The following is a 57671-nucleotide window of genomic DNA, read 5'->3' as shown; positions in this document are numbered from 1 at the left end:
GCACGAGTACAACATGATGACTATTGTCGTAATAAATGATATTTTTGCTACCTTAACTTTCAAAGGGAAATCGACATAACTTTTGATGAGCTCAAATTTACTGTTTTTATAGGTGGTAAAACAAACATTAAAAAAATCCTTGGTCGGAATTAATAACGTGACAAAAGTAAATACATTTTGATGTTAACAAAAAATCAGATAAAATTAATTGTAAGCCTAACACAAAAAAAACAACGCTTAAAACATCGACTGTTTTTGGTGGAAGGTAAAAAGACTGTTGATGAATTTTTAAGGTCAGATTACACCTTACATCATATATACGCTCTGAGTGATGATTTTGATTGTCCGCCGGAAAAGTTTAGTTTAATTACTGAGGCAGAATTGAAAAAAATAAGTGCCTTGACTACGCCACAACAGGTAGTGGCTGTTTTTGAAATGCCACCCGCCGAAAATATCGGTTCAGGTAAATTGATTTTGGCATTGGATGCTGTTCGGGATCCTGGCAATTTGGGAACCATCATAAGGTTGTGTGATTGGTTTGGCATCGAGGATTTAGTGTGCAGTGAAACGACCGTGGACTGCTACAATCCCAAAGTGGTGCAGGCCACAATGGGCTCCTTAACACGCGTTAATATCGTTTATCTAAATTTAGAAGCATTTTTAAGGGATTCAAAAATTCAAAAGTTTGGCGCGTTCATGGACGGTGAGAATATCTATGAAAGTGAATTACCTGAAAAGGGTATTTTGATCATGGGCAATGAAGCCAATGGTATTTCGGCAGAAATTGAAAAGCTAATTGAAAATAAACTTAGTATTCCCAGTTTTAGTACCCATCAATCGACCGAAAGTTTAAATGTGGCTACGGCTACCGCTATTTTGTTGAGTGAGTTTAAAAGAAGGAAGTAGGAGATTGGAGATTTTTGATTGTTGATTGTTGATTGTTGATTGTTCTGCGGGAAACTTTTTGTTCGAAGTTTATCTGTAAACGGATAGGCTATAACGCAAAGTTGCACAAAGCAGACACAAAGTTGCGCAAAGAGGAGTCTTCGAAAATTTTACAATGAATAATGAACCTTAAACAGTCAATTCTAATCAAGAAGGATCATTCAGCTAAATTAAACAACTTAACACCAAACAACTCCACAACACCCAACAAGCCCTATTGAAACGTGAAGTTCACAAACACACCTCTTGTTTTCATGGAAGCTATATTGCCTGTCCATGGACTATTTGGGTCATGATCTCTTACCAATTCATCATTGATAGCAAAAACACCTCTGATGGATGGCGTAAACTTAAACCACTCCAAGTAAAAGTCTATCCCAAAACCAACTTCATAAAACAGCATTCCTTTTTTGGTGCGGAATTGCGTCGTGCTATTGTCTTCTGGATTGTTTTCGTTACTTGAGAGATTTAAAGCCGTGGAAAGGCCGCCAACTAGAAAAGGTTTGAAATTGTTAATGCGTTTGGTGGATACTTTTAATAATAAAGGAAAATGGATATAGGTGGAATTCACTTCTCGTGACAAGTCAGAGGTTCTAAATTTTGAAGGATCGAAATAGCTTTCGTCATAGACCAGATTTCTTTTGGAAATATATAAACCTGGTTCAAAACGAAGGTTGAAATATTCGTTGAGGCGCAAATCTCCCACTAATCCCACATTAAAACCTATACTTGTTTCTACAAGGATGTCTTTGAGATCCTGCTCATATTCGAACTTAAAATCATAATTATTAAACCCTAAAAAATAACCCCAAGTTAAGACCTGCTTATCAAAGTTTTCTTGGTTTTTAATCTTTTCCTTACTAAACAACTGCGCGGATGCCGAATTGTAAATTAGTAAAAGTACTATGACGATAACGGTTCTTTTCATTGTATGGAGTCTAGGTCAATTCTTATGGTCTTATTGCTTGGTTGCCACGTAAATGGTTGCTACGCCAAACGTTTGAGGCAAATCCTTCACATTAGTAAACCCAATTTGTCGTAAAATATTGTTTAAGACTTCACCATAAGGAAAAACAGAGGCCGATTCGCTTAAATAAGAATACGCCACACGATCTTTTGAAAACATTTTCCCGATGGTTGGCAAAATGTATTTTGAATAGAATTTGTAGCCTTGTTTAAATGGCGCTTTGGTTGGAACCGAAGTTTCCAAAATCACGAAAGTTCCGTTAGGTTTTAAAACTCGTAATATTTCAGAAAGTCCTTTTTCCAAATTCTCAAAATTCCGAACACCAAATGCTACCGTTATGGCATCAAAACTGTTGTCTTCAAAAGGAATGTTCTCAGAATCCCCAAGCGTCATTTTTATTTTGTCGCCCAACTTTTTGTCGGCGATTTTTTTTCTGCCTACCTCAAGCATCCCGTTGCTGATATCTAATCCAATAATTTCTTGGGCTTCGGTTTGTGCAAGGTTTATGGCAAGGTCTCCTGTGCCGGTTGCGATGTCAAGGATGCGATTGGCTTTCGTTTTAGCAATGATGTCAACCACGTTTTTACGCCATTTCACATCAATTCCAAAGGAAATAACACGGTTTAATCCGTCATATTCTTTTGAAATCGTGTCAAACATTTGAGTCACTTGCTCCTTTTTGTCTAACTGACTGTCCTTATATGGTTTTACTTTTTCTGACATTCCAATATTTTTGCCAAAACTACATATTTTTTCATTGCTAATTTGTCAAGTTTAAGTGAAAAACTAAAATAGGAGGGACTTTTATTGAAGATATATGTTGGTTAAATGCTTTGTTTTGAATATTTAAAAATTTATTATATCAGATGTAAATCCAATGTCGGACTATTAAATATCTTATATTTGTTTGTTTTTTCAATCCAATTAATTAATGAAAATAATCATTGCAGGCGCTGGAGAAGTCGGATTTCATTTGGCGAAATTGTTGTCATACGAATCCCAAGAAATTACCTTAATAGACACCAAAAAAGAAAGTCTGGTTTATGCCATTGACCATTTGGATATTAGGGTGGTTAAAGGCGATGCAACATCGATTGCAGTTTTAAAGGATGCTCGCATTGAAAATTCTGACTTATTTATTGCTGTAACCTCTTCAGAAACTACAAATATTACAGCCTGTGTTTTGGCCAAGCAACTTGGGGCAAGAAGAACCATTGCCAGAATTTCAAATACCGAGTTTATTGATCAAAAGGATGAGGTTGGTTTTTCCAAATTTGGGATTGACGAATTGATTTCTCCAGAATCTTTGGCCGCAGGTGAGATTGAATTGCTCATCAACGAATATGGATTTAATGATAGTTATGAGTTTGAGGAAGGGGCTTTGACCATGTTGAGTTTGAAGTTGTCAAAAACCGCAAGTTTTGTAAATAAAACGGTTCAGGAGGCCGCTGAGGATTTTTCACAACTTCGGTTTGTGCCGATTGCCATTCAGCGTTTTGGAACGGAATATACCATCATCCCTCGCGGAGATACGGAGTTTAAGGAAGGTGATAAGGTTATTTTTGTGACTTCCAAAGGTGGGGATGAGGAATTATTTGAACTTTCAGGAAAAGTAAGATTGGATGTTAAGAACGTGATGATTCTTGGCGGTAGCAGTATAGGTCATAAAATCGCTAAATATTTATGTGCTGCTAAATTCAATGTCAAACTTGTTGAAAGCAATAGGGAAGTGGCTTTTGAATTGGCTGATGCTTTGCCAAATGCACTCGTCATTAATGGTGATGGACGCAATGTGGAATTGTTAGAAGAAGAAAGCATTGGTAATATGGATGCTTTTATTGCGGTAACCGGAAATTCGGAAACCAATATTATGTCCTGTCTTGTGGCCAAATCCAAAGGGGTTAAAAAGACGATTGCCTTGGTTGAGAATATGGATTATTATCAGATATCTGAATCGATTGGTATCGATACTTTAATCAATAAGAAACTGTTGGCGGCCAATAATATTTTCAGATATATCCGTAAAGGTGAGGTTGTGGCCATGACCAAACTTAATAATATGAATGCTGAGTTATTGGAGTTTATGGTCAAAACCAAATCAAAAATCAGCAATAAGACTATAAAAGATATAGATTTTCCACGTTCTGCGATTATTGGTGGTGTGATCAGAAACGGAGAAGGTATTATTCCTTTGGGAGATTTTAAGGTAGAGGCGGGGGATCGAGTTGTAGTTTGTTGTCTTCCAAGAGCGATTACCGAAGTTGAAAAATTCTTTTTTTAAAGACATAAAATTCTTAAAAAGTTGTAAATCATACTAAGCATTTTAAAATCAAATTTGCGAACCTGCCTGTCGATAGTGAAATCCTATTGCAATAGTTATCGGGATTGTAACAGAAAAACATGAAACTCAACTACAAAATCATAATTTATTTTTTTGGACTATTGCTACTTTTTAACGGTGGCTTTATGTTATTGTCCACTTTAGTAAGTCTCATTTATAAAGACGGTGTGACCTTAAAGTTGTTCATGTCTGGGCTGGCAGTTTTATTGGTAGGTGTTCTTTTGATGATCTCAACACGAAATCACAGTAAGGAGATGAACAAGCGCGAAGGTTATATCGTGGTCACTTTTGGGTGGATTGTCATGACGATTTCGGGGGCGATGCCCTATATGGTTACTGAGGTCATCCCTAGTTTTACAAGTGCTTTTTTTGAGACCATGTCTGGCTATACAACAACTGGAGCTACTATTATAAACGATATTGAGATCGTACCCAAGGGCGTCCTCTTTTGGAGAAGTATGACGCACTGGATTGGTGGTATGGGGATTATTGTCCTGGCGATTGCTATTTTGCCATTATTAGGTATTGGTGGAATGCAGCTATTTACCGCTGAGGCTCCTGGAATAAGTGCTGATAAATTGCATCCGCGCATTACGGATACTGCAAAGCGTTTATGGTTAATTTATTTTGGATACACTGTGGCAGAAACCATTTTGTTAAAAGCGGCTGGGATGTCCTTTTTTGATGCTGTCAATCATGCCATGAGTTCCTTGTCTACCGGTGGATTCTCTACAAAAAATGCCAGTGTAGCCTATTGGAATGATCGGCCAATCATTCAATATATCATCATCACTTTTATGTTTTTGGCGGGGTCCAACTTTGTGTTGAGTTATTACGCCTTTAAAGGCAAAGTACAAAAAGCTTTGGGCGATGAAGAACTGCGTTGGTATTTCAGATTTGTAGCATCATTTACGATTATTGCGGCCTTGGGTATTTATTTTAAAGCTGATTTATCACTATCCTCTATTGATCATCCAATGGTGTGGGGTAAAGCTGAAAGCGCATTTCGACACGCGTTATTTCAGGTTGTGAGCGTGGTTACCACTACTGGATTTGTAACGGCCGATTTTACCTTATGGACACCCTTTTTGGTCGTGCTTTTCTTTGGGATGATGTTTATGGGGGCTTCTGCCGGAAGTACGTCAGGGGGGATAAAAGTTGTTCGGCATTTGATATTGATAAAAAATGGATTTTTAGAATTTAAACGCGCGCTCCATCCTAATGCGGTGTTACCTGTGCGTTATAATTCAAAAGCGATTTCGGGAGTTGTGGTTTATAATATACTCGGATTTTTTATTCTTTATATGATTTCCTTTATTGTAGGGGCTTTAGGGTTTTCAATGTTTGATATTGATTTTGAATCTGCCATTGGATTATCCGCTTCCAGCTTGGCCAATATTGGTCCGGGATTAGGTGCTTTTAGTCCAGTTAATAATTATTCAGCTTTGCCTCCTTTAGCACAGTGGTGGGCCTCTTTTTTAATGCTCATTGGACGTTTGGAGCTGTTTACAGTGTTGGTACTGTTGACACCTTTCTTTTGGAGAAATAGATAGTTATAAAATGGAACTGAAATACCTACTTTTATGGTTATTTACTTCCAATAACAATTCAGTTGGAGTGATCCAGCAATTTATATTTATTGGTCTCAAATTAAGTTAGACCCCGCCTGAACATAGTCGGGCAGGCCCGCCTGAAATTAGTCGTGGTGCTTTACTGCATCTCGCTTTAGCTTCTAAAAATTTTGACACGAATTTCACCAATTTTCACTAATCCAATAGATTTACAGGTTGTTTTAAAAACTTCCAATAAATACATTGTCATATGGTATGGCACTTAGTTGTTTCCTTCAATAACGACTAAACATGCAGTAAACCAGTTGTCTGTAGTCTTTAAGGTTACCCTTAAGTGTCTTTTCTAACCCTCAACGTTGAGTTTTTAAATTGCTAGTGTGTGGAAGTTCTGCATACTTGGGATAACTCTCATTGTGGATGTGCAATTGAAGTTTTGAGCGAGACCAGAAGTTTTTGGTAAAATGACTGAAAATGAATTACTATTAATGTACTTTGTAGTTGCTGTAGCACGAATGATATTTTATTACTGAGGATCCGTTAATTTTTCTTCGGATAATAATGGTATCGCAATTACCCAAACTCTTTTATGAAAATCAAAAAAGCCGCCTCGCATTGCGAGACGGCTACTTTGTATAGCTACACATTTTTTTAGGATGTGCAGCTACTGTTAAAGACTAACAAAAAAACTTTTTATTACCAGCCTGGGTTTTGCTCTTTAGCTAAGGTTGGGTTTGAATTCAGCTCTCGCTGTGGAATTGGCCACAAGAATCTGTAGTCGGTTGCAGGGATTGCAGCTTCGCCGTAAGGACCATTGTAAGGTGTTCCTAAAACATATGCAGAGGCAGGAGGGCTGGTATTTGCAAATTTTGCTGGAATGCCATCAATTGGTGCCAAATCATCACCTTGTAATCTGTGGATGTCTGACCACCGTCTACCTTCCATTAAAAACTCAATTCTGCGTTCTTTTATAATAGCACCCACCATTGTTGCCGGTGTCGTAAATGATGCTGCTGTGTAAGCTTCTGTTACAGGATTTGCCAGAGCTCTGTTTCTAACCTTATTTAACAATGTTAAAGATTCTCCTAAGTCTGGAGCTGGCATTCTAGCGTGTGCTTCTGCCATGCTTAGTAAAACTTCTGCATAACGGATGATCGGAGCGTAATCACTATAACTTAATATATCTTTATATTTGTTAGTGTATTTTCTTCCTCCAAACTCAAAAACCATTCCTGTTGGTCCGGATTTTTTAGCTTCGTCCTTATAAGTTTCGGTCCTACGTTTGTCAGTCGGCAGCCAACTTGGATCTCTCCAGATAATTGGGCTGATGCACACTAGTTTTCTGTTATTATATTGTGAAGCTAAAGCAGCATTCACACCAGGATTGTTACTTGCGGACATTAGTAGTGAGAAAATGGACTCACTATTGCCAGAGTTGTCTGCAAAGACACCATTTGGATCAGCAGTTAAGGTGTATTTCCCTGTAAGCTTATTTCCTTCTGCGATAACCATATCCCATTTTCTCATGTGCAGATAGACGCGTGTCTTAAAAGCAATGGCGGCATTTTTTGATGCTTTTGTCAATTCGGTATTGGTTATTAAGCTTTCAGCATCATTTAAATCTTCCAACACTTTTGTATAGCATTCTGCCACCGTATTTCTACCTTTTAAGATCTCGGCATCAATTTCTGCTTGCGTGTCAACACCTATTACTCTATAAGGAATACCTGGGTGGGTAGCGCCTGGAGTAAAATTGTAAGGTCTTGCAAAGAAATTCAACAATTCGAAATGTGTAATCGCTCTTAAAAATTTGGCCTGACCAATATAGTCATCCGCTTTTTGCTGAGTAATAATACCACTCGCAACTGCTTTCGTAACACCATCTATAATTAGGTTGGCACGGCTGATCAAGCGGTAACCATCAATCCAATAATATACGTTGTTTGCGGTAGAAGGGTTATAGGTTGTTTGGTAAGTAAATGCATAGAAAGTAGCTTCGTTAACCACATCCTCACCTCTACAATCGCCTTGTTCCACAAAGGCTGCTCCCCAAACATAACCACGGGGGTTGCCATCATACTCACCAAGGGCTGCGGCATTATACATTCCGTTAATGGAGCTTTCAATTAATGAAGGCGTAGAAAAGGCAGCATCAATTGGAATATTATTGATGGGGCTCAAGTTTAAAAGCGCATCCTCTGAACATGAAACCATTCCGATTCCAATAACAGTTACTGCTAAAAATTTGAATATATTTTTCATTTTCTTAATATTATAAATTAACATTTAATCCTACGGATAGAATTCTAGCTCTAGGAGTTCCGTTGTAGTCCACGCCTCCAGTTTCCATTTCTGGGTTTAAACCTTTGTAATCAGTAATGCTCCATAAGTTTTGTCCTTGAACAAAGATTCTGACCATATCAACTTTTACTCTGTCAGTTAATGATTTTGGTACTTGATAGCCTAAAGAAAGGTTGTCCAAATTGATGAAATCAGCGTTCTCCACGAATCTCGTAGTTGCACTACCTGCAAAATTGATGAAATTGGCTCTTCCCGCCCATAATTTTGGTGTGATACCATCTCCTGGTTGGGTTGTGCTTTGCCATCTGCCTAACATCTCTTTACTGCTGTTATTTAATGTTTGGTTAGCCAGTTCTCTTCGAGTTGCATTGAAAATTTTGTTTCCACCACTAAAACGGAACATAAAGCTTAAATCAAAATTTTTGTAAGTAAATTTATTAATAAGTGCGCCATAATAGGTTGGAAGCGTACTTCCTAAAATCACACGATCCTCGCTAGCATTCAATGAACCAGCCGTGGTCACCTCTGAAGGGTTGTTAGGGTCGAAAACATAATATTTACTATCAGTTATATTACCCTGAACCAAAGTGCCATTAGTTTTATGATACACTGGGTTTCCATTGGCTGGGTTTACCCCCCAATATTTATAGCCATAGAGCGAGTTGATGGACTCACCTTCTCTAATAAGTAAGTTCTCGCCAATAATTCCGCCAAATGTACCCCCTGGAATGTCTTGACCTTTAGGGGTGCTCACTACTTTATTTTTATCTAAAGTTAAATTCGCTGTAATATTCCAGCTGAAGTTCTCATTGGAAATAGCTCTGTAATCCACACCAAATTCGTAACCTTTGTTGCTCATGGCGCCAACGTTCTGTTTGATTCTATTGTCAGGAATACCTAAGGACTCAGGAATTGGAACGTTAAGGATTATGCCATCAATGTCATTGTTATAATAATCAAAAGTGAATCTTAGTTTATTATTGAATAAGGCAAGGTCTAAACCGAAATCCGTCTTTTTACTGGTTTCCCAAAGTAATTGAGCACTACCTAATTGTGAGAACACAATACCATTCAAGTTGCCATATTTTGAGGCTCTAGCTAAGTTTAAGTAAGGATAATTTCCAATATCTGTATTTCCTACTTCTGAATAGGAACCTCTTAATTTGAATTCGTTGATGGTACTTTTTAATCCACTGAAAAACTCCTCATTGGCAATATTCCATCCCCCTGAGTAACCGGTAAAGTTGTGCCATCTTTCAGCTGGGCTTAATTTTGAAATACCATCACGTCTAAGGGATCCTTGAAGAAAGTATTTTTCTTTGTAGTTATAACTCAATCGCCCTAAATAGGACATAATACCGTTTTCAGTAACACCACCTCCAGATTCTTGTGTACCGTAAGCGTTTGAAACAAGATTCTGATTGAAAAATTCATCGAGCAAATTTGTTCCTGTCCCAAAAAACGATTCATTTCTATCTTTTTGGTATTCAGAAACTAGCGTTACGCCAATATTATGGGCATCATTGAATGATTGATTATAGCTTAAAATGTTTTGGATATTCCATCGCATTAAGTCATTGTGATTATTTGTAAGAAGTCCATTTGCGCCTCTTCCGTCACCATGTTTAGGGTTTCTGTACTGGAATCCTTTGGTTAACGGATTATCGGCACTGGCTTGGAATCTGTAATTCAATCCCTCAAATAAGTCTATGGAAGCAAACGTATTTACAAGAGTTCTATTCACTCTTGATTGGATTTTATTTTTTGCTAATACATAGGCAATATTTGGGATGTTATCTCCTACACCAGCTAAGTTGTCCCATTGGCCAACATTGGCACCATCTGAAGAAAAGTTATAACCTGATGCACTGTTAGGATCAAAAATTGGTGTGTTTGGCAATTGTCTGATCGCGTTAAAGATGTTGCCTGATAACGAGTTGAGACCTGTATTTAAGCCATTATACGACGTTCTTGAAACAGCGATGCTACCACCAATAGTTAGCCATTTATTGACTTTATGTTCTAAATTTGATCGTAAGTTATAGCGGATCATGCTATTACCTACAGCAACACCTTGTTGGTCAGTGTATCCCATGGAGAAATAGTATTTGGTGCTTTCTGTGCCTCCATTAAATGATAGATTATGATCCTTTTGTAAGGCGCTATTATTTAAAACAGCTTTTTGCCAATCTGTATTGAATTCGCTACCAACCGCCCAAGGAGCTACTCCTGCATTGGTACGCTTTTCGTTTGCAATAACCAAAAAGTCAGGCGTTTCTAAAAGATCGAAAAGTTTGACAGCAGACGCAAAACCGGTCACGCTGCTGTAGCTTACTTTCATTGTACCTGCTTTTCCTTTTTTAGTAGTGATTAAGATCACCCCGTTCGCTGCTCTTGATCCATAAATTGCAGTAGCCGCGCCATCCTTTAAAATTTCGAAAGATTCAATGTCATTTGGATTGATGTCTGCTAAACCGTTTGTTGCAGTAGAACCTCCAACATCGCCCGAATAAATAGGCATTCCATCAACAACAATAAGCGGAGAGCTACCAGATCCAATAGAGGAAATACCTCTAATCCTGATTCTTGGCGCTTCACCAATAATTCCGTTGTTGGTTGTGATTTGAACCCCTGCAGCTCTACCTGCAAGTTGTGATTCAAAACTTGGAGTAACTAGGCCTTCAATTGAAGATCCTGTGATGCTTGAAATTGCACCCGTGACGGCCGATTTTTTCTGGACACCGTAACCTACTACGACGATTTCGTCAAGAACGGAAGCGTCTTCCGCCATCTTAACATTCATGGAGCTTGAGGCACCCACGATTACTTCTTGGGCTTTTAAACCTACATAAGTGAATGATAAAACATCACCCGCTTTTGCGCTTATGGAATACTTACCGTCAAAATCGGTTTGTGTTCCATTGGTTGTCCCTTTGACTAAAATGTTTACTCCAGCCAGAGGTATCCCCGATTCATCAGAAACGGTCCCTGAAATGGATTTTTGTTGCGCAAATGTTATCTGTGCAACGAACACTATACAAAGTGTTAGAATTAAACTAATTTTTGTTTTCATTTATAAAATGGTTAGAATTATGGCGACAAAGAAACGATTATTTGTATATAAAACAAATGTAGGTGTTAAATTTTCTTAAATTTATCATTAAAAATGTTAAAATACATTAAAACACTCAACTCATTCATTTTTAATGAAGTAGGTATGTTTATGTTAATCAGCTCTTTAGGTGTTGCTTTTGTTTGAGCATTAATTCTTATTTGATTTCTTAGATTTATAATTCTTAACTATTTTTTTTTCTGATTATTAAGCTATTAGTACCGTCATAGGAATTTTTTTTAAGTTCTTGGTTTTTAAATATGAATTTGGCTTATGAATTAAGAGTGAACATCATAGCTTAAACAAATGAAAATGGACAGTTGCTGAGCAAAGCCGAAATGCGCTGGGTTGGTCATAGAGTATATAAATGGTCCATTGGAGTGTTATGGAAGTGAAGTTGCCCTTTTAATGAATTGATAATGTCAAGAGGGAATTGAAATAGATGGATGTATAAACCAAAAAAGCCACTAACTAAAGTGGCTTTTTTGATTTATATACGAGGTAAGGTTCTAATTAACCGCGGCTTTAATTCGGCTCATAGCTTCAATGATCTGTTCTTGTGAAGCGGCATAGGATATGCGGATACAATCTGGATTTCCAAAAGCACCGCCATCAACCGTAGCAACAAGCGCTTCTTCCAATAAATATAATGAGAAATCAGAAGCGTCATTAATCGTCTTTCCTCTTAAGGTTTTGCCGAAATAATAGGATACGTTTGGAAACACGTAAAAGGCACCCTCTGGTATATTGGTTTTAAAACCTTCAATATCTTTAAGTAAATCAAGGACCAAATCACGACGAATTTTAAATTCGTCAATCATGAATTGAACTCTTGAAGGTGATTCATTTAACGCGGTAATCGTAGCGCGTTGTGCTATAGAATTGGCACCACTGGTTATTTGACCTTGCATTTTATTGCATGCACGGGCAATTTTTTCAGGGCCTCCAATATATCCAATACGCCATCCCGTCATTGCGAAGGCTTTTGAAACGCCATTCACGGTAACCGTGCGGTCATACATGTCTTCAAATTGTGCCATGCTCGCATGTTTGCCCGTAAAATTGATATGCTCATAAATTTCATCAGAGACCACAATAATATTAGGATGTTTTTGTAACACATCTGCTAAGGCGCGAAGTTCTTCTTTGCTATATACTGAACCGCTAGGGTTACATGGTGAACTGTACCAAAGCATTTTCGTCCTAGGCGTTATCGCAGCTTCCAATTGCTGAGGTGTCATCTTAAAATCGGTAGCAATAGTGGTAGGTACTTCAACAGGTGTACCGTCATTTAGCTTTACCAAATCCGCATAACTTACCCAATATGGGCAAGGTAAAATGACCTCGTCACCTTTGTTGATCAATACCCCGGCAAGATTGGCAAGCGATTGTTTCGCGCCTGTAGATACTACGATTTGATTATGATTATAGGTTAAGCCATTATCACGTTTAAATTTTGTGATGATGGCATCTTTCAGTTCTACATAACCATCAACTGGCGTATAAGAACTGTAGTTCTCGTTGATCGCCTGAATGGCAGCATCTTTTATATAGTCTGGGGTATTAAAATCTGGTTCACCTAGGCTCAGCCCGATGATGTCTTTTCCTTCTACCCTTAATTCTCTGGCTTTTGCTGCCATGGCTAAAGTGGCAGAGGTAGACATATTTAAAATTCTATCTGAAAGTAAGTTCATTTGAAAAAATAATTAGGCTTGTAGTGCTGGTTTTGATCCCATTTCTTTTAAATATCTGAAATGTGCTGCAATTGCTTGACGCGTCGTTGCATATTCTTTGTAGGGGAGATTGAATTCGAGAGCAGTTTCCTTGACTATTTTAGATATTTTAGAATAGTGAACATGACTGATATGAGGAAAAATATGATGCTCTACTTGATGATTTAATCCGCCAGTAAACCAATTGACAATTTTGTTATTGGTTCCAAAATTGACGGTAGTATTTAATTGATGGATGGCCCAGGTATTTTTCATGGTACCATTTTCTGCTGGAAGTGGCATTTCAGCATCTTCCATAACGTGTGCCAATTGAAATACGACACTTAAGATAAGGCCAGCTACGTAGTGCATGATAAAAAAGCCAATCAATATTTTCCACCAAGCGATATCCGTCAATACTAATGGTAAAACAATCCAAATAGAAACATAAATTATTTTTGAAATGACCAATTTACTCCATTCTGTTCTAGGATTTGGGAATTTACCATAAGATAATTTACGTTTTAAATAACGTTTCATTTGAAGATAATCGGTGGTAATAGCCCAGTTTATAGTCAAAAGACCGTACAGAAATAACGAATAATAATGTTGAAAACGGTGGTGTTTATGCCATTCCGCATGTCTTGAAAAGCGTAAAATTCGTCCAGCTTCCAAATCCTCATCATGTCCGTGAATGTTGGTGTATGTATGATGAAGCACATTATGCTGCACTTTCCAGTTGTATACGTTTCCAGCTAAGATATAAATACTACTTCCCATTAAGCGATTAATCCAATCTTTGTCTGAAAAAGCGCCATGGTTGCCGTCATGCATCACATTCATGCCAACGCCAGCCATTCCCACACCCATGACAACGGTTAATAGTAACATGGCCCAAGTAGGAAGATCAAGAGTAAGAATTAAAAAATAAGGAGTTAAAAACAAAGAAAACATAACCACAGTTTTAACCCATATTTTCCAGTTTCCTGTTCTTCTTAGGTTATTTTCTTTGAAATAATCATTTACACGTTTATTGAGGGTTCTGAAAAATTTTGCAGAATCATTTCTCGAGAAAGATAGAGTTTGCTGTGTCATTGATTTAAATTTATTGTAATAATGACAAAAATTAAGCCATTATTTATAGAAGCGCAAAGATAATCAATTAATGTTTCGATGCTGATAAGAATATGCTAAAAATATCCGTGTAAAAAAGCTTATTTTTGCTGAAAATTTACAGAAAATGCAACTTATTAGAAATTACTTTCCTGATTTATCCGAACTTCAAGTACAGCAATTTGAGCAATTGGAAGAGCTTTATAAAGATTGGAATCTTAAAATAAATGTGGTGTCGCGAAAGGATATTGACGAATTGTATTTGCGTCATGTGCTCCATTCCTTAGCAATAGCAAAGTTGATATCCTTCAAACCTGGTTCTAAAGTGATGGACGTTGGCACTGGCGGCGGTTTTCCTGGTATTCCCTTGGCCATTATGTTTCCAGAAACCAATTTTCATTTGGTAGATAGTATTGCTAAAAAAATAAAAGTTGTTGATGAAGTTGTTGAGGGGCTGGGCTTGACCAATGTTAAAACTTCCAATTGTCGCGTAGAAGAGGTCAATGATACTTATGATTTTATTGTAAGCAGGGCAGTGGCGGCAATGCCAACCTTTGTTCATTGGGTAAAAGATAAAATTGCGAAAAAGCAAAAGCATGAACTTAAAAATGGAATCATCTATTTAAAAGGGGGCGATCTGGCTGATGAATTACTCGATTTCCCAAAATCAACTGTATATGATCTTTCTGATTTTTATAAAGAAGAATTTTTTGAAACAAAAAAACTAGTGCATTTGCCGTTAAAATATAAAGGCTGATTTTAGAATGGAGTTATTGGTCACAATTCTAAGTTAAAACTATGCGCTTTAGTGCATCTCACTTTAGCTTCTAAAAATTTTGACACGAATTTCACGAATTTTCACGGATACATTCGTTCCCTGAAAAAACAGAAGTATATTTCACACGAATGCATAAATTTTCAGTCTGTTTTAAAAACCATTGCCAGGCTGAATGTCGGGATGGTATGGCGTTTTAGTCCATAGTGTGATTTAGTTGGAATGGTTCGCAAGGATCTTAAATATCTAAATTGTGGATAAATTAAGGTGATGCTATTACGTTGAAAAACAAAAAAATCCTCAAACACAAGTTCTGAGGATTTTTTTATAAAATATACAAACGGATTACTAGCCTAAAAATGGATATTTGTAATCGGTTGGTGTTACAAACGTTTCTTTAATCATTCTAGGAGATATCCAACGCAATAGGTTTTGTGCACTACCTGCTTTGTCGTTAGTTCCTGAAGCTCTTGCTCCCCCGAAAGGTTGTTGTCCAACAACCGCACCTGTTGGTTTGTCGTTGATGTAAAAGTTCCCCGCTGCATTTTGAAGTGCTTTAGTGGCTTCGTCTATAGCATATCTGTCAGTGGCCATAATCGCACCTGTTAGTGCATATTCACTGGTTTCATCTACGAGTTTTAAGTTTTTGCTAAAATCTTTATCCTCATACACATAAATTGTCATCACAGGACCAAAAAGCTCAGTGCACATGGTTGTGTATTTTGGATCGGTAGTTTCGATGATAGTTGGTTCAATAAAATAGCCTTTGCTCTTGTCATAATTTCCACCGGCAATAATGGTCGCATTTTTATCTTTTCTGGCTTGGTCAATATAGTTGGCCAATTTGTCAAAAGAAGCTTCATGGATCACTGCAGTCACAAAATTGCTCATGTCCTCAGGAGATCCCATGGTGACTGTTTTTAGGTCCTCAACGACGTAGTCTTTGACTTTGCTCCAAATGCTTTTTGCAATATAAGCTCTTGATGCTGCACTACATTTCTGACCTTGAAACTCAAAAGCACCTCTTACAATAGCAGTGGCTACTTGCTTAGGATCGGCAGTATGATGAGCGACGATAAAGTCTTTTCCACCAGTTTCTCCAACAATTCTTGGATAGGTTTTATAATTCGCAATATTGTTTCCGATTTTTTTCCATAATTCTTGAAAAACAGAAGTTGATCCTGTATAGTGCAATCCAGAAAAATCAGGACTTGCCATAATCGTATCCGTAATCATTGCGGCATCGCCAAAAACAACATTGATAACTCCTGCAGGAACGCCAGCCTTTTCAAAAACATCCATAATCACTTTAGCGGAATAAACTTGATGATTACTTGGTTTCCAAATGACCACATTCCCCATCAAAGCCATACATGATGGTAAGTTACCAGCGATTGCCGTAAAGTTAAATGGGGTCACGGCGTAAGTGAAGCCTTCTAAAGGACGGTATTCAATTCGGTTCCAAGCGTCACTTGTACTTTTTGGTTGATCATTGTAGATCTCCGTCATATACTGAACATTGAATCTCAAAAAGTCAATAAGTTCACATGCCGAGTCAATTTCAGCTTGATGGATGGTTTTAGATTGTGCAATCATGGTAGCCGCATTGATTTTTGCGCGGTAAGGCCCGGCAATCAACTCAGCTGCTTTAAGAAAGATACCTGCGCGATGTTCCCAAGGTAATTGAGACCATGTTTTTCTTGCTTCAAGAGCTGTTGCAATCGCCTCCTCAACATGGCTTTTTTCAGCCAAATGATAAGTTCCAACCACATGTTTATGGTCGTGCGGTGGAGACATGGTTGTCGTGGTTTTGGTTTTTACATATTTGCCGTTGATATATAGAGGTACATCAACTTTGCTATTGAACATTTTAGAGTATTCTGCTAAAACCGCTTCACGTTCTGATGATCCTGGAGCGTAAGTCTTTATCGGCTCATTTACAGCCACTGGTACCTTGAAAAATCCTTTTCCCATGAGTATTGTAATTTTGAATGTTTAAAATTTTAAGTGGCGAAGGTACAAAATTTAGGCCGTTTTTTAATGGAATGGTTTGCTAAATGCTCGTTAAATCTATATCGTATTTTTCACGTTGTAAGAACAATGCAATAGATAGTACTGTCAGAAGTTAACCAGATTAGACAATTTTAAACTCTTCTCAAAGCCGAGACATGTTTCTTATAAAATATTTCAAAAATGAAGATAATAGCAATAGGAAATGTGCGATTCCAAAAGCGTCGTGGTGAGAGCGAAAAATGAAAGTTGATTAATTGAGCGCAAAAGGCGCACTTAATTTGAATGAAGGAATATAAACTTTGAAGGTGTTGGAGTTTGTGAAATTTATCATATTAAAATGACCCTGCATCGCGCCGTAGGGCGACGATAGTAAACAGCCCGAAGTATAACTGTGTGTTTCTCCAGGTTTTAAAACAGGTTTTTTGCCAATGACACCTTCGCCCTCAATGATTTCTATATTATTTAAAGCGTCTAAAATTCTCCAATGACGCGTGTTCAATTGTACAGAATTTTTGCTTTGATTTTCTATGGTTACTTTGTAGCCAAAAGCGAAATGGACTTTGTAGTTTTTATAAAAGGTGCCTTCAAAGGTGGTTTCTACGCTTATTTTGATGCCACTTGTAACTTGCTGGACCATGATGATTTTTTTTTGAGTATAGCTAAAATAGGATAATTTTCAACATTTGCGTAATTTATTCCGTTTAAGATGTATCACTGTCGCTCATCTGCATAATTATAGTGGAAAACACCTTTAATAAGGACTGTAAAAAGCGATTGTTTAGAGCTGTGGAAAAAAACAAACGGGGAATTTTTAAAAATTATAAATTAATTCGAGATATTAACGGAAGATGCTTCGCCCAAGCCAATCAGTCGGTCGTAGCGTGCACCTAAATCTTTATAATACACCAACACTTTGTAATTGTTTTCGGTTTGATAAAAATTACCGCTAATAGCTCCTTCGTCGAGGGTGCCGTTCTTGTCGGTCACGACATATTTATAGTTATAAAAACCTTGTTTTAAGCGAAAGGCACATTCGTATAAACCAGTTTTGGGATTCCATAGAAGTTTATTTTCTGGTTCCAGGGCATAATTGTTGAAGTTCCCATACACATAAACCGATTGGCCCTCCATAAATTCTTGCTGTTTAAGCGCAAAATGAACCATCGTATAATCGGCTTCAATGGAAACGTCGTGAGCATCGACAGCGGTGATCAAAAAGTTACCATTGATATCAGGGTTGTAAGTGTAAAGTTGGTGAGCTCGTGGCGTGTTGACAAAAAGATAAGTATTATAAATATCCTTTAAATCAATGAACTGCACCCCCATGTTGGCGGCTCTGACATCTTTGGTTTCGAAATACAAATACTCGTTACCACCCCAAAAGCTAGTTTCTGAAGTGTATTTGTAAACGAGTTGATTACCCAAGGTATATTGTGGTTTGACGTTTGAAATAGCGGTGTTGAGATTGTTGTTCTGGACAATCAAAGTTTTAACGTTTTCCAGCGGATTGTTAAAATTAAAATTTCGGTTGTTGATCACAATATCCACGGATTGTTTGGTATCAATAAATTTGACATCGCGCGAACGTTTAATGGCGACTCCAACACTCACAAGGTCTTCATAAACCATGAACTTTCTTGAAAAAATGAGTTCGTCATCATCATTCCAGATACTTATCAGATAATTTCCCGTAACTAATAAGCCTTTAGTCTGCTGATTGGGAATTTGAAGCTTATAATGCGAATATATTTGATAGGTATTGAACGAGTTTTTATAGTCTTGAATGCGTTGGTTGTCAAAGCCTCGCAAGTATTCTGATTTCACTAAATCGGATGGCGTCCAGTCATAATTAAAATGCTCAATCACATAGTAGAAATCGGACTCTAAGCCGTTAAGCGCATCAAATTCCAATAATAAAGGTTCTCCCAGTCTTAAAATGGGCAATTGGCTTTCATTGGTGTTGCCCTTGAACATAATGGTTTTTATATAATTGGGTGGTGCGGTTTCATAAACCTGGGCGGACATGACAATGGCAGAAAGCAATGCGATGAATTGGGAGGAAAATGCTTTGAAGGTCATTTTAATAGTGTTTTGAAGTGTAAAGATACGCAAAAATCATGCCTGAAAATGGGACGTAAGTTTCGCATAATTTGTAGGGATTTTATTTATTTACTATGTTTTTTATTATTTTAATGGTCAACGTTTTAGCTGTTTTTGCGAGTTTTATAAATCCTGTAAAAATCTGTTGTAATTAGAATTGTATTTCAGCAGTTTTTTTGAGCACCATATCTAAAAGTTTTCTTTGATTGTTGAATACTGTCGAGATTTGTATTTCCAGCTTAATTTTAAATATTACACTTTTTTGGGAGTGCCCTTCCTGAAGGATTTTTAGAAATAATGGGCGTTCAACTTAATCTTCGGTATTTATGAAAACAAAAATTACGCCTCACCACTTCATTATTGATAATTTTAAATGGTTTTTGATTTTATTAATGCTGTTGTCATGTTTAGAATCTATTGCTCAGGAATTCCCAACTTATTTTATTGTAAGTAGTGTGGCTCCAACTAGGGTTACACTACAATCAAAGGTTGTTATTACTGCGGACCCAGGAACTATTCCTCCTAGTAACAGGTTCACTACTTTGACTTGTGAAAACATATATAAGGATAGTAAAGCCACTTTAGACGTTGATACAGGACGTACTGTAGTGACTATTACAATTGCGCCATACTTTAATCAGGCCAATGGCATTAACATTCCTTTAGATAGTGATGTGGGGCCTAATGCGCTTAAAATAATTGGTAAAGATGTTTATATTGGTTCCTATGCTCCAGAAAACCAAGTTTTTCTTGAATATGTGTTACCTACTTCTAGAACTTTAATAGACTCATCAAGCAATATGGTAAAAATCACTGAGATTTTTACGACATTCAATGGATTTTGGAGATCTAGCGAATGGAAGAACAATCCAACTGATCCAACTAAAATGCCAAATACTAGCCACGATCTTTTAGGTTTTACTTATAACGGAGTTATTTATTCAACAGGGGTGAATGATGCGCTACTCACAACAAGTGTGACGCCTGACGAAGCTTCAACAATTAGTTACCAAACGTTTAAAGCTTATTCCACTAATGGAGTTTCGGGAAACACAACTACAGATAATTATTTAGCCATGGCAGATATGATCGACGGCAAGCTAAATCAAACTGTTTTGAGTTCTTCCATAGAAAACACCAGTATATATAGCGTTCTGATTGATGGGGTTAATGGCTTGGATTTAGGTACTGGAGTTACCAATTTTAGTAAAACTACTAATGTGAGTTTTTACAGCGGAAACGGAAATGTTGGTGCTATTGAAGATGAAATACCGGATTTGTTATTAACGCAAATTGCAGAACCAGGTGGCGCGGATGTATATTATTATTCTGATCATTTGGGGAATGTTGTTGGTAGACCAGTCAGTTTACTAATTTCAAATCAAAAAACTAATGGGTCCGCACTACTGGCTGAATGGTCATTGGATTTTTACAAGATGACCAGTACCACATATGATCTATCCGTGCCAACAAGTGGTGTAGAAATAACTTCAAGGAAAAGACCATTAAGAATGGCCGCTTTTAAATTAAACGAGTTCGAAATCAATGCATCAAACATAGGTTCTGTAAGCAATATTAAAATGGCGGCAGGAGGGGGTGCTGATCTCGCGTTTATCGCTTATAATAGAGCAGCATTTGACATTAAAACTCCCGTTGTAAAAAGAGCGCCAATTTCTCGTTTTGTGTGCAAATTGCCGAGCTCATCAACTATAAATTTTAATGCCGAAGGCGCAGTAGATGGAGGTTATAGTACAACAAATCCAATTCCTGCGGGTGAAGTATTAAAGTATAGATGGTTCAAAAACCAAACTTTAATTTCTGGAGCTACCACCAATGAGTATACAATACCTTTTTCACCCATTACTTCCGATGAATTAGGAACATATAAGTTGGAAATCTCAAATTTAAGAGGGGCGGTGATTCTTCCTGTTAATTTTTCTGAAGGAGGTGTGCCTGTAGTTTGGAATGGTGCCACATTTGATTTGCCGCCCGCTTATATCGCTGCGGGTGTAACAGTAGCAAATGCTGACAGAAATTTGATTTTTTCCAGAACTTTACCATATAATAGGCCTTATGACTTAGAAGGTTGTGATTGTCTTGTGCCGGCAGGCAGTACAGTTACAATTCCGGTGGGGAACACGCTTAAGCTTTATAATAATATTGTTGTGGAAGGTATTACTAATGTTCTTGATGAAAATGACCTTATAATTGAAGAGATTCCTGCCGGCACCTTCATTCTAGAGGACGGTGCTAGCTTAATCCAAACAAAAGATGTAACTGTAAATGAAAACAGTGGCAATATTATTGTGAAAAGAGAAACTAAGCCTGGGACTATAAAAAAGTTTGATTATGTTTATTGGTCGTCCCCAGTTGCGGGTTTCAATGTGAATAGCATAGAGGGCTCCCGTAGATACGAATGGGACGTTACCGTTGACAATACTAATAATGGAACAGCCGGCACCTTTGGCAATTGGATTGCCCCATTGGGATTAGGAATTATGACGCCAGGTAAAGGTTATATTGTAAGAGTGCCATCCTCAGTTCCAGAAACCCCACCTGTTAACTATATCCTTAATAATACGTTTGAGGGCGTCCCAAATAATGGGGATTATTATGTTCAAATTAAAACCACGCCTCCAGGCTCCTCTATGAATCCAGTTAATCAACATTGGAATTTAATTGGCAATCCATATCCGTCCGCCATAAATCCGTCTAAACTTTTAAGTGATAATATAGATGTTCTTAGCGGAGTGTTACAGGTATGGACTCATAAAAATGCCATTTCTGAAACGCCACTCAGACCGTTTTATCAAAATTTTAAATTGAAATACAGCGACGATTATCTGACTTATAACCTAACCGCTTCCACAGACAAAGACTTTAAGGGTTATATTGCTTCAGGCCAAGGATTTATGGCTCAAGTCGAAGCGGATCCAACTAATAAATATGTAAAATTCACAAATGCAATGCGCTTTGGGCCTACTGGTGAAAGTGCATATGATAATACGCAATTTTACAGAGGTACAGGCAGCTCAAATACGTCTTCAAATGAAAGTACTGAAAAGCAGCTGATTTGGTTGGCATTAACCGAGGAGTCCCAAATGGCCACTGTAGCAGTAGTAGGTTACGTTGAGGGCGCAACTAATGGAAAAGACAAATTATATGATGCAAACTCTGGACCAGGTAGCATGCGGTTGTACTCAGTTCTGGAAGATTCAGATTTCCTTATTCAAGGTCGTGCACTTCCTTTTGAAGATAGTGATAAGGTGTCTTTGGGGATTGAAATTCTAAAAAACGGCATCTACAAAATCGGCATTGACCACCTCAAAGGCAGCCTCATGCTCAACGAAGACCAAGGCATTTATTTAGAAGACACCTATAATAACGTCATTCATAATCTAAGAAATTCGCCATATAGTTTTACGGCTAACGCAGGAGATGTTAAAGATCGTTTTGTGTTGCGATATACCAACAAAACCCCTTCTGTAGATGATAATCAGATGTCAGAAACCTTTGTCTATGTTAAAAATGAGCAGCTTTACGTCAAAGCTTCAAAAAATATCGAATCAGTGGTGGTGTACGATCTTACTGGTAAAAAATTGATGGACTATAAGTTGGAGGGCTTTGCCGACAAGTTCAATTCGCAATTCCAATTTCCAAAAGGGGCATACCTTACGGTCATTAAATTAGAGAATACGGGTTTAATTACTAAAAAAGTGATGAATTAGAAATCCAATTCATAAATTATATAATTAAAAAAACCATTAAATCCATCTGACTTTAATGGTTTTTTTATGTCTTCAGGTTACCTTGAAAAATGATGTATTCATGATTATGATAAGGTTATGGCGAATTAGATTTTGAAAAACTTTTTAGCCTAAAAATAAATGGGATTGCTGAAATTCACTTAAATTTGATAGGATTTTTAATTCGATCAACATAAATGCAAAATTTGATGGTTCACTATTATTCAGACGGTTGTAAATGAAAAATAAAATTCAAATTTTACGCAATCGTTAGCGTATAATTTTTATGATAAAAATCATGTAATCTGTATTATTAATTTGTAAATTTGCACCGATTTTTACTGTAAGAAAATCGCATAATTGTAACTATTAACCAATAGACTTATAATATGTCAAACGACATTAAGATTAAAAAAGGTCTCGATATCAAACTTAAGGGTAGTGCTGAAAAAACAACCGAAAGGGCCGTTTTAAGCAATTTTTATACCCTCAGACCTGAAGATTTCCACGGTGTTATTCCAAAACTAATTTTAAAAGAAGGAGCAAAGGTGAAAGCTGGCGAACCTATCTTTTACGATAAAACCAATGAGGCTGTGAAATTCGTTTCGCCAGTTTCAGGGGAAGTGATTGAGATAGCAAGAGCGGAAAAGAGACGCATTGTGGGCATTAAAATTCAAGCAGACAAGGAACAAATTTACCATGACTATGGCAAGTTGAATGTTGCTGCTGTAGATGCTGATACCATAAAAGCACATTTATTGGCAACAGGTTGCTGGGCGTTCATCAAACAACGACCTTACGACATTATTGCCAAAACAGATCAAACACCAAAAGCGATTTTTATCTCGGGTTATGCCAGTGCGCCTTTAGCTGCGGATTTGGACTATGTACTGCAGGGTAAGGAAGCTGAATTGCAAGCAGCAGTTTCAGCATTGGCTAAGTTAACTCCTGGTAAGGTGCATGTGAGCGTTGGTCACAATTCAAACTCACCGTTTGCTGGGCTTTCTGGAATCTCTTTACACAAAGTATCTGGCCCACATCCGTCAGGGAATGTTGGAACGCAAATCAACAAAATTGATCCTGTCAACAAAGGTGAAACCGTTTGGACAGTTGCCGCACAAGACTTGGTAATTATTGGAGAACTTTTGCTTACCGGTAAATTCAATGCAGAGCGTATTGTGGCGCTTGCAGGTTCATCCGTTAAAAAACCACGTTACTTTGTTACCAAAATTGGTAGTGAAGTGGCGACGATGGTCTATGATAATGGGGTGGAGCAAAATGGCAACGACCGTATTATCTGTGGCAACGTTCTGTCTGGAAAACAAGTGAAACCAGATGGCTACTTGGATTATTACAGTAATTTAATTACAATAATTCCTGAAGGTAATGATTATGAGTTATTTGGATGGAACAAACCTGTGTTTGATAAGCTTTCTATTACCAGAGCACTTACGTTTTCATGGTTGACACCAAATAAAACCTATGACCTAGATACGAATATGAATGGTGAACACCGAAACTTTGTATTGACAGGTAATTATGAAGAGGTTTTTCCATTAGATATTTTTGTTATGCAAATCTTAAAGTCTTGTTTATACAAGGATTTAGATGAAATGGAAGCTTTGGGAATGTATGAAGTTGCTCCAGAAGATTTTGCTTTGACTGAGTTTGTATGTGTGTCTAAACAACCGCATCAGCACATTATTAGAGAAGGTTTGGATTTAATGATAAAAGAAATCGGTTAATATTAAAGACAATGGGTTTAAAACAGAACTTACATAATTTAAAAGCGAAATATAAGGGAACTAAAATGGCACCTGCCTTTAACGCCCTTCATACTTTTTTATATACACCTAATGATACCGCACGTGGTGGCACGCATATTAAAGCAGCTGATGATTTAAAGCGTACCATGAACACGGTCATTATGGCTTTAATTCCATGTTTGATTTTTGGTATGTTCAATACCGGATATCAGCATTATTTAGCAACGGGAGAAATTGAAGCTGTATCTAATGGCTTTTTCAGTAGTGAATTTTGGAATTTACAAAACTTCAATTTAGGCTTTTGGAAAGTATTACCGCTAGTTATTATTTCTTATGGTGTTGGATTAGGGGTTGAATTTATTTTCGCCACAATAAAAGGACACGAAGTTGAAGAAGGATACCTTGTAACTGGGATGCTTGTGCCATTAATCATACCAATCGATACACCATATTGGATGTTGATAATCGCTGTTATTTTTGGTGTGGTCATCGGGAAAGAAGTATTTGGTGGTACGGGAATGAATATCTTAAATCCGGCCTTAACCATTAGAGCGTTTTTATTCTTTGCTTATCCTACTTGGATGAGTGGTGATAAGGTTTGGGTACAAGGCGCTGTTGAAAGAACTAAAGAAATTGCAAATGGCTCTACGGCCGATGCTATTTCTGGAGAAACAATCCTAGGTAGCTTGGCACAGTCACATCCTGTGGATTACTCCATATTAGATATGTTCTTTGGGTTTATTCCAGGATCTATTGGCGAAACGTCGACGCTATTAATCCTCTTGGGTGGATTGTTCCTCATCTTCACAAAAATAGCAAGCTGGCGAATTATGCTCAGCTCCGTTATTGGTGCGTTGGTAATGGGGTATATTTTTAACATCGTTGCAGACTCAGGATGGATTACCGAATCAAGCAAATTTTACACTTTAATGAATACGCCTTACTGGCAACATTTGATCATGGGCGGTTTGGCCTTTGGTATTGTGTATATGGCTACGGATCCGGTAACTGGTTCACAGACTAACAAAGGGAAATGGATTTACGGATTCTTGATTGGTTTTATTTCGATCATGATCCGCGTATTTAACCCAGCCTATCCAGAAGGTGTGATGTTGGCAATATTATTAATGAATGTATTTGCTCCTACTATTGATCATTATGTTGTTAAAGGTAATGTCAATAAAAGATTAAAAAGAGCGAAACTTAAAACAGCTTAAATTATGGCAATCGATACAGATAAAAATAGTTATACCATTATTTTTGCCATCGTTATGGTTTTGGTGGTTGGTTCTATACTTGCAGGTCTTGCGCAAGGTTTAAAACCTATGGTGCAGGCTAATCAACGCTTTGAATTGCAACAAAACATATTGTATGCCCTAGGCATCAATGATAACAAAGGTCCAAGTGATGTCGTATTTGTTTCAACAGATAAAGTTGAAGATCTATTTAATAAGTCTATTACTAAACAATATGTCATTGAAGGTGATAAGGTAACTGAAGATCCTCAAGCTTATATGATAGACATTAAAAAGGAAGAGGCGAAAGCAAAAGATCCAAATTATACCAGAAGATTGCCTTTGTTTGAAGGTGAAAAGGATGGTAAAAAGGTCTACGTAATTCCTATCCGTGGAAAAGGTCTTTGGGACGCCATCTGGGGATACGTAGCGGTTGATAAAGATATGGTTGTTCAAGGCGTGTTTTTTGACCATGCTGGTGAAACTCCTGGATTAGGAACTGGAATTAAAGAACGTTTTTTTATGGATGACTTTGCAGGTGAACACTTGTTAGATGAGTCGGGTGTGTTTAAGGGAATAAAAGTAGCAAAAGGAAATGCTGACCCAAAAAACGACAGAAAAACAGATCATGCGGTAGATGCAATGGCAGGTGCAACCATTACTGGTGATGGTGTGACGGCGATGATCCAGAAGGATTTAAGAATGTATGTACCTTACTTTAAAACTTTAAAATAATTTAAAATGTCTGAAGTAGCAGAAAAAGAAAAAGCTGTAAAGATTCCTAAGGAACCTTTGTTTTCTAGAAAAAATAAAAAATTAATTACTGACCCTTTAGCAGATGATAATCCAATTACCATTCAGGTTTTGGGTATCTGTTCGGCACTTGCAATTACTGCACAGTTAAAACCATCCATCGTAATGGCAATTTCTGTAATCTTTGTACTTGCTATGGGGAACGTGGTAATTTCATTAATGCGAAATATTATCCCATCAAAAATCAGGATTATTGCGCAGTTAATTGTTGCGGCCACTTTGGTAATTATCGTGGATCAGGTATTAAAAGCCTATGCTTATTCATTAAGTAAAGAGCTTTCAGTATTTATCGGATTGATTATTACCAACTGTATCATTATGGGACGCTTTGAAGCTTTTGCTTTGGGTAACGGACCGTGGAAGTCTTTCCTTGACGGTGTTGGTAATGCTGCAGGTTACGGTATCATTTTGGTGATCGTAGGTTTCTTTAGAGAATTACTGGGTTCAGGGACTTTACTTGGGTATCAAGTTTTAGGAGATCCTATTGAAAAGACTGGATTGTACAGTATTGGTTACGAAAATAACGGGTTTATGGTTTTGCCTCCAATGGCATTGATTGTCATCGGCCTTATTATTTGGGTACAGAGAAGTAAAAATAAAGCATTAATAGAAGACTAAATAATAGTTGGCAGTAACCAGTCCGCAGTAAGCAGTATAATGCTACTGATGACTGAAGACTGAAAACTGAAGACTTAAAATATATGGAATATATAGAGTTATTTTTTAAATCGATTTTTGTAGATAATATGATCTTTGCATATTTCTTAGGAATGTGTTCTTATCTAGCGGTATCTAAAAAAGTTGCTACTGCAGTAGGTCTTGGAGCTGCTGTAATATTCGTACTCGCCGTAACTGTGCCATTAAACTGGTTATTGGATACCTACATTTTACAAGAAGGTGCTCTAGCATGGTTAGGCCCTGAATATGCTGAGTATGACTTAGGTTTTCTATCTTTTATCCTGTTTATTGCTACCATTGCAACGATGGTGCAATTGGTTGAGATTGTGGTTGAGAAATTCTCACCTGGCTTATATAACTCACTCGGAATATTTTTACCGTTGATTGCTGTTAACTGTGCCATCTTAGGTGGTTCGTTGTTTATGCAATCCCGTGAAATACCAACTTTAGGATTAGCCTTAACTTACGGCGTTGGATCGGGGATTGGATGGTTTTTAGCGATTCTTGCCATTGCAGCAATTCGTGAGAAAATCAGATACTCTCATGTACCACCAGCCTTAAGAGGATTAGGAATCACCTTTATCCTTACGGGATTAATGGCGATAGGTTTTATGAGTTTTGGAGGAATGCTTACTGGAGGAGACGATGGTGATCAAAGTCCTCAAGCCATTGAGCAAGACATGAAATCTGAGCCGAATAGCGCTGATGTTGAAGGTATTTTGAAGAAAGAGAAGATAGAAGAAACCACAACCGCTTTAAATAGATAATATGTTATTAGCAGCAAGTACAACCGGTGTCATCATAGCGACAATAATTGCGTTTTTAGTAATTACGTTGCTATTAGTTTCACTTTTATTATTCGTAAAACAAAAATTAGCGCCTTCAGGTCCTGTTAAAATTACCATTAATGGAGAAAAAGTAATTGAAGTACCTTCAGGGAATTCTTTGCTTACAACCTTGAGTGCTCAAAAAATATTTTTACCATCTGCTTGTGGTGGTGGTGGAACTTGTATTCAGTGTGAATGTCATGTTTTATCAGGTGGGGGTGAAGCACTCCCAACTGAAACACCACATTTTACCCGTACTGAATTAAAGGAAGGTATCCGTTTGTCATGTCAGGTAAAAGTAAAACAGGATATGGTGATTACTATTCCTGAGGAAGTATTTGGAATCAAAAAATGGGAAGCAACCGTTGTTAGAAATTATAACGTCGCCTCTTTTATTAAAGAGTTCGTAGTAGAGATTCCTGAAGATATGGGCTACAAAGCTGGAGGTTATATTCAAATTGAAATTCCACCTTGTACCATTAACTTTAAGGACATGGACATCACTGCCCATCCTGAAGAGCATGACACGCCAGATAAGTTTCAAGCAGAATGGGACAAGTTTAAATTATGGCCTTTGGTCATGAAGAACGAAGAAACAACTGAACGTGCTTATTCTATGGCTTCTTACCCTGCAGAAGGAAGAGAAATCATGTTAAACGTTCGTATTGCAACGCCTCCGTTTGATAGAGCCAAAGGTGGCTGGATGGATGTGAATCCAGGTATTGCATCGTCTTATATCTTTAACCAGAAAAAAGGCGATAAAGTCGTTATTTCAGGACCTTACGGTGAATTCTTTATCAATGAATCTGATGCAGAAATGTTATATGTAGGTGGTGGAGCAGGAATGGCGCCAATGCGTTCACACTTGTACCACTTATTCAAAACCTTAAAAACAGGTCGTAAAGTGACGTATTGGTACGGTGGACGTTCTAAGCGTGAATTGTTCTATCTAGATCATTTCCATGAATTAGAACGTGAGTTCCCTAACTTTAAGTTCTACTTGGCCTTGTCTGAACCTATGGAAGAAGACAATTGGAAAGTTAAAGAGAATATTGATGCCCCAGGCGATGGGTTTGTAGGGTTCATTCACAATTGTGTTATCGAGAACTATTTGAACCATCATGAGTCACCAGAAGATATCGAATTATACTTCTGTGGTCCACCATTGATGAACCAAGCCGTTCAGAAAATGGGAGAGGATTTCGGAATTCCAGATGAGAATATCAGATTTGATGACTTTGGAGGATAGATGAGAGCATAAACCTTTCAGATTTCCAAAACCTGAAAGGTCTTCATTATATAAAAGCCCAACACGAAAGTGTTGGGCTTTTGTCTGTTTCAAATTAGGCTTGCGGATCAAAGACAGATTTATCCGAAACATTAAATTAACCAACATCGAAATTACTATCTCCTCATTTTTAAAATGGAATATTAATTATGAAAGAAATAAATGTTAATTTGCTTAAGAAAATAAAAAGGTGCCGTTTTTATTTATGCTATCTTATTAATTAACTAAAAAACACACATAATATAATGATCAACAAGTTTAAACGGATGATTAAGCCATATGTTATTAGTCGTATAGGTAGAAAACTTCCTATCAACTGGGTTAAGAAAGATGAAGGGTCATGGTTAGCACAAAATTTTATTGGTGATTTTATTATTCCGCCCATCAACTCTTATTGCACTAAGATTGAGCAGCTTGCAGAACATACTAATCAAAAAGGTAATCAGCCTCTTTGGGAAGGTTATCATGGTAATAATATTGGAAGTTCTAGTCGAAAGCCTAATACTGTCAGAAGTGTACCTGCAATAGGTAATCTGTTTGCATACTTGGTTCAAGAAAAAAAACCTGAAATTATTGTAGAATTCGGTACAGCTTTTGGTGTTTCTGGAATGTATTTTCTGGCGGGGTTAAATAAAAACGAAAAAGGCTCACTCCTTACTTTTGACCCAAATGAGGTTTGGGCCAAATTGGCAAAAGAAAATTTATTGCAGATAAGCAATAGATTTAAATTAACGGTTGGCACATTTGAGGAAAATATAGACAATATACTGCTTCATAATCAAAATATAGACATCGCCTTTATCGATGCCATTCACACCAAAGAATTTGTCATTCCTCAGTTAGAAATTGTGATTGCTAGAGCAAAAAAAGGATCAATAATTATTCTGGATGATATCAATTTCTCAGCTGATATGATAAATTGTTGGGAGGAGGTTTCAAATGATAATAGATTTATTTCGAGTCTTTCAATTGGGGATAGAGTGGGTATGTTGGAGCTAAAATAAATATGGTTATAGTGTATAAATAATCATAAAACATAAGCCGTCTTATGATCAAATTAAGACGGCTTCTTTAATAGTGGTTTCAGTTTAAAATATTAGTAACAAAAGGAGTTTATTAAAAAATCGAAATATTAGTTTTTGATTTATTCTTCTTCTTCAATGTCTTGCTCTACGAGCTCTTCTTCAGTTTCCTCAGTTGCTAAATTGTCTAGCTCTTGTAGGTCATCTAACTCCTCATCGTCTTCATCTTCTTCAAATGTTGCTTTAGGGGCAGCAGTTTCCAAAACATTGTATTTCTCTAATTGTTCTTCTTCTCCTGTGAAATATGGAAATACATCCAAAATTGGCGATTCTATAATGGAAGGAATGGTGTAATCTCCCATAGTCTGTGCCATTACGATGTTGCTATTATCAAAAGCCTCTTTGATGTCGTTGGCTTGTACCAGCAAATAGATGTTTGACTTTCTTTCCTTTCCACTTTCTTCATCAAAAGCGATGAGACTGATTTTGCATTTAAACCAGCGATCGGAATTCTCAAAAGGATGAACTTCGGAATAGTTGGCAACTTTTAAATTTGTGATTTTGATATCCTCATTGGTGTACGCTTGCATTTCTTCAGTAATTCTTACTTCTGCTTCAGTATAAGAAACCGCATCCAAAAGATAGGTGTCGGTAGTTATTTTCTGCTCGCCTGTGTCGTGTGTTTTTTTGTATTTCACCTTACATTCATACCAAGTTACGCTCATGTCTTTATTTTTTTAAAGGCACAAAAATAAGGCTTATAATGTGCGTGCTACTCAAAATGAACGATAGATATTCACAATTTTTATTGCTCTATTTAGTTTATTTTTTTTTCTTGAGGATTTGTTGCTTTGATATTCTCTGTAAGGACTTGTCGAATAAGTTGAGAATGAAATAGATGCTAAAAATTAATCTGTTTTTATTTTTTTAGAAATCCAAAGCTTAGGACAAGCGCATTGAGCTTTTAAATTTTAACTATCGTTTATTTGATAATTTTAGTGAGGGAGTTAGTCGCAACTAAGTTTTATGATCTCAATGCTTTATGGCTTAAGTCTTTGTACTTAATACTAAAAGCGAAGCGGTCTGAAATCTACTTGCCTTCATCCCAATAGTAACTATCCGGATGTGCACGTTTTCCGAAAATGGCCGTGCCAACCCTGACCATCGTAGAACCTTCTGCAATGGCTATTTCTAAGTCGCCACTCATGCCCATCGATAATTCATGAACAGGAATGTCTTGGTCAAGAAGTTGTAACTGGATTTGTTTAAGGAGTTTAAAACATTTTCTGACTTTCTCATCTTCTGCCGAAAATAAGCCAATGGTCATTAAGCCTTTGATGTGGATACGGTCAAATTGTTGAACTTCCATCGCAAGTTTCAGTGCGTTTTCTGGCGCCATTCCAAATTTGCTGTCTTCATATGACGTGTTGAATTGCAGAAAGGCATCGATTTTTTTATCTTCATATTCCAATCGACTTTGTAGTTTTTCTGCCAATTTAAGCCGATCTAAGGACTGAATGCAGTCTACGTCATATCGTACAATTCTTTCACTTTGTTGGTCTGTAAATGGCCTATAAAATGCTTTTGATGGATGATGCTTTTTAAACTTTCGTATTTTTCCTTAATCTCTTGAATTTTGTTCTCGCCAATTAAAGTTTGACCACTTTGTAGCGCTATTTTGATGTTTTCGGCAGAAACCGTTTTAGTGGCCAATAGAAGTTTTACATCCTTTGGATTTCGACCAGAAATTTTACAGGCCTTGTCAATACGCTCTAAAATAGTTGCGATATTTTTTGTGATATCAATGTCCATTTTAAACGGATTTGTTCGAAACATACACCCAAACTTCTGTTCCTAAATTGGTCGTTGCCAATACGCGTTTATAATCAGAAACTTTGAGTTTATCAGTTTGCATAAGTGCTTCTCCTGTTATTTCACAGACGAAGCCTTCGATGGTATCACTTTTATCGGCTGATTTGAAAGCGATGAGAGAGGAGTTGGTCTCATGTTTTTCAAGAGATGACGTATTGTTTTTGTCTAGGCTTTCTAATTTATAGCCAGATAAACTGTCCTTCGTTCCGTTTGATTTTTCATCCTGCGTTAATTTGAAACTGTCGTATACAAACAGCAAATGTTTTTTTTGCTTTTCAAACTGAATGGCATTGGCTTTAATTTGTTGGTGTGCGATATCTTTGGCTTCCGCATAAGATATGCCGTAACTTCTTTTGATCGTGTTAATGCTTTCTGGATACTTTGCTAAAATGCTATCATAATAAACATCAAGACTTTTTTGCGAAGGTAATTCGTAATTAAGTTTGATTTGAAACCGTCTTAATAAAGCTGTGTCAATAATATGGATATGATTGGTCGCGCAAATTAAGAGGGTATTATCTGATAAATGATCAATTTGCTGAATCAGCGCATTGACCAATCGTTTCATTTCGCCAGAATCTTTCTCATCATAATCTCTAAGTTTCCCAACAAAATCAAATTCATCTATAAATAAAATGGCACCATCAATGGAAGCTTCTTTAAAAAGCTCGGCAAGATTTTTGGCGGTTTCTCCCAACTTTGATGAGACAAAACCACTTAAATTTATAGTGATTACTTTTTTGTTCAGTGCAAGCCCAATGGCGTGGGCAGTCGCTGTTTTTCCGCAGCCGGTATGTCCGTGTAATAAGATTTTATTATCTACTGGAATATTGAGTTTGCTTAGCGCATCTCTAAAGGTAAATTCTTCTAAAAGTTGATTTATTTTAGCTCTTACTTCATTATTAAGATGAAGTTCGTCTAAGGTTAAATGATTTTTTTTTGATCTTAAAGTGGTACTATGGTACGCCATAATTGCTATTTTTGTAAAGATGTTGATTTCTTATAAGGACGGTATTCTTAGCTTTTTTAAAGAGAAATATCTGAAAATACACGCTATGAGCGAATCTTATTATCCTTGCCAAATTTAATCAATTAGTTCGGGATTGAATGTCGTATAGGTTATCTGGATGAGAACTACTTCAAGAATAATTCTGAACTAGCACTAATGGAATTTAAATAATTAGATGTTTGTATATATTCAATGAAGAGAAGTGCTCTTTAATTTATAAAAAAGTGGTCTTAAAGTGGAGAAAATAGAAGATTTTCAATACGTAAGCTTTGCTTCTTAAGCCCATATTTCATCTAATTGATATCGCGCTCGGTCTTTCTCAAATTCAAAAAGTTTGGAATAGTCCATCACATTATCAACCCCATCCAAAGCACATAAAAAAGCAACAGTATCACATAAACCATTAAAAAGAATGTCTTTGTCTTTAGGGTTTTTAGGTATTGTTCCTAAATGATTTAAAGGAATTGAATACCCGCAACCTTTAAGAAATATCGCTTCTATTTTTAATAACTCGATAGGAGAGTAGCCATTGAACGTTCGCCCGAAATTTTGATTGACTAATCCAACATAATTCAGTTGTAATGAGCCATGTTGATCAGAAAGATGTTTCCAGGCATCCTTATTATCCAAAATATTTCCTACGGCGCATTGTAGACAACATTCAGGATTCAAGGTGTTATTGTGAAACGCTCTATAAAGTTTGCTAATAGCCTGTTCTAAACGATATGAAGTTTCCATAGCATGAAATTTAGGACACTTAAGTTACTAAAATAGAATGCACGACGATAGATTTTAGCTTATTTTAACACCTCATAAATTATGAAATTCTGTAAGTTATTTTTGACTCTTGATTTTATAGTGCTAAAATATTTTTAATTTTTCTTAAGACAGAAATCTTCTTCATTATTGTATTTTTGCAGCATGAGCAAAGCACTTACAGAACAGGAACTTCATAATTTAGCCATGAACCACGTTGGAAAGGATTTGGAGCAACGTGGCTTTGAATTTATTGCCATTAACAGCAAACTTAAAAAGCATCCGCAGTTTGTGTGCATAGACAAAAACAAGCAATATTTTTTCGTCATTGTAAAGGTGGTGCTACTGCCTGAAAATCCAAATAATTATGATATGATTTGGATGGAATCCTTTAAAAAGCATGCGCGTGAACATGATGCGAAAGTATTATATGCCGGTGTGGGCTTAGGAAATCCGAAAGGCGAAGATTTACCAGTATATCTTAACGAAGAATATTTGATCGAGTATAATGGTATTCAAGTATTAGAAACCAATTTGAATTAGGATTATATCTCGAATTTACCGTCCAATACATAAAAATCACTACTGTTAAAACCTTTTCTTTGTGTGACTTTGTGAGTTCTTTGTGTAACTCTGCGATACAGCCTTTTAATTTGATTTTAATAACTAGACTTTAGCAAACAACATGAAAAGAATAAGTTATCTTTTAATATTACTTTTAATCGTTTCCTGCAAAAAAGAGCCAATAAACACCAAAATGTCTGGCGAAGTTTTTGGAACTACTTATGGCATTCAATATTTTTCCGAACGACATGAAAATTTCCAAAGGCAATTTGATAGTCTATTTCATATCATCAACGTCTCCATGTCCACCTATCAAGCGGATTCGGATATTTCGAAAGTGAACCGCAACGAGAGTTTTAATGTAGATGCTCATTTTGAAAATGTATTCAATGCCTCAAAAGAAATATATAAAGCGACTGATGGTGTTTTTGACCCAACTATTGGGATTTTGGTCAACGCTTGGGATTTTGGCCCTGAAGGTAAAATCGCGGTTTTAGACAGTCTTAAAATCGATAGTTTGATGTTATCGGTGGGATTGGATAAAGTGAGATTGGAAGACCATAAGATTATAAAAGAAAATCCAAACACGTTCATTGATTTTAATGCCATTGCCAAAGGTTATGGTGTAGATGTCATCGCCGATTTTCTTGAAAGCCAAAACATCAAAGATTATATTGTTGAAATTGGTGGAGAAATCCGTTGCAAAGGACAAAATCTTGAGAAGCAGAAATCCTGGAAAGTAGGCGTGGAGCTCCCACATTTTGATGCCGAACAATCCATTTTAAAAGCTATTTCCCTGCATGATGAAGCTATGGCTACCTCAGGAACCTATCGAAAGTTTAAAACGGACAGTTTAGGGAATCGCTATTCGCATATTCTTGATACAAAAACGGGTTATCCAAGTAAAACCAATTTGCTGAGTATTTCGGTCATTGCTAAAGATTGCATGACGGCTGATGCTTATGCCACCGCATTCAAAGCTATGGGAATTGAAAAGGTAAAAACGTTTTTAAACGTACATCCAGAAATTAAGGCGTTTTTGATTTTTGAAAATGAGCAACAGGAATTGGAGACGCTTTCTTTGAACGGTTTTCCTGAGGATTAGCCAAATGCCTGCGAAGGCAGGAATCTTATCATATAACCTATCGACCTACTTTGTGCAACTCAATTTTTTCTTTGTGAAACTCTGCGTAATAACTGTTTTGTTTTTTCAGAGTAGAATGTCTCAAAAGCTATATCACAAAGTTGCGCAAAGTTTTAAATGAAGTCTCACAAAGGGATTTGTTTTTAATAGAACGCAGACTTGCCCGTCCGTTTAGGCGGGTGACGCTGATTTTAACAGATGTGTACTGATTTATTCACACGAATTTTCTCGGATTTTCACGGATTGTTATATTTTAAGATGCATGAGTTCGTCCTAAAAAAATTCTCATTATTCTCCATGACTACTTTGTGCAACTCAATTTTTTCTTTGTGAAACTCTGCGTTATAGCTGTTTTGTTTTTTTAGAAAAGAATATCTCAAAAGCTATATCACAAAGTTGCGCAAAGTTTTAAATGAAGTTTCACAAAGGGATTTGTTTTTAATAGAACGCAGACTTGCCCGTCCGTTTAGGCGGGTGACGCTGATTTTAGCGGATGTGTACTGATTTTTTGACACGGATTTCACGAATTTTCACAGATTTATATCCTTATAATGTAGAGATATCTCTGCGAAACTCTTTGCTTTCTCCACGGAACTCTGTGAAATAACCCCTTCCGGATTTACTTCCTAACAACCGGAATAACCTCACCCTTAGCCAAACAAAAGCGCGTCACATCTTCCTCAGATAAGGTCATTGTATAATCGACTTCCTCAACTTTAAATCCGATAGAGCGCAGCTTATCAAAATAATCGCGACCATAAATTCTCACATGGTCATATTGGCCAAAGATTTTAGCGCGTTCAGCTTTGTCGGTAATCGCGTCATCGTCAAACGTGGTTGCTCGTGATAAATCCTGCGGAATTTGGAAAATACCATACCCTCCTGGTTTCATGACGCGATACAATTCCTGCATGGCTTTGGTATCGTCAGGAATATGTTCCAAAACATGATTACAGAAAATGATGTCAAATTCATTATCCTTAAATGGTAAATCGCAAATATCTGCTTTCACGTCTGCCAACGGCGAATTCAAATCAGTAGTGACATATTCCAGATGTTTCATTTTACGGAAACGCTTGTAGAATGCCTGTTCAGGAGCAAAATGCAATACTTTTTTTGGGGCTGTAAAGAAATCGGTTTCATTTTTAAGATACAGCCAAAGCAATCTATGGCGTTCTAAGCTTAATGTGGAAGGCGATAATACGTTGTTGCGTTGCGTGTCATATCCGTAAGGTAAAAAAGATTTGAAACTCTTGGAATCAATAGGATCGGTGAACTGGTCTCCCTTTAAGAAGAATGCCAAAACAGGGCGTGCCACGTAGCTGAGCCTGATTAGGATGGGTCTTGGGATGGTGTTGAGGATGTATTTTAAGAGTTTTTTCACAGTGGTTACACAGAGTTTCACAGAGAAAACGCAGAGATACGCTGAGTTTTATTGAGGTGTATTGATAAAGCGTTTGATTCCTGAGGTTAAAAGTTTTGAATGGAAATTGATAAGTAATCCTTTTGGAAAATGGCCTAGTTTTAGGTAGGTTAATATTTGAGCAAAGTGTACGTCAGTAAACTGTTCGACAGTCTTAATTTCAATAACAATTTCATTTTCGACCAGTAAATCAATGCGATACCCATGGTCTAATTTTATATCTTTATAAATAATAGGCAAAGGTATTTCTTGTTGTACTTCAAGTCCTTGAGATTTTAGCTCGTATAGTAAACACTTTTGATACGCAGACTCCAACAATCCAGGGCCTAAAGCTTTATGAACCTCGATTGCTGCCCCAATAATTTGCTCAGTCAGTTTGTCATTCATATCTCTCTGTGTATCTCCGTGAAACTCTGCGCATCTCTGCGAAATAGCTATAGCACTAAAGCCTCTCTTCTAAACTCATCCTCCTCATCAGACACAATCCCCAAAGCCTCATAAATATACCCAAACGTTGATAAAATTTCTGGTTTGCCATCAATGATTGCGACATCATGCTCAAAATGCGCACTTGGTTTGCCATCTAAAGTAACAATCGTCCAACCATCATCAAGTTGTTTGATGCGGTGTGTTCCTAAGTTGATCATAGGTTCGATGGCCACCACCATGCCTTCGATGAATTTCTTACCGCGTCCACGTTTGCCGTAGTTGGGCATTTCAGGATCTTCGTGCATTTTTGTGCCCAACCCATGACCTACCAATTCCCTGACGACACCATAGCCTTCGGCCTCGCAATAATTTTGAATGGCATAACCTACATCACCAACACGGTTGCCAACTTTTAATTCTCTAATACCAAGGTATAAAGATTCCTTAGTGATTTGAAGTAGTTTTTTTAGTTCTGGAGCCACTTCGCCAACTTCAAAAGTGTAGGCATGGTCGCCGTAGTATTTGTTTTTAAGGGCACCGCAATCGATGGCTACCACATCACCTTCTTTTAAAGGAATATCAGTTGGTAAACCATGAACAACGGCTTCATTGGTGCTACAAAGTAATGTTGATGGACAGTCATAAAGACCTAAAAACCCAGGAAGGGCACCTTGTGCACGAATAAACTCTTCGGCCATTTTGTCCAGTTGCTTCGTGGTAACGCCAGGTTTTACTTCCTTCGCTAACATGCCTAATGTTTTGGAAACGATTAAGGCGCTTTCGCGCATTATTTCGATTTCTTCTCTTGTTTTTTGTATAATCATCGTAAAAAAATATGTGCAAAGATAATTAAAAAAAATGGGGTTGACATTGTTCCCGAACATGACATATAACAGTTTTTAAATGGATTTAGTTGAATAGTTTTGTAATTAAATAGAATACCTTATGTACAAAGCAATAACTGCTGAAGATGCCGTAAAGGCTGTAAAATCAAATGATCGTGTTTACCTGCAAGCAGCCGCGGCCGCGCCACAAGTGTTGATAAAAGCCTTGGCCAACAGACATGAAGAGTTGAGAAACGTCGAAATTTGCCAGTTACATACCGAAGGGGTGGCACCTTATGCGAATCCTGAGTTGAAAGATAGTTTCCATGTCAATTGTTTTTTTATTGGTAAAAACGTCAGACATACCATAAAAGCAGGAAACGGTTCTTATACTCCGGTTTTTTTAAGTGAATTGCCTTTGCTTTTTAAGCGCCGCATCATACCTTTAGATGTCGCATTAATTCATGTTTCGGTGCCTGATAAACATGGTTATTGTTCCCTCGGTGTTTCTGTAGAAGCAACTTTGGCAGCCATTGACAACGCTAAATATGTGATTGCACAAGTCAATAAGCAAATGCCGAGAACGCACGGCGCAGGGATTATTCATATTTCTGAAATCAATGCTTTTGTAAATTGTGATGAACCATTGCCTATTCATGAAATGGCAGAACCAACGGCTATAGAAGAAAAGATAGGCGACTTTGTTGCGGGTTTAATTGAAGACCGAAGCACTTTACAAATGGGGATTGGAAGTATTCCAAATGCCGTATTGACACGATTGACCAACCATAAGGACTTAGGATTGCATACTGAAATGTTCAGTGATGGTGTGATTGATCTTATTTTGTCAAATGTTATCAACGGCAATTACAAAAGTATCAATAGAGGTAGGGCCTTGGCAACTTTTTTGATGGGTTCAAAACGTTTGTATGATTATGTTGATGACAATCCGTTTATTGAAATGCGTGCATCAAATTACACCAACGATGTGTCCATCATCAAACAAAATCCACGAATGGTCGCTATCAACTCTGCCATAGAAGTTGATGTGACCGGACAGGTTTGTGCTGATTCTATTGGATCACAAATATTTTCCGGGGTAGGCGGACAAATGGATTTTATCAGAGGCGCTTCATTAAGTGATGGCGGGAAAGCCATTATTGCCTTGCCTTCTGAAACAAAAACGGGCATCAGCCGTATTGTGCCAAGTTTAAAACCTGGTGCCGGTGTGGTGACCACAAGGGCGCATGTCAATTATGTGGTCACCGAATATGGCATTGCAGAATTGTATGGTAAATCAATTAAAAACCGTGTGAAGGCCTTAGTGAACATTGCCCATCCCAATCATAGAGAAGCTATTGATAGGCAGTATTTTGAAATGCTGACCAACTAATTCTATCTGAAAAAAGAGAATAATCCTTTTTTTCGTGGATCAGGGATTTTTGGTTCTTCATTCGTGATCATTTGATAAACTTCGCCCCAGCCAAGGACGCCGCCAATATTGCGGTCATCGATAAAAAGATCGGCATTGATTTTTCGACTTTTAGTATTGTCAAACACTTCTTCAGGAAAACTTTTGTTGACAGCATAAAACGCGATGCCATTCTGTTCGCAAAATGCGACAGCTTCATCAAGAGTTCTTCCACATCGGTACGTCCATAAAATCAATCGATGCCCATCTTCTTGAAGACGTTTAAGCGTTTCGAAGGCAAAAATACGTGGTTTTCCAATTCCTGGATAACGATCTTCTACAATGGTGCCGTCAAAATCCACACCAATGATGAGTCTGTTCTGAAAATTCATGAGTCAATGCTTTGGGCAAAAATACAATAAATAATTTGCTGGCCTAAAATGATTAAATCAGCGAGTGTCGCGTCATAATTTTTGGCTGCGGAACTCCCATTAATTTTAAAATAGTGGGTGCCAGATCGCCTAAAATACCATCATTAATATGTTTTAAATCTTTATCGATTAATATGATCGGCACCGGATTTGTGGTATGTGCCGTGTTTGGACTACCATCCGGATTAATCATGGTTTCGCAGTTGCCATGGTCAGCAATTAACAAAGTGGTATAATTGTGCTTTAGTGCCGTAGTAACCACATCTTTCACAACGATATCCACCGCTTCACAAGCTTTAATCGCCGCTTCCATCACGCCGGTATGGCCCACCATATCGCCGTTGGCAAAGTTGAGACATACAAAATCAACGTCTTCGTTTTCCAATTCTGGAATTAAAGCATCACGCAGTTCATAAGCACTCATTTCTGGTTTTAGGTCGTACGTAGCAACTTTTGGCGAATTGCGCAAAATACGCTTCTCGCCCTCAAAAGGCACTTCACGTCCTCCGGAAAAGAAAAATGTTACGTGTGGATATTTTTCAGTCTCCGCAATACGGATCTGTTTTTTACCGTGTTTTTCTAAAACTTCGCCTAAGGTTTCCGTCAGATTGTCTTTTTCAAAAACCACGTTGATGCCTTTGAAAATATCGTCATAATTGGTCATGGTCACAAAATACAAATCGAGTTTGTGCATGTTTTGCTCATGAAAATCATATTGAGATAAGGCTTCAGTCAATTGTCGGCCTCTATCGGTTCTGAAATTGAAGAAAATAACCACATCGCCATTTTTGATGGTCGCTTTTGGATGGCCTTCATGATCGGTCATGATGATCGGTTTGATAAATTCATCCGTCACATCATTGTTGTAACTTTCTTGAATGGTTTGAATGGCATCTGTGGAATGTGTGCCAATACCGTTGACCAATGCATCATAAGCCAGTTTTACACGTTCCCAGCGTTTATCGCGATCCATCGCATAATAACGGCCGGTGACGGTAGCCAATTCTGCGGAAGTTCCTTTGATGTGCGTCTGCAATTGAGAAACAAAACCTAATCCAGATTTTGGATCCACGTCACGCCCGTCGGTAAAGGCATGGACAAAGACTTTCTCGAGATTATATTGTTTTGCGGCATCCAACAATCCGAATAAATGGTTGATATGTGAATGCACACCGCCATCACTCAATAAACCTAAAAAGTGAACTGGCTTTTTGTTTTCTTTGGCGAATTTAAAAGCATCAACCAATGCTTTTTCTTCTGCAAGTGTATTATTTTGAACTGCTAAATTGATTTTCGCCAAATCTTGGTACACGATTCGACCTGCGCCTAAATTCATGTGGCCCACTTCGCTATTGCCCATTTGGCCTTCTGGCAAACCTACATGGAGTCCATCTGTTCGTAGTGAGGCATTGGGATATTTGGTATAAAGCGAATCGATAAATGGTGTATTGGCATTATCTATAGCTGACACTTTTGGGTCTGGAGATTTCCCCCAACCATCAAGAATCATAAGGATTACTTTTTTGTTCATGGTAATTTGTTTTGAGTTTCAAAGATAAAAGTTTAAAAACTCAAATGACAGAATATCGCTTTAAAATTCTGAATTTTTTGAGTCTAGCAGTAGGGAAACAGGACTTTACGGAATTGACATTTGTAAAGGTAATTTGGTCTTAAAAAGTGGGTAAAATGATGTTTAAATAGAAATGCCATAACATTTCGAATATTGAATAGGTAAAAATTAAACCATTAAGAAGTTAAGGAGCATTAAGAGTTGCGTTCTAAGTATTTCAACTCAATTATCTTAAAGCCCAATAGTTCGAAAAAATGATATTTAAAAAGAAATACTGTAACACCTCTGGTTTTGGGTCGTCTTTCTTATATAGTCAAAAAAAATAAACCATTAATTTAAAGAGTATTAAGGATAACGTTCTAAACATTCGAGCTTAATTATCTTAATGCCTTAATGGTCAAAAAGTAATCATTAATCAAAAATCAATCATCATGAAAAAAACAATCATTATTTCTGCATTGGCATTAGGTTTTGCTTTCAATACCTCTCATGCAACCTCAAGTATCCAAACAGTTCCATCTAACACTATGATCAAAACGAAAATTTCGGTTAGTCCGTTTTGCTTGTCTATTGTGAAAGGAGACCTTGACACCGTTAAAAAGCTGATCGAGTTAGGAGCTGACGTCAATGAAAAATCCAATGGGATGACGCCAGCCATGTATGCCGCTAAATATAACAGAACCGATATTTTAGAATTCCTCGTGAAAAACGGCGCGGAACTTAAAAAGAAATCAGATAACGGATGGACGGCTATGGATTATGCGAAACGATCCAATGCCAAAGATGCTTTAGCGTATTTGAAAAACCTTTCATAAACGAAAGTTGAGTTAGTGTCTGAGAAAGCCTCTTGTTTTTAAGAGGCTTTTTTATTGGCCTCAAATTATGTTAAAACCCTGCCAGAATGTTTGTCGGGCTGTTATACACTTCAATGCAATCCACTTTAGCTTCTAAAAATTTTGACACGAATTTCACGAATTTTCACGGATTTACTCATACACTGAGGATACCGACTCACATTTTTCACTATAAATTTCACAAATGCAACAGGCTTTTAGTCATTTTTGGAAAACCTCCGCCAGAACGTTTGTCGGGCTGGTAGAGCGCTTTAGTTCATTGATTTAGTGTCATTTTGCAATTCGTCTTTCCATCTATAATTTACAAAAGCTCAGGATTAATGTCTAAAATATTCTCGACGTTGTAGCGATTTAAAAAAGAGTCGGTCAAATATTCATGTCCTAAAAGGGATTCTTTACTGAGAATGTCTTTTAAATTTAATTTCCTGTAGTCCTGAAGATAGTCGCACGACAGAGCTTTGTAACTATAATGCCAAGGTTCGTATTTAAAACCTTTTCGGTCAGGAAGATTGGTGTAAACTAAATAAAATCCATAGTCTTTAGAATGTTCATCCATCCATTTTTTAAGTTTTACATAGCTTCCTTTGCCTTCAAAATGACCTGGACTCAATACATTTTTAGGTTCTGGAACATTGGCATCAATAATATCCATATCAGTGCCCCAATGATGGCGGGAAGTTCCAGGAATTGTAGAGTATTCTATGATTTTTTCAATGGCTTTTTCTGGCGATAAACCGTTCTGAGTAAAGCTTTTGTATTTACGTTCCCAAATTCTATTTTGATGGGCAAAATTCCGATAACTAGAAACGACTTGAATCGAAATATTCTCCTTTAAAGCTGCGTTTTTCATTAAGATAAAAGCATCATACGCCTCTTTTCGTAGTTGAAATCCGTCGCCGTAAAGTTTTGGAGTTCCTTTTCCAATCAATTCCTCATAACTCAAACCCGATTCCTTAAATGCGAATTGTGGTAAAACTCCTAAGGCAATTCCGCCAAGGATCGCAGTTTTTATGAAATCTTTTCTGTTCATATTTTTTAGTAATTATATTTCAATTGAAAGACAGATTATCTTATGAGAACTCAGGATTATAAATATTTTTAAATTTTTCCAAAAATATAGATGGTAAAATAGTCTGATCTTAAAAATTCAACTCCCGACAGAATGATTATAAGGCTGGTAAATTCCCATTACTTCACAGTTTAAGTCTTTGTTCTTGATTCTAACAGCGAAGTGGTCTTTGTTCTTTTCGTCTATTCATATTTTTTTAAAATCAATCAAAATTAACTAATTTATTTCTGAAGGAATTTATTTAATTTTACTTAAAATTTAAAGTATGCCCATTTCATTTAAAATCATTGAGCCTTCGCAGATTAATACGATCATTCCCTTAATGCTCAAATTAACTCATAATAAAGTTTCTGAAGCGATCCTGAAACAACGTTTTGCTGAAATGGTTACTCAGAATTATGAGTGCGCGGCAATTTATGATGGCGAAAAGCTCATCGGTATCGCCGGCATGTGGTTTTGTACGCGTCATTATTCTGGCAGAAGTGTAGAACTCGATCATGTTTTTATTGATGATGGGTATCGAAGAAAAGGTCTTGGTAAAAAATTCATGAAATGTATCTACGATTATGCCGCTCAGAAAGGTTGCCAAGCGGCAGAACTCAATACATATGTCCAAAATACGCCCTCACATAAATTTTATATGAACGAGGACTTTGAGATTTTGGGGTATCATTTTTTGAAGAAACTTTAGTTGATTATAGGGTTATTACACAGAGATACGCTGAGGTTTCACGGAAATGCACTGAGAAAATGTGTCTATTATGATTTCAGTTAAGGAAATAATCTTTTTTTTGACACGAATTTCACGGATTTTCACTGATTTCTATAGCTATTACACAGAGGTATGCTGAGATTTCACGGAGGTGCGCGGAGATTATGTTATAATTTCAGTTGAGGAGATTAATCTTTTTTTTTGACACAGATTTCACGAATTTTCACGGATTTCCATAACATAGAGTTACGCTGAGATTTCACGGAGGTGCACTGAAAATTGGACTTGTTACACCAAAACTTTGCGTCTTAGCGCCTTTGCGAGAAATTATAAAAGTTGTCTATTCTCTATATTCTACCCTCTATGAACTACCCTCTATTTTAGTTCGCTCAAATCCGTTCCCGTTTCTACTTCGTAAGGAGCTTTGTTGTATTCAAAAATGCGCGCGTCCAATTCGCCTTCTAAAAAAATCTGATCGCCATTGACTTCTAACCAACTGCCTTCTCGGAGTCCAATAACGGGTTGTGAATTAAAAGCATGAAACTCCTGGATTCGTGTTTCCCTGGTTTCGCCCATGTGGGTGCTGTTTGTATCTGGATCTAAATAATGCGGGTTGATATTAAACGGCACCATCGCTAAAGTCTTGAAACTTGGTGGATACACGATAGGCATATCATTAGTGGTGTTTATGGTAAGTCCGCAGATATTGCTGCCTGCGCTCGTACCAAAATATGGCGTTCCATTATTGATGACTTCTTGGAGCGTGCTCATCAAATCATTTTTATAAAGTTGATTGACCAAGACGAACGTATTCCCACCGCCAACAAAAATTCCTTTGGCATTATTTAAAGCGTCTTTAGGATTGTCAAACTCTTGAATGCCTTTGACTGCTTTTCCGATTTTAGAAAAAGCTTCCTGCGCTTTTTTTGTGTATTCTTCATGACTTATGCCACCTGGACGGGCGTAAGGAATAAATAGAATAGTTTCTGCATCTTTAAAAAAGAACATCAATTCTTCTAAAAGATAGTCTAAATAGTCACTTCCATAGATGGTTGATGTACTGGCAATTATCATTTGTTTCATAAGGTCAATTTTTAGGTAATAGAGGTCTTGATTTGGAACCGATTTTTTAAATAAACATCCCGAAATTTGATCGTAAGGGGTGAATTCTCGATTATTTTGTTGTAAATTTAAGTAATCTGCCAATTTAACAAAAGTTTAATCAGGCTTTATAGATTAATTAAGAGAGTTCATACTTTCTTTAGCATCCCAACTAAAATTATATCTTATGAAAACAGCTTTGCTTTATCTATTTCTCCTCTCGCCGGTGTTTTTTATGACTGCTCAAAACATCACACGCGTTGAAATTTCAGGAAAAATTGTTGTGGATAGTGATGAATTGGAAGGTATAACCGTTTATAATACATCTGCCAAAAATGGAACGCTTACGGACGAAAAGGGTTTCTTTAAGATCAAAGTGGCATTAAATGATGTTATTGAATTTAGAGCGTTACAGTTTCAAAATTTCACAGTAACCATTGATAGAAACATTCTTAAAACTAAAAATATGACCGTGTTTTTGGTGGAAAAAATCAATAAACTGGACGAGGTCGTCATTTTGCCTTACGATCTCACTGGGAATTTGCTTGTAGATATTGAAAGCGTAAAAACCTTTAACCCAGATTTAGATGCCATTTATTTCGGATTGGCCAATATGAACGAATACGTCTTTCCTGATGATTATAAATCGAAAGTAGTCAACGTCGCCATGACTAAAACCGGAAATGATATCCCTTATGGTTTAAATGTCATTGGAATTGTCGACTTGTTTTTAAGACCTATTTTCAATTCTAAAAAGAATAAGAAGATAGAAATGATGGGTGAGGAAGATTCTAGTGCCGTATTTACGGAGCTTTACAGTACGAAGTTTTTAGTCGAAAACTTTAATATTCCTGAAGATAAAGTAGATGCTTTTGTCGATTATGTAGAAGCTGAAGGCATCGATTATTCACTCCTTAATTCTGGAAAGGAATTTCAGTTTTTAGAATTTATCAGCGTTAAAAGTAAAGAGTTTTTAGCGAAGAATGGTGGGAAATAATAAGGTTCTATTTCCTTTCTTTATGATTGTTGGAGTTCACTTTATGATGGGCCAAACGGTTGCCATCAAAGGTCAAATCTTGGCAAATGATGACGTGGACGGGATTCATATTCTCAATAACACCTCAAAGACCTTTACCATTTCAAACAGTAATGGCGAGTTTTCAATCTCTGTGAAATTGAATGATACGTTGGTGTTTTCAGGCATTTCCTATGAATTGAAAAAAGTGGTAGTTAGTCAGAGTGTGATCCATTCGAAATCGTTGACCATTTACCTCTCTGAGAAAGTAAATGCTTTGGATGAAGTCGTTGTTGGTAAAATATTGACGGGCGATTTAAACTCAGACCTTGCTTATTTAGGTGTGAATCGGGATATCAATTTTTTTGATCTAGGCATTCCAGGATATGCAGGCAAACCAAAACCCCAAAGTGAACGACGATTGTACACGGCAGGAGATTTTAAGCCGATTCACTTGTTGTCCTTATTAGGTGGGACACTTCCTGTGGATCCTATTTTAAATGCAATTTCGGGCAGAACCAAATTACTGAAAAATAGAGTGCATCTTGAAAATCAAGATAAGTGCATTGATAAAATGAAGGCTAATCTTTCTAAAATTTTATTTAGTGCACATCCTTTGGAGAAACATTATAGAAATGAATTTTTCTATTTCTGCGCTGATGACTCACAATTTGATACCCTTTGTATAGTTAATGACGATTTTGAAACTTTAGAATTTCTGAAGGAAAAACTGGTCAGTTTCAAAATGAATCTTCAAACATCTGCTCAACATTGAGAAATATTCCAACTTTTATCTCATTACTATTGTTTTGTGTTATAGAAACCTATGCGCAATCTGTGGAAATTAACGGAAAGATTACGGCTGCAGTTGAGGTGGACGGGATTCATGTGATCAATAAAACGGCCAGTCGATTTACCATATCAAATAGTGATGGCACTTTTTATATTCCGGCGAAACTGAATGATACCATTCTTTTTTCGGGTATCTCCTATCAGCCCAAAGAAGTCGTCGTTACTAAAAGCATTATCGCATCAAAACAATTGTACATCTATTTGGAAGAATTAGTCAATGTTTTGGATGAAGTCGTCGTTGGCAAAATATTGACGGGCGATTTAAGTTCAGATCTTGCCATTTCAGGTGTAAAGGCAGACCTCAATTTTTATGATTTGGGGATTCCTGGCTATACTGGAAAACCACTGACCCAAAATGAAAGACGTTTGAAAGAGGCTACAGGTTTAGATCTTACCATGGGAGGTTCAATGGGTGGCGGCGGTGTTGGCATGTCATTAAATCCTATTATTAATGGGATTTCAGGCCGAACAAATAAATTGAAACACTATGTAAGATTAGAACAGTTGGATCAGTGTCTCAATAAAGTAAAGTCTAATTTATCAGATATGTTGTTTAAAGAATATCCTTTGGAGGAGGACTACCGCGTTGAGTTTTTCTATTTCTGTTCAGATGATCCCCAATTTGCTTCACTTTGTGCCATGAAGGACGACTTTCAGACTTTCGACTTTCTGAAAGAAAAATTGGTCAGCTATAAATTGAATCTTCAAACTAGCGCCCAAGATTGAAAAATATTCTAACTTTTATCTTATTACTATTGTTTTGTGTCATGGAAACCTATGCGCAATCTGTGGAGATCAATGGAAAGATTAGCGCTGCAGTTGAGGTGGATGGGATTCACGTCATTAACAAAACTGCTAGCCGATTTACCATCTCGAATGCCGATGGCACCTTTGTTATTCCAGCGAAACTGAATGATACCATTCTGTTTTCGGGTATTTCTTATCAGCCCAAAGAAGTTGTGGTTACAAAGTTTATAATCGCCTCCAAACAAATGGCTGTGTATTTGGAGGAGTTGGTCAATGTTTTAGATGAAGTATTAGTAGGGAAGGTGCTTACTGGCAATTTGATGTCCGACATCAATAATTCTGAACTGAAACGCGACCTCAATTTTTATGATTTGGGCATCCCTGGATACACTGGAAAACTAATGTCGCAAAGCGAAAGACGTTTGTATGAAGCTACTTCAGGCGGTGGCTTAGTTCCCATTGGTCTTATCGTGAATGCCATAACAGGACGAACAAAACGACTGAAAGAACATGTCAAATTAGAGAAAGCAGACAATTGCCTAGATATAATGAAATCCAAGTTTTCTGAAGACCTTTTCAGTGATTTTGATTTGGAAGATGGTGTTAAAGCTGAGTTTTTCTACTGTTGTCAAGATGATCCAAATTTTGAAAATCTTTGTAAAGTCAAGAATGATATGGCAACTTTTGATTTTTTTAAAGCGAAATTAGAAGCTTTTAAAACCATTCTTCATAGTCATAAAAACTAGATTGAAGGCAATCAGTGAGCTTCTAAAAAAACATCCAATATTCTTTCAAAAAACTTTAACTAAAAGCGTCGCTTAATTTAACAGTCCACTTTTTTAATGGATTCAAAACATCTCACTATATTTGCATTGTGATACTACAAGCTACATTTTTATTTATAGGTACTACTGAAGTCATGTTCATACTCTTTGTAGTGGTCATGGTTTTTGGTGCAGATAAAATACCTGAAATCGCGAGAGGTTTAGGTAAAGGAATGCGCACACTTAAGGATGCCACAAACGATCTTAAATCGGAGATTACCAAAAGCGCTGAAAAAAATGGTATCGATACTGCAGAATATACCAAGACATTTACTGATGAGGTTCAGAAGATAAAAGATGATGTTGAAGAAACGATTGGTTCAGTAAAACGAAAGTTGTAATTCTGCCATTTTAAATCTTACCGCTTGCTAAGAGTGCAAATTCAGTATTTGTAGCTTTTGATTAAACTTCCTTATTCTTAATTCTGTTGATCTTTGTCCAAATAATAATGCACAATTGTTGAGAGTCTTGGTTTTCAGTCACCTCTAATAATACGCGATTTGCATCATAGATAAGTTTTTAATCCACAGGAAATGCAAAACCATATCCTTGATGGAAATATTCGGCTTTGGCCATAAAAACGTCAGGAAATTGATCCTGAGATTGTTTGCATTCAGCCAGGCATAGCATGGTCCCCACAATGGCCAGAATAAATAAAATGGCGTCGGTTTGTAATCAATTATTGTATGAAAAGAAGGTGTTGATTGGAAGGTAATTGGTCTGTTAATTAAGTAAGCTTGTTGGGTTATACATGATATGCCGCTCCTATGGAGCTGAAAAACAACCAATGACATAGTTCTGTTAAGATAGTGCCACGCTGTGGTTTTTCTGTTTTGGCACGGACCTATTGTTTTTGAGTATTTGCTAATAATTCTTGATGAAGAATTTAATTCTCTAATGAATAAAGGGAAGGGATTAATCATAAAATTTGAAGGCTCTCATATATGAAATGGCTAATCCTTTTTAAAAATAAGCAATCTGCGTCACCCGCCTGAACGGATGGGCATTTCAGCGTTCTAAATACAAATGGATACAAACTTTAATTATAGGAAGACTAATAATTCAGGATAAGATATTTAAATATTCCAAAGAACAAAAGCGAATGACTAATCATAAAATGCAGATTTTTCTGATACTGAAAATTCAAATCCATTTTAATCATAAGCAATCCGCGTCATCAGCGTTCTAAATACAGATGGATACAAACTTGAATTTGGGTTATGCTTAGCTGTCAAGAGCTTAGTTCTAAAAGCGAACCGGCGGCTGTTGAGCTTGTCGAAGCATCTTGATTCTTTGTTAATACGTAATATAAACCAATGAGAAAATTGAAATAAAAATCCAAAGTGACAAGGCAAGCACAATAGGTTTAAATCCAGTTTGTTTTAAATCTATAATTGAAATGGTTGAACCCACCAAAAACAAGGTGACTACCAACAAACGTTTTGAGATATCAACAATATTGCTCGTAATTACTGTAGGAAGTACATTATAGCTGTTGATAAGGATCGCTAAAATAAATAGTCCAATAAAATAAGGTATTTTAATTTTTTGACCTTTCGATTTAAATAAAAACATAGAAAAGATGGACAACGGAATGATCCATAACGTTCTGGATAGTTTGACCGTTGTCGCAATTCGTAAGGCTTCATCGCCATAACTCAATGCGGCGCCCACCACGGAGCTCGTGTCATGTATGGCAATAGCAGCCCATAAACCAAACTGATCTTGAGTTAAGTTGAAAAAATGACCGATGGCTGGAAAAATTAAAAGCGCGATGGAGTTCAGTAAAAAGACAACGCCTAAAGCCAAACTGATGGTTTTGCCATCGGCTTTGATTACTGGCGAAATGGCCGCAATAGCGCTTCCGCCACAAATTGAAGTTCCAGAGGTGATGAGGTGGCCTAACTTTCGATCCAGTTTTAATAATTTGGTCAAGAAAATCCCTAAGGTTACGGTCAATACAATCGAGTAGAAGGTCAGGCTTAATCCCTCTTTACTCGTTTCGAGGGTTTCTTTGATGAACATCCCAAAACCCAAGCCAACCACGGCAACTTTCAGTAAAATTTGAATGGTTTTTTGAGTTTCTTTTAAGAAGGGATTACTAAAGATAAATGTGAATATAAATCCTAAAAGTAAGGCAATCGGACTGCTAACAAATCCAGATAGTGCTACCAGAATAAGGATGAAGAAAATTGATTTAGATATATTTGATTTCATGTCGTTTGATTTCAAGACACAAAATTAAAGCTTAATTATAACCTATCTGCAAATTAAGATTTGGCTCTAGATAACTAAAAGTTATAATTGGAGCGTACAAATTTTTCAAAAAACTCCATGACTTTGGAATTGTAACCTGTCCTTGAAACAAAATAAAACCAACGTTCCATGCTGATATCTTTAATGTCAATAATTTTCAGTTTGTTGCTTGTCAAATCTTCCGTCAGGGAATGGATGGATAGAAAAGCATAACTGTCCGAATGGTACAAATAATTTTTAATGGCCTCTGTACTGTTGAGGTGCAGAGTAGTATTGAGATTGGTAATATTGTTCTCCTTTAAAATGTCGTGAATAATATCTCTTGTTCCAGAACCTAACTCTCTTTCTAATAATGGAAGATGTTGTATGGTTGATTTGTCAATCGTGTTATTCTTTATCGATGTGTTTCTGACATTTGTAACCAACACAATTTCGTCTTTGATGAATTTTTTAAAATGCAGTTGTTTATTTGTGTTTTTGCCTTCCGTAATTCCAAAGTTTAGATGTTCATTTAAAATGAGACTTTCAATTTCTTCTGAATTTCCACTTGTAATCTCAAAATGCACTTGGGGATATTGCATACTAAATTTTGCCAAAATTTTCGGGATGATATAATTGGCCGCAGTGGTACTCACTCCAAAATGAATATTTTCTGGCAAAGCATCCTTCAGGAGCAGGAATTGTTGCTCCATTTCATCATAAATGCTCAAAATGCGATTAACATAGATTAAAAAGGCTTTACCATCGTCAGTAAGTTCAATAGAGTTTCGTTTTCTGATGAAGAAATTGCTTTTATAAGCTTCTTCTAAATTCTTTATGGTTTTTGAAACTGCAGGCTGAGAAATGAAAAGACGTTCTGAAGCCTTGGTAAAACTTAAATGTTCAGCCACAACTTTAAATATGTGCAATTTGGTTTTCATCTTACTTTTTTCTGCTCAACGTCAATCCGTCACGAATAGGAAGCATAACGGTTTCAATCCGATCATCATCTTTCAGGAGTTTGTTATATTCCATTAAACCCTCCGTTGATTTATCATCTTTTTTTAATGGTTCAATCACTTTTCCGCTCCAAAGCACATTGTCAGATAAAATGATGCCGCCGGGGTTTAGTTTGTCAATGATTAAATGAAAGTACTTGCTGTAGTTTTCCTTATCGGCATCAATAAACACAATATCAAAATTGATTTTCAATTGCGGGATGATGTCTAAAGCATCTCCTAAATGCTGATGGATTTGTTTTCCATATCCTGATTCATCAAAATACTTGCGTTGAAAATCCACCAACTCTTCATTGATATCTATGGTATGAAGCTCGCCATTTTTTTGAAGTCCTTCAGCTAAGCACAATGCGGAATAGCCCGTGTATGTCCCGATTTCCAAAATGCATTTTGGGTTCGCTATCTTCGAAATGATACTTAATAATCGGCCTTGGTAATGCCCGCTGAGCATCCGCGGCTGCAGTATTTTCTGATGCGTTTCTCGTGATAATCGTTGTAATAATTCTGGTTCGTCCTCAGAATTTGCGGTAATGTAATCATCCAAAGCTTCTGGTAGGAAATTCATGATTTTGAGATGTTTATTTGGTTTATTATTTTTTTTAAATCTTCAATTGAAGTTTTGTCAAGTACCATCGTATTAATGATCATTTCTGATTGCTTAGTCATTAATTTATACTTGCCTGCATAGTAAGTGATATCGGTAATCTGATCCAGATTGATGCGTTTTGGAAGGAGATCGTGTTTGGTTAAAATCCCGTTTTTTATAGTGGCATAATGGACGGTTTTTTTATAAATATAAGATCCCAGAAATCCAATACCAATGGCTAAATAACCATAGCCAAAATAACTTTCAGTTCTAAAAAAGAAATAAAAACCGAAAATAAGTAGCCATAAAATGCCAAATAATAAGATCGTAAGAAGCTGCTTTTTAGAATATTTAAACTGTAGTGTTGATGTCATTAATTCCCTAATATTCTATTTATTAATTTTTCTTTTGCCGCTTCATCATCGCCACACAACCATTGGATCACGTTGTCTTCCCAAATGGCATCATGCTCTTCTTCGGTAATGATTTTGCGTTCCATGGCCAAATCTAAGATTTTTCCAGGGTATGAGGATTGTTGTGCACTTTCCATTTCCCCCAAAGGATAAGGATCGTCCAGTCCCATAATGACTTGTTTATAACCTTGATTCTTAATCAAGAGTTGTAAGCTTCCAGTATCATGTACCAAAGTGTCAAAGAAGATGTTTTTGTGACCCACCGCTTTTCTTGGGTGGCTTTTGCCCACAAATAAATCTGGTCGGCCATCAAATCCTTGAATGCGTCGCCCTAAATTAATTTGTGCCAACTGGCCACCATGGGCGAAACACGTGCGCATATTTGGATATTTATCCTGATAGCCATTTAAGGTTAAAAAATGATAGGCATCCGCACATTGCGCCAACATCCAAATCAAATGGAACCGCCATGACGTGTTTTCTAATTTGATGAATTTTTCGCCATCATATGGATGGATTTCCACGGCTAAATTATATTTATTGGCCAATTCAAAAATGGGCTCATTTTCTTCATCAAAAATACAGCGCCAGGTGCCGATTGTATCCATGTAATGGGTGGGCAAACACAATAATTGCATCCCCAATTCTTCCACGCAACGTTCAATTTCCCAACAAGCACCTCTTACAAATCCAGGATGAACCACAAATCCGCAAGTAAATTTACTCGGATGTTCCCTTTGGATTTTTGCATTAAAATCATTTTGAAATCGCAAGGCCTGTTTCATTTCTTCCACACGCAAACCGTTGCCGTACAATTGCGACAGATTTAAAACGACCGCATGATCAATTTTAAAACGCTCCATCCATGCCAATTTATCATCCAAAAAGAAACTTGAATCCGTCACAGGACGGCTCCAATCTTTTTGCAGCATGAATTTCCGATCCTTATCGACCCAAAAAATCTCTTTATCCTTCATAAATTGAGGGATTTCTTCCGGATAGGGTAGAAGATGCGAGTGGCCGTTAATTCTTAATTTTCTTTTCATATCACTCCCTGCGCAGGCAGGGATCTTGTTAATTTGAGTTCAAATCTGATTTAATTTGAAAATGTTATTCTTGTTTTTTAATAGAAGATTTTTTGAGATTAGCTCCAATCTGCCTTAATGTTTGGCTCCGCTGAATCTAAAGGGTTTTTATTTCGGCAAGCTCAATATATCACAAAGGAATTTTTTGCTAATCAATCTTAACCTTCTTAGGAGGCTCCATCAATTCGCCGCAGTTCGGACACTTGCGTTTGTTCTCGTCACTATAATATTTATCAAATATTTTTGGCATATCCGTTTCGATATTCTCAACCGTAAAATCCTCCTCATATAATTGCGTCGTACAGTTTTCACAAAACCAAAGCAGTGCATCGCGCATGCCTTCCGGTCTTTTATATTCAATCACCAATCCCACGGTATTTGCGCCACGTTGTGGCGAATGTGGCACTTTTGGAGGTAATAAATAAATATCCCCTTCTTTGATATGCACATCTTTTGGCGTGCCCTTATCGATTATTTTCAAAACGATATCGCCTTCAATTTGATAGAAGAACTCAGGCGTTTCGTTATAATGATAGTCTTTTCTATTATTCGGACCGCCAACAACCATGACAATAAAGTCGCCATCTTGCCAAACCACTTTATTTCCAACCGGAGGTTTCAATAAATGACGGTTTTCTTCAATCCATTCCTTGAAATTAATGGGAGATACTAGGTTCATAGTTTTGTTTTTTGGGCGTGTCCCTAGCGGGTCGGGCTCTCGGCAGTCGCTCTCTGCGAGGAGCTCCAACAATGCCTCCATCCCTCACGCAGATTCAGCAATTAAAATTAAGTATAAAACGGCAGAACAGAAAGTGTTTAGTCTTCGTTCTTTGGATTAAATTCCATCAATGATAAAGATATTTCATATCCACTAGTCAAAAAATAACAGTTTATAAGCAGACCTCAGAGGTTTTCCTCCTTCGCTGAAGCTTCGGTGGATAATTAAAAAGTTGTGAGGACTGATATTGCGGGTATGTAAATATAGCTTTATGCAAGGCGAGGCATTATTTTTAGTATCTATTGGAAATTCTTCAATCCTAGAAATTTATAGAGATACTAGGTTCATAGTTTTGTTTTTTGGGCGTGTCCCTCGCGGGTCGGGCTCTCGGCAGTCGCTCTCTGCGAGGAGCTCCAACAATGCCTCCATCCCTCACGCAGATTCAGCAATTAAAATTAAGTATAATACGGCAGAACAGAAAGTGTTTAGTCTTAGTTCTTTGGATTAAATTCCATGAATTAAAAAGATTTCACTTATCAACTAGTTAAAAAAGTTGCTGTTTATAAGAAGAGCTCACACGTTTTTCAATTTTGCTGAAGATTCGGTGGATAATTAAAAAGTTGTGATGACTGATATTGCGGGTAGGTAAATATAGCTTTATGCAAGGCGAAGCATTAGAGTTAATAACTATTGGAAATTCTTCAATCCTAGAAATTTATAGAGATACTAGGTTCATAGTTTTGTTTTTTGGGCGTGTCCCTCGCGGGTCGGGCTCTCGGCAGTCGCTCTCTGCGAGGAGCTCCAACAATGCCTCCATTCCTCACGCAGATTTAGCAATTATAATTAAGTATAAAACGGCAGAACAGAAAGTCTTTGTTCTTTTATCTTTACTCCTATTTTCACAATGATTTCGTACGTCCGCCATCAACAGGAAGATTCACTCCGTTGATATAACTTGCACAGTCGCTCGCTAAAAATGTAACGGCATAGGCCAATTCCTCAGGTCTTGCAAAACGTTTGGCAGGAACGCCACTTTTCATGGCGTTGGCTGACTCTTCAACACTATTGCCCGTTTTAACCGAATTGTTTTTGATGATTTCTGCCAGACGATCCGTGTCCGTGGCTCCTGGAAGCACATTATTGACTGTAATTCCAAATTGTCCAAGCTCATTGGCCAAAGTTTTGCTCCAATTCGCAACAGCGCCACGTATGGTATTACTTACTCCAAGACCGTCCAAAGGTTGTTTTACCGAAGTAGAAATGATATTGATAATTCGTCCATAACCTTCTTCTTTCATAAATGGAACAACTGTTTGTGCCAAAACATGATTGCACTTTAAATGGTGGGTAAACGCATTTTCAAATTCCTCAATCTTTGCGGTAAAAACTGGTCCTCCTGCAGGGCCTCCCGTATTGTTTACCAAAATATGGAAGCCGTGATTTTTTTTGATGAAATCAGAAACCTTATTTTGTAATTCGTCAGGGTTTGAAAAATCGGCCGCGATATAGCTATGTTTTTTTGAGTTGGACAATTCAGAAATAACCTGCTTTAATTTATCTTCATTTCTAGCCACTAAAGTCACGATTGCACCTTCATTAGCTAATGATATGGCAGTTGCTTTACCTATTCCTGCTGTACTTCCGCAAACTAATGCGAATTTGTTGTTTAGTTTTAAATCCATAACATACTCCCTGCGAAGGCAGGGATCTTTTAGGGTTAATTAATTGGATTAAAGAAAATAGAATATAGAAAATAGACTTGAAAATGGTCTTTGTTCTTGATTCTATGATCTTTGTTCTTTTTCAATACTTTATACAAACATTCTTCGCCTCCGTAAAAAAACGTAAGGCTTCAAATCCGCCCTCACGACCAATGCCAGATGCTTTTACGCCACCAAAAGGTGTTCGTAAATCGCGCATCATCCACGTATTTATCCAAACAATTCCAACTTGCAATTGATTGGCCATTCGCATTGTGCGTTTTAAATCGTTCGTCCAAAGGGTTGCTGATAATCCGTATTTGACTTTGTTGGCCATTTCCAAAACTTCAACTTCACTTTCAAAAGGCATAATAGTGACCACAGGTCCAAATATTTCTTCTTGATTGATGCGGCAGTCATTTGAAACGACTTCAATAACGGTCGGTTCCAAATAATACCCGTTTTCATAACCCTTCACAACTACTTTATTGCCACCGCAAAGAATTTTTCCGTGTTCTGCTTTAGCAATTTCTATATAATCCATCACTTTTTTGAAATGTTGTTTGGATACTAAGGCACCGATATTGGTTGATGCTTCTGATGGATGTCCAACTTTAAGCGCTTTGACTTTGGCGACAAAATCTGTTTTGAATTTGTCGTAGATGGAAGCTTCTACAAAAATACGGCTGCCGCATAAACAAATCTGACCTTGATTGGAAAACGAGGAACGTACTGTCGTAGTCAACATGTCGTCATAATCACAATCAGCAAAAATGATGTTTGGATTTTTTCCGCCCAATTCCAAAGACAATTTTTTAAATAGTGGTGCGGCAACTTTGGCAATTTGAGCGCCTGTTGCTGTACCGCCAGTAAAGGAAATAGCCTTAATCCCTGGGTGTTCTATGATGGCTTGACCTGTAGTTGTTCCTAATCCATGAACAATGTTTAGCACACCTTTTGGCAAACCTGCTGCTGTGCAAATTTCG

52 protein-coding genes (2 of these 52 cut by a window edge) are annotated in these 57671 nt (G+C 37.1%); 22 read left to right on the top strand and 30 right to left on the bottom strand.

Features of this window, described 5'->3' with window-relative positions; genetic code table 11:
- On the bottom strand, positions 1 to 63 hold the 5' end (the start) of the coding sequence (gene tamL, locus ACOH2D_RS05195; RefSeq protein ID WP_449534569.1) for a translocation and assembly module lipoprotein TamL. The gene continues 2484 nt to the left of window position 1, outside the view; only the first 63 of its 2547 coding nucleotides appear in the window; its start codon is at positions 61 to 63; its stop codon lies off the left edge, out of view.
- 117 nt (positions 64 to 180) lie between these two features.
- Between tamL and ACOH2D_RS05190 the strand changes: the two genes are divergently transcribed.
- Positions 181 to 906, top strand: coding sequence for a TrmH family RNA methyltransferase (locus tag ACOH2D_RS05190; RefSeq protein ID WP_348036458.1), 726 nt, complete (start codon positions 181 to 183; stop codon positions 904 to 906).
- A 253-nt stretch (positions 907 to 1159) separates the two neighbouring features.
- On the opposite strand, the gene porT is transcribed toward ACOH2D_RS05190, so the two are convergent.
- Complete coding sequence (gene porT / locus ACOH2D_RS05185; protein ID WP_348036459.1) at positions 1160 to 1873, bottom strand: type IX secretion/gliding motility protein PorT/SprT; 714 nt, start codon at positions 1871 to 1873, stop codon at positions 1160 to 1162.
- Positions 1874 to 1903: 30 nt separating this feature from the next.
- Positions 1904 to 2635, bottom strand: coding sequence for a bifunctional demethylmenaquinone methyltransferase/2-methoxy-6-polyprenyl-1,4-benzoquinol methylase UbiE (gene ubiE, locus ACOH2D_RS05180; protein WP_449534568.1), 732 nt, complete (start codon positions 2633 to 2635; stop codon positions 1904 to 1906).
- A 208-nt stretch (positions 2636 to 2843) separates the two neighbouring features.
- Here ubiE and trkA point away from each other — a divergent pair, with 208 nt between their 5' ends.
- On the top strand, positions 2844 to 4193 hold the full coding sequence (gene trkA, locus ACOH2D_RS05175; RefSeq protein WP_449534567.1) for a Trk system potassium transporter TrkA: 1350 nt from the start codon (positions 2844 to 2846) through the stop codon (positions 4191 to 4193).
- Between the two features lie 119 nt (positions 4194 to 4312).
- A complete protein-coding gene (locus ACOH2D_RS05170; RefSeq protein ID WP_449534566.1) occupies positions 4313 to 5806 on the top strand; it encodes a TrkH family potassium uptake protein in 1494 nt (497 codons plus the stop codon).
- Positions 5807 to 6517: 711 nt separating this feature from the next.
- On the opposite strand, the gene ACOH2D_RS05165 is transcribed toward ACOH2D_RS05170, so the two are convergent.
- The 4 genes from ACOH2D_RS05165 to ACOH2D_RS05150 form a co-directional block, all read right to left on the bottom strand.
- On the bottom strand, positions 6518 to 8083 hold the full coding sequence (locus ACOH2D_RS05165) for a RagB/SusD family nutrient uptake outer membrane protein (protein WP_449534565.1): 1566 nt from the start codon (positions 8081 to 8083) through the stop codon (positions 6518 to 6520).
- Positions 8084 to 8093: 10 nt separating this feature from the next.
- Complete coding sequence (locus ACOH2D_RS05160) at positions 8094 to 11195, bottom strand: SusC/RagA family TonB-linked outer membrane protein (protein ID WP_348036464.1); 3102 nt, start codon at positions 11193 to 11195, stop codon at positions 8094 to 8096.
- A 548-nt stretch (positions 11196 to 11743) separates the two neighbouring features.
- The gene (locus ACOH2D_RS05155) at positions 11744 to 12928 is read right to left on the bottom strand and encodes a pyridoxal phosphate-dependent aminotransferase (protein ID WP_449534564.1); all 1185 of its coding nucleotides are present in this window, start codon (positions 12926 to 12928) and stop codon (positions 11744 to 11746) included.
- Between the two features lie 12 nt (positions 12929 to 12940).
- Positions 12941 to 14041, bottom strand: coding sequence for a fatty acid desaturase family protein (locus ACOH2D_RS05150; RefSeq protein ID WP_348035943.1), 1101 nt, complete (start codon positions 14039 to 14041; stop codon positions 12941 to 12943).
- A gap of 145 nt (positions 14042 to 14186) precedes the next feature.
- On the opposite strand from ACOH2D_RS05150, the gene rsmG reads away from it, so the two are divergent.
- Entirely contained in the window at positions 14187 to 14816 is a 630-nt protein-coding gene (gene rsmG, locus ACOH2D_RS05145) for a 16S rRNA (guanine(527)-N(7))-methyltransferase RsmG (RefSeq protein ID WP_348035942.1), read from the top strand.
- Positions 14817 to 15182: 366 nt separating this feature from the next.
- Here the strand turns inward: rsmG and pruA are convergent, their stop codons facing one another.
- From pruA to ACOH2D_RS05130, 3 genes are all read right to left on the bottom strand, one after another.
- Positions 15183 to 16808, bottom strand: coding sequence for an L-glutamate gamma-semialdehyde dehydrogenase (gene pruA / locus ACOH2D_RS05140; RefSeq protein WP_449534563.1), 1626 nt, complete (start codon positions 16806 to 16808; stop codon positions 15183 to 15185).
- Positions 16809 to 17097: 289 nt separating this feature from the next.
- Positions 17098 to 17484 (bottom strand): Co2+/Mg2+ efflux facilitator ApaG/CorD, encoded by a 387-nt coding sequence (apaG, locus tag ACOH2D_RS05135; protein ID WP_348035940.1) that lies wholly within the window; start codon positions 17482 to 17484, stop codon positions 17098 to 17100.
- Positions 17485 to 17672: 188 nt separating this feature from the next.
- Positions 17673 to 18926, bottom strand: a complete 1254-nt coding sequence (locus tag ACOH2D_RS05130; protein WP_449534562.1) for a type IX secretion system plug protein — start codon at positions 18924 to 18926, stop codon at positions 17673 to 17675.
- A gap of 347 nt (positions 18927 to 19273) precedes the next feature.
- On the opposite strand from ACOH2D_RS05130, the gene ACOH2D_RS05125 reads away from it, so the two are divergent.
- The 8 genes from ACOH2D_RS05125 (at position 19274) to ACOH2D_RS05090 (ending at position 30304) form a co-directional block, all read left to right on the top strand.
- Positions 19274 to 22675 (top strand): RemA C-terminal-like gliding motility protein, encoded by a 3402-nt coding sequence (locus tag ACOH2D_RS05125; protein ID WP_348035938.1) that lies wholly within the window; start codon positions 19274 to 19276, stop codon positions 22673 to 22675.
- A gap of 407 nt (positions 22676 to 23082) precedes the next feature.
- The gene (locus ACOH2D_RS05120) at positions 23083 to 24438 is read left to right on the top strand and encodes a Na(+)-translocating NADH-quinone reductase subunit A (protein ID WP_449534561.1); all 1356 of its coding nucleotides are present in this window, start codon (positions 23083 to 23085) and stop codon (positions 24436 to 24438) included.
- A gap of 11 nt (positions 24439 to 24449) precedes the next feature.
- Positions 24450 to 25676 carry an NADH:ubiquinone reductase (Na(+)-transporting) subunit B gene (locus ACOH2D_RS05115; RefSeq protein WP_449534560.1) on the top strand — a complete coding sequence of 409 codons (1227 nt, stop codon included), beginning with the start codon at positions 24450 to 24452 and terminating at the stop codon, positions 25674 to 25676.
- 3 nt (positions 25677 to 25679) lie between these two features.
- A complete protein-coding gene (locus ACOH2D_RS05110; protein WP_449534559.1) occupies positions 25680 to 26429 on the top strand; it encodes a Na(+)-translocating NADH-quinone reductase subunit C in 750 nt (249 codons plus the stop codon).
- Between the two features lie 6 nt (positions 26430 to 26435).
- Positions 26436 to 27125 (top strand): NADH:ubiquinone reductase (Na(+)-transporting) subunit D, encoded by a 690-nt coding sequence (locus tag ACOH2D_RS05105; RefSeq protein ID WP_449534558.1) that lies wholly within the window; start codon positions 26436 to 26438, stop codon positions 27123 to 27125.
- 83 nt (positions 27126 to 27208) lie between these two features.
- Complete coding sequence (gene nqrE / locus ACOH2D_RS05100) at positions 27209 to 27952, top strand: NADH:ubiquinone reductase (Na(+)-transporting) subunit E (protein WP_449534557.1); 744 nt, start codon at positions 27209 to 27211, stop codon at positions 27950 to 27952.
- Between the two features lies 1 nt (position 27953).
- Positions 27954 to 29261, top strand: a complete 1308-nt coding sequence (nqrF, locus tag ACOH2D_RS05095) for an NADH:ubiquinone reductase (Na(+)-transporting) subunit F (RefSeq protein ID WP_449534556.1) — start codon at positions 27954 to 27956, stop codon at positions 29259 to 29261.
- A 305-nt stretch (positions 29262 to 29566) separates the two neighbouring features.
- Entirely contained in the window at positions 29567 to 30304 is a 738-nt protein-coding gene (locus tag ACOH2D_RS05090) for an O-methyltransferase (protein WP_449534555.1), read from the top strand.
- 140 nt (positions 30305 to 30444) lie between these two features.
- Here the strand turns inward: ACOH2D_RS05090 and ACOH2D_RS05085 are convergent, their stop codons facing one another.
- From ACOH2D_RS05085 to ACOH2D_RS05065, 5 genes are all read right to left on the bottom strand, one after another.
- The gene (locus ACOH2D_RS05085) at positions 30445 to 31047 is read right to left on the bottom strand and encodes a DUF4494 domain-containing protein (protein WP_449534554.1); all 603 of its coding nucleotides are present in this window, start codon (positions 31045 to 31047) and stop codon (positions 30445 to 30447) included.
- A gap of 365 nt (positions 31048 to 31412) precedes the next feature.
- The gene (locus ACOH2D_RS05080; protein WP_449534574.1) at positions 31413 to 31937 is read right to left on the bottom strand and encodes a YggS family pyridoxal phosphate-dependent enzyme; all 525 of its coding nucleotides are present in this window, start codon (positions 31935 to 31937) and stop codon (positions 31413 to 31415) included.
- Positions 31847 to 32134: a hypothetical protein gene (locus ACOH2D_RS05075; protein ID WP_449534553.1), complete on the bottom strand. Its 288-nt coding sequence runs from the start codon at positions 32132 to 32134 to the stop codon at positions 31847 to 31849. The genes ACOH2D_RS05080 and ACOH2D_RS05075 overlap by 91 nt, the downstream gene beginning before the upstream one ends.
- Position 32135: 1 nt before the next feature.
- On the bottom strand, positions 32136 to 33164 hold the full coding sequence (locus ACOH2D_RS05070; protein ID WP_449534552.1) for an AAA family ATPase: 1029 nt from the start codon (positions 33162 to 33164) through the stop codon (positions 32136 to 32138).
- Between the two features lie 315 nt (positions 33165 to 33479).
- Positions 33480 to 33941, bottom strand: coding sequence for a Na(+)-translocating NADH-quinone reductase subunit F (locus tag ACOH2D_RS05065; RefSeq protein ID WP_449534551.1), 462 nt, complete (start codon positions 33939 to 33941; stop codon positions 33480 to 33482).
- A 183-nt stretch (positions 33942 to 34124) separates the two neighbouring features.
- Between ACOH2D_RS05065 and ACOH2D_RS05060 the strand changes: the two genes are divergently transcribed.
- Entirely contained in the window at positions 34125 to 34502 is a 378-nt protein-coding gene (locus tag ACOH2D_RS05060; RefSeq protein WP_348062717.1) for a DUF8840 domain-containing protein, read from the top strand.
- Positions 34503 to 34644: 142 nt separating this feature from the next.
- Complete coding sequence (locus tag ACOH2D_RS05055) at positions 34645 to 35628, top strand: FAD:protein FMN transferase (RefSeq protein ID WP_449534550.1); 984 nt, start codon at positions 34645 to 34647, stop codon at positions 35626 to 35628.
- A 658-nt stretch (positions 35629 to 36286) separates the two neighbouring features.
- Here the strand turns inward: ACOH2D_RS05055 and ACOH2D_RS05050 are convergent.
- The 3 genes from ACOH2D_RS05050 to map are packed head-to-tail and all read right to left on the bottom strand — an operon-like array spanning position 36287 to position 38343.
- A complete protein-coding gene (locus tag ACOH2D_RS05050; RefSeq protein WP_449534549.1) occupies positions 36287 to 37051 on the bottom strand; it encodes a class I SAM-dependent methyltransferase in 765 nt (254 codons plus the stop codon).
- Between the two features lie 48 nt (positions 37052 to 37099).
- Positions 37100 to 37477 carry a GxxExxY protein gene (locus ACOH2D_RS05045; protein WP_348062949.1) on the bottom strand — a complete coding sequence of 126 codons (378 nt, stop codon included), beginning with the start codon at positions 37475 to 37477 and terminating at the stop codon, positions 37100 to 37102.
- Between the two features lie 47 nt (positions 37478 to 37524).
- Positions 37525 to 38343: a type I methionyl aminopeptidase gene (gene map / locus ACOH2D_RS05040; protein WP_449534548.1), complete on the bottom strand. Its 819-nt coding sequence runs from the start codon at positions 38341 to 38343 to the stop codon at positions 37525 to 37527.
- Between the two features lie 121 nt (positions 38344 to 38464).
- On the opposite strand from map, the gene ACOH2D_RS05035 reads away from it, so the two are divergent.
- On the top strand, positions 38465 to 39736 hold the full coding sequence (locus ACOH2D_RS05035) for an acetyl-CoA hydrolase/transferase family protein (RefSeq protein ID WP_449534547.1): 1272 nt from the start codon (positions 38465 to 38467) through the stop codon (positions 39734 to 39736).
- Positions 39737 to 39738: 2 nt separating this feature from the next.
- Here ACOH2D_RS05035 and ACOH2D_RS05030 read toward each other — a convergent pair whose 3' ends face one another.
- On the bottom strand, positions 39739 to 40146 hold the full coding sequence (locus ACOH2D_RS05030; RefSeq protein ID WP_449534546.1) for a BT0820 family HAD-type phosphatase: 408 nt from the start codon (positions 40144 to 40146) through the stop codon (positions 39739 to 39741).
- A 52-nt stretch (positions 40147 to 40198) separates the two neighbouring features.
- Complete coding sequence (gene gpmI / locus ACOH2D_RS05025; RefSeq protein WP_449534545.1) at positions 40199 to 41716, bottom strand: 2,3-bisphosphoglycerate-independent phosphoglycerate mutase; 1518 nt, start codon at positions 41714 to 41716, stop codon at positions 40199 to 40201.
- Between the two features lie 470 nt (positions 41717 to 42186).
- Between gpmI and ACOH2D_RS05020 the strand changes: the two genes are divergently transcribed.
- Positions 42187 to 42570 (top strand): ankyrin repeat domain-containing protein, encoded by a 384-nt coding sequence (locus ACOH2D_RS05020; protein ID WP_449534544.1) that lies wholly within the window; start codon positions 42187 to 42189, stop codon positions 42568 to 42570.
- 340 nt (positions 42571 to 42910) lie between these two features.
- Here the strand turns inward: ACOH2D_RS05020 and ACOH2D_RS05015 are convergent, their stop codons facing one another.
- Positions 42911 to 43639, bottom strand: a complete 729-nt coding sequence (locus ACOH2D_RS05015) for a M15 family metallopeptidase (protein WP_449534543.1) — start codon at positions 43637 to 43639, stop codon at positions 42911 to 42913.
- 304 nt (positions 43640 to 43943) lie between these two features.
- Here ACOH2D_RS05015 and ACOH2D_RS05010 point away from each other — a divergent pair, with 304 nt between their 5' ends.
- A complete protein-coding gene (locus tag ACOH2D_RS05010; protein WP_348036519.1) occupies positions 43944 to 44369 on the top strand; it encodes a GNAT family N-acetyltransferase in 426 nt (141 codons plus the stop codon).
- 396 nt (positions 44370 to 44765) lie between these two features.
- Here the strand turns inward: ACOH2D_RS05010 and pepE are convergent, their stop codons facing one another.
- Entirely contained in the window at positions 44766 to 45473 is a 708-nt protein-coding gene (pepE, locus tag ACOH2D_RS05005; RefSeq protein WP_449534542.1) for a dipeptidase PepE, read from the bottom strand.
- Between the two features lie 205 nt (positions 45474 to 45678).
- On the opposite strand from pepE, the gene ACOH2D_RS05000 reads away from it, so the two are divergent.
- From ACOH2D_RS05000 to ACOH2D_RS04980, 5 genes are all read left to right on the top strand, one after another.
- Entirely contained in the window at positions 45679 to 46488 is an 810-nt protein-coding gene (locus ACOH2D_RS05000; protein WP_348062902.1) for a carboxypeptidase-like regulatory domain-containing protein, read from the top strand.
- 22 nt (positions 46489 to 46510) lie between these two features.
- Positions 46511 to 47281 (top strand): carboxypeptidase-like regulatory domain-containing protein, encoded by a 771-nt coding sequence (locus ACOH2D_RS04995; protein ID WP_449534541.1) that lies wholly within the window; start codon positions 46511 to 46513, stop codon positions 47279 to 47281.
- The gene (locus ACOH2D_RS04990) at positions 47278 to 48084 is read left to right on the top strand and encodes a carboxypeptidase-like regulatory domain-containing protein (RefSeq protein ID WP_449534540.1); all 807 of its coding nucleotides are present in this window, start codon (positions 47278 to 47280) and stop codon (positions 48082 to 48084) included. The genes ACOH2D_RS04995 and ACOH2D_RS04990 overlap by 4 nt, the downstream gene beginning before the upstream one ends.
- On the top strand, positions 48081 to 48851 hold the full coding sequence (locus ACOH2D_RS04985) for a hypothetical protein (protein ID WP_449534539.1): 771 nt from the start codon (positions 48081 to 48083) through the stop codon (positions 48849 to 48851). Before ACOH2D_RS04990 ends, ACOH2D_RS04985 begins: the two co-directional genes overlap by 4 nt.
- A gap of 128 nt (positions 48852 to 48979) precedes the next feature.
- A complete protein-coding gene (locus ACOH2D_RS04980; protein ID WP_348035532.1) occupies positions 48980 to 49270 on the top strand; it encodes a Sec-independent protein translocase subunit TatA/TatB in 291 nt (96 codons plus the stop codon).
- 955 nt (positions 49271 to 50225) lie between these two features.
- Here the strand turns inward: ACOH2D_RS04980 and ACOH2D_RS04975 are convergent.
- The 8 genes from ACOH2D_RS04975 to ACOH2D_RS04940 all read right to left on the bottom strand — a co-directional run.
- Positions 50226 to 51146, bottom strand: coding sequence for a YeiH family protein (locus tag ACOH2D_RS04975; RefSeq protein ID WP_348035530.1), 921 nt, complete (start codon positions 51144 to 51146; stop codon positions 50226 to 50228).
- A gap of 74 nt (positions 51147 to 51220) precedes the next feature.
- Positions 51221 to 52105 carry a LysR family transcriptional regulator gene (locus tag ACOH2D_RS04970; protein WP_348035529.1) on the bottom strand — a complete coding sequence of 295 codons (885 nt, stop codon included), beginning with the start codon at positions 52103 to 52105 and terminating at the stop codon, positions 51221 to 51223.
- Position 52106: 1 nt separating this feature from the next.
- Positions 52107 to 52748, bottom strand: a complete 642-nt coding sequence (locus ACOH2D_RS04965; RefSeq protein WP_348035527.1) for an O-methyltransferase — start codon at positions 52746 to 52748, stop codon at positions 52107 to 52109.
- Positions 52745 to 53143, bottom strand: coding sequence for a hypothetical protein (locus ACOH2D_RS04960; protein WP_348035526.1), 399 nt, complete (start codon positions 53141 to 53143; stop codon positions 52745 to 52747). Before ACOH2D_RS04960 ends, ACOH2D_RS04965 begins: the two co-directional genes overlap by 4 nt.
- A complete protein-coding gene (locus tag ACOH2D_RS04955) occupies positions 53143 to 54228 on the bottom strand; it encodes an amidohydrolase family protein (protein WP_348035525.1) in 1086 nt (361 codons plus the stop codon). The genes ACOH2D_RS04960 and ACOH2D_RS04955 overlap by 1 nt, the downstream gene beginning before the upstream one ends.
- Before the next feature lie 187 nt (positions 54229 to 54415).
- Positions 54416 to 54946: a 3-hydroxyanthranilate 3,4-dioxygenase gene (locus ACOH2D_RS04950; protein ID WP_348035523.1), complete on the bottom strand. Its 531-nt coding sequence runs from the start codon at positions 54944 to 54946 to the stop codon at positions 54416 to 54418.
- A gap of 938 nt (positions 54947 to 55884) precedes the next feature.
- The gene (locus ACOH2D_RS04945; protein ID WP_449534538.1) at positions 55885 to 56667 is read right to left on the bottom strand and encodes an SDR family oxidoreductase; all 783 of its coding nucleotides are present in this window, start codon (positions 56665 to 56667) and stop codon (positions 55885 to 55887) included.
- 121 nt (positions 56668 to 56788) lie between these two features.
- Positions 56789 to 57671: the 3' portion of an aldehyde dehydrogenase gene (locus tag ACOH2D_RS04940; RefSeq protein ID WP_449534537.1), read on the bottom strand. Its footprint extends 596 nt past the window's final position; the window shows 883 of its 1479 coding nt (coding positions 597–1479); the start codon falls outside the window, past its right edge; its stop codon occupies positions 56789 to 56791.

The sequence above is a fragment of the Gelidibacter sp. genome (assembly GCF_053579655.1).
Note: the sequence above shows the minus strand (reverse complement) of the source record. Positions and strands in the feature narration are given on the sequence as shown.

What these genes read in the sequence shown, in the direction of transcription:
- ACOH2D_RS05190 (WP_348036458.1), top strand. Translation starts at nt 181, where the DNA reads ATGTTAACAAAAAATCAGATAAAATTAATTGTAAGCCTAACACAAAAA.
- porT (WP_348036459.1), bottom strand. Translation starts at nt 1,873, where the DNA reads ATGAAAAGAACCGTTATCGTCATAGTACTTTTACTAATTTACAATTCG.
- ubiE (WP_449534568.1), bottom strand. Translation starts at nt 2,635, where the DNA reads ATGTCAGAAAAAGTAAAACCATATAAGGACAGTCAGTTAGACAAAAAG.
- trkA (WP_449534567.1), top strand. Translation starts at nt 2,844, where the DNA reads ATGAAAATAATCATTGCAGGCGCTGGAGAAGTCGGATTTCATTTGGCG.
- ACOH2D_RS05170 (WP_449534566.1), top strand. Translation starts at nt 4,313, where the DNA reads ATGAAACTCAACTACAAAATCATAATTTATTTTTTTGGACTATTGCTA.
- ACOH2D_RS05165 (WP_449534565.1), bottom strand. Translation starts at nt 8,083, where the DNA reads ATGAAAAATATATTCAAATTTTTAGCAGTAACTGTTATTGGAATCGGA.
- ACOH2D_RS05160 (WP_348036464.1), bottom strand. Translation starts at nt 11,195, where the DNA reads ATGAAAACAAAAATTAGTTTAATTCTAACACTTTGTATAGTGTTCGTT.
- ACOH2D_RS05155 (WP_449534564.1), bottom strand. Translation starts at nt 12,928, where the DNA reads ATGAACTTACTTTCAGATAGAATTTTAAATATGTCTACCTCTGCCACT.
- ACOH2D_RS05150 (WP_348035943.1), bottom strand. Translation starts at nt 14,041, where the DNA reads ATGACACAGCAAACTCTATCTTTCTCGAGAAATGATTCTGCAAAATTT.
- rsmG (WP_348035942.1), top strand. Translation starts at nt 14,187, where the DNA reads ATGCAACTTATTAGAAATTACTTTCCTGATTTATCCGAACTTCAAGTA.
- pruA (WP_449534563.1), bottom strand. Translation starts at nt 16,808, where the DNA reads ATGGGAAAAGGATTTTTCAAGGTACCAGTGGCTGTAAATGAGCCGATA.
- apaG (WP_348035940.1), bottom strand. Translation starts at nt 17,484, where the DNA reads ATGGTCCAGCAAGTTACAAGTGGCATCAAAATAAGCGTAGAAACCACC.
- ACOH2D_RS05130 (WP_449534562.1), bottom strand. Translation starts at nt 18,926, where the DNA reads ATGACCTTCAAAGCATTTTCCTCCCAATTCATCGCATTGCTTTCTGCC.
- ACOH2D_RS05125 (WP_348035938.1), top strand. Translation starts at nt 19,274, where the DNA reads ATGAAAACAAAAATTACGCCTCACCACTTCATTATTGATAATTTTAAA.
- ACOH2D_RS05120 (WP_449534561.1), top strand. Translation starts at nt 23,083, where the DNA reads ATGTCAAACGACATTAAGATTAAAAAAGGTCTCGATATCAAACTTAAG.
- ACOH2D_RS05115 (WP_449534560.1), top strand. Translation starts at nt 24,450, where the DNA reads ATGGGTTTAAAACAGAACTTACATAATTTAAAAGCGAAATATAAGGGA.
- ACOH2D_RS05110 (WP_449534559.1), top strand. Translation starts at nt 25,680, where the DNA reads ATGGCAATCGATACAGATAAAAATAGTTATACCATTATTTTTGCCATC.
- ACOH2D_RS05105 (WP_449534558.1), top strand. Translation starts at nt 26,436, where the DNA reads ATGTCTGAAGTAGCAGAAAAAGAAAAAGCTGTAAAGATTCCTAAGGAA.
- nqrE (WP_449534557.1), top strand. Translation starts at nt 27,209, where the DNA reads ATGGAATATATAGAGTTATTTTTTAAATCGATTTTTGTAGATAATATG.
- nqrF (WP_449534556.1), top strand. Translation starts at nt 27,954, where the DNA reads ATGTTATTAGCAGCAAGTACAACCGGTGTCATCATAGCGACAATAATT.
- ACOH2D_RS05090 (WP_449534555.1), top strand. Translation starts at nt 29,567, where the DNA reads ATGATTAAGCCATATGTTATTAGTCGTATAGGTAGAAAACTTCCTATC.
- ACOH2D_RS05085 (WP_449534554.1), bottom strand. Translation starts at nt 31,047, where the DNA reads ATGAGCGTAACTTGGTATGAATGTAAGGTGAAATACAAAAAAACACAC.
- ACOH2D_RS05075 (WP_449534553.1), bottom strand. Translation starts at nt 32,134, where the DNA reads ATGGACATTGATATCACAAAAAATATCGCAACTATTTTAGAGCGTATT.
- ACOH2D_RS05070 (WP_449534552.1), bottom strand. Translation starts at nt 33,164, where the DNA reads ATGGCGTACCATAGTACCACTTTAAGATCAAAAAAAAATCATTTAACC.
- ACOH2D_RS05065 (WP_449534551.1), bottom strand. Translation starts at nt 33,941, where the DNA reads ATGGAAACTTCATATCGTTTAGAACAGGCTATTAGCAAACTTTATAGA.
- ACOH2D_RS05060 (WP_348062717.1), top strand. Translation starts at nt 34,125, where the DNA reads ATGAGCAAAGCACTTACAGAACAGGAACTTCATAATTTAGCCATGAAC.
- ACOH2D_RS05055 (WP_449534550.1), top strand. Translation starts at nt 34,645, where the DNA reads ATGAAAAGAATAAGTTATCTTTTAATATTACTTTTAATCGTTTCCTGC.
- ACOH2D_RS05045 (WP_348062949.1), bottom strand. Translation starts at nt 37,477, where the DNA reads ATGAATGACAAACTGACTGAGCAAATTATTGGGGCAGCAATCGAGGTT.
- map (WP_449534548.1), bottom strand. Translation starts at nt 38,343, where the DNA reads ATGATTATACAAAAAACAAGAGAAGAAATCGAAATAATGCGCGAAAGC.
- ACOH2D_RS05035 (WP_449534547.1), top strand. Translation starts at nt 38,465, where the DNA reads ATGTACAAAGCAATAACTGCTGAAGATGCCGTAAAGGCTGTAAAATCA.
- ACOH2D_RS05030 (WP_449534546.1), bottom strand. Translation starts at nt 40,146, where the DNA reads ATGAATTTTCAGAACAGACTCATCATTGGTGTGGATTTTGACGGCACC.
- gpmI (WP_449534545.1), bottom strand. Translation starts at nt 41,716, where the DNA reads ATGAACAAAAAAGTAATCCTTATGATTCTTGATGGTTGGGGGAAATCT.
- ACOH2D_RS05020 (WP_449534544.1), top strand. Translation starts at nt 42,187, where the DNA reads ATGAAAAAAACAATCATTATTTCTGCATTGGCATTAGGTTTTGCTTTC.
- ACOH2D_RS05015 (WP_449534543.1), bottom strand. Translation starts at nt 43,639, where the DNA reads ATGAACAGAAAAGATTTCATAAAAACTGCGATCCTTGGCGGAATTGCC.
- ACOH2D_RS05010 (WP_348036519.1), top strand. Translation starts at nt 43,944, where the DNA reads ATGCCCATTTCATTTAAAATCATTGAGCCTTCGCAGATTAATACGATC.
- pepE (WP_449534542.1), bottom strand. Translation starts at nt 45,473, where the DNA reads ATGAAACAAATGATAATTGCCAGTACATCAACCATCTATGGAAGTGAC.
- ACOH2D_RS05000 (WP_348062902.1), top strand. Translation starts at nt 45,679, where the DNA reads ATGAAAACAGCTTTGCTTTATCTATTTCTCCTCTCGCCGGTGTTTTTT.
- ACOH2D_RS04995 (WP_449534541.1), top strand. Translation starts at nt 46,511, where the DNA reads ATGATTGTTGGAGTTCACTTTATGATGGGCCAAACGGTTGCCATCAAA.
- ACOH2D_RS04975 (WP_348035530.1), bottom strand. Translation starts at nt 51,146, where the DNA reads ATGAAATCAAATATATCTAAATCAATTTTCTTCATCCTTATTCTGGTA.
- ACOH2D_RS04970 (WP_348035529.1), bottom strand. Translation starts at nt 52,105, where the DNA reads ATGAAAACCAAATTGCACATATTTAAAGTTGTGGCTGAACATTTAAGT.
- ACOH2D_RS04965 (WP_348035527.1), bottom strand. Translation starts at nt 52,748, where the DNA reads ATGAATTTCCTACCAGAAGCTTTGGATGATTACATTACCGCAAATTCT.
- ACOH2D_RS04960 (WP_348035526.1), bottom strand. Translation starts at nt 53,143, where the DNA reads ATGACATCAACACTACAGTTTAAATATTCTAAAAAGCAGCTTCTTACG.
- ACOH2D_RS04955 (WP_348035525.1), bottom strand. Translation starts at nt 54,228, where the DNA reads ATGAAAAGAAAATTAAGAATTAACGGCCACTCGCATCTTCTACCCTAT.
- ACOH2D_RS04950 (WP_348035523.1), bottom strand. Translation starts at nt 54,946, where the DNA reads ATGAACCTAGTATCTCCCATTAATTTCAAGGAATGGATTGAAGAAAAC.
- ACOH2D_RS04945 (WP_449534538.1), bottom strand. Translation starts at nt 56,667, where the DNA reads ATGGATTTAAAACTAAACAACAAATTCGCATTAGTTTGCGGAAGTACA.